52 protein-coding genes and 1 pseudogene (2 of these 53 running past the window's edge) are annotated in these 56836 nt (G+C 63.8%); 35 read left to right on the top strand and 18 right to left on the bottom strand.

The window, feature by feature from the left end; genetic code table 11:
* Together xerD and ACX3OW_RS00560 are read right to left on the bottom strand one after the other, a co-directional pair.
* A protein-coding gene (gene xerD / locus ACX3OW_RS00565; RefSeq protein ID WP_459093787.1) for a site-specific tyrosine recombinase XerD crosses the window boundary here: on the bottom strand, positions 1–191 show its 5' portion. It extends 727 nt beyond the left edge of the window; the window shows 191 of its 918 coding nt (coding positions 1–191); the start codon lies at positions 189–191; its stop codon lies beyond the left edge, outside the window.
* Positions 188–400 carry a histidine kinase gene (locus tag ACX3OW_RS00560; protein ID WP_459093786.1) on the bottom strand — a complete coding sequence of 71 codons (213 nt, stop codon included), beginning with the start codon at positions 398–400 and terminating at the stop codon, positions 188–190. The genes xerD and ACX3OW_RS00560 overlap by 4 nt, the downstream gene beginning before the upstream one ends.
* 150 nt (positions 401–550) lie before the next feature.
* Here ACX3OW_RS00560 and ACX3OW_RS00555 point away from each other — a divergent pair, with 150 nt between their 5' ends.
* Both ACX3OW_RS00555 and aroB read left to right on the top strand, forming a co-directional pair.
* Entirely contained in the window at positions 551–1141 is a 591-nt protein-coding gene (locus tag ACX3OW_RS00555) for a shikimate kinase (RefSeq protein ID WP_459093785.1), read from the top strand.
* The gene (gene aroB, locus ACX3OW_RS00550) at positions 1141–2253 is read left to right on the top strand and encodes a 3-dehydroquinate synthase (protein ID WP_459093784.1); all 1113 of its coding nucleotides are present in this window, start codon (positions 1141–1143) and stop codon (positions 2251–2253) included. The genes ACX3OW_RS00555 and aroB overlap by 1 nt, the downstream gene beginning before the upstream one ends.
* A gap of 15 nt (positions 2254–2268) precedes the next feature.
* Here the strand turns inward: aroB and ACX3OW_RS00545 are convergent, their stop codons facing one another.
* Positions 2269–2541 carry a BolA family protein gene (locus tag ACX3OW_RS00545; protein ID WP_459093783.1) on the bottom strand — a complete coding sequence of 91 codons (273 nt, stop codon included), beginning with the start codon at positions 2539–2541 and terminating at the stop codon, positions 2269–2271.
* Positions 2542–2584: 43 nt separating this feature from the next.
* On the opposite strand from ACX3OW_RS00545, the gene ACX3OW_RS00540 reads away from it, so the two are divergent.
* The 4 genes from ACX3OW_RS00540 (at position 2585) to ACX3OW_RS00525 (ending at position 7343) form a co-directional block, all read left to right on the top strand.
* Positions 2585–3214 carry a J domain-containing protein gene (locus tag ACX3OW_RS00540; protein ID WP_459093782.1) on the top strand — a complete coding sequence of 210 codons (630 nt, stop codon included), beginning with the start codon at positions 2585–2587 and terminating at the stop codon, positions 3212–3214.
* A 100-nt stretch (positions 3215–3314) separates the two neighbouring features.
* Positions 3315–4298 (top strand): cobaltochelatase subunit CobS, encoded by a 984-nt coding sequence (gene cobS / locus ACX3OW_RS00535; RefSeq protein WP_459093781.1) that lies wholly within the window; start codon positions 3315–3317, stop codon positions 4296–4298.
* A 163-nt stretch (positions 4299–4461) separates the two neighbouring features.
* Positions 4462–6351 carry a cobaltochelatase subunit CobT gene (gene cobT / locus ACX3OW_RS00530; RefSeq protein WP_459093780.1) on the top strand — a complete coding sequence of 630 codons (1890 nt, stop codon included), beginning with the start codon at positions 4462–4464 and terminating at the stop codon, positions 6349–6351.
* Positions 6348–7343: an esterase-like activity of phytase family protein gene (locus tag ACX3OW_RS00525; RefSeq protein ID WP_459093779.1), complete on the top strand. Its 996-nt coding sequence runs from the start codon at positions 6348–6350 to the stop codon at positions 7341–7343. Before cobT ends, ACX3OW_RS00525 begins: the two co-directional genes overlap by 4 nt.
* Before the next feature lie 165 nt (positions 7344–7508).
* Here the strand turns inward: ACX3OW_RS00525 and ACX3OW_RS00520 are convergent, their stop codons facing one another.
* Both ACX3OW_RS00520 and rpmB read right to left on the bottom strand, forming a co-directional pair.
* Positions 7509–8144, bottom strand: coding sequence for a VUT family protein (locus tag ACX3OW_RS00520; RefSeq protein ID WP_459093778.1), 636 nt, complete (start codon positions 8142–8144; stop codon positions 7509–7511).
* Between the two features lie 199 nt (positions 8145–8343).
* Positions 8344–8634 carry a 50S ribosomal protein L28 gene (gene rpmB / locus ACX3OW_RS00515; protein WP_459093777.1) on the bottom strand — a complete coding sequence of 97 codons (291 nt, stop codon included), beginning with the start codon at positions 8632–8634 and terminating at the stop codon, positions 8344–8346.
* A 219-nt stretch (positions 8635–8853) separates the two neighbouring features.
* On the opposite strand from rpmB, the gene ACX3OW_RS00510 reads away from it, so the two are divergent.
* The 6 genes from ACX3OW_RS00510 (at position 8854) to ACX3OW_RS00485 (ending at position 16141) form a co-directional block, all read left to right on the top strand.
* Positions 8854–9636, top strand: a complete 783-nt coding sequence (locus ACX3OW_RS00510) for a DUF3108 domain-containing protein (RefSeq protein ID WP_459093776.1) — start codon at positions 8854–8856, stop codon at positions 9634–9636.
* A gap of 1003 nt (positions 9637–10639) precedes the next feature.
* Entirely contained in the window at positions 10640–13720 is a 3081-nt protein-coding gene (locus ACX3OW_RS00505) for a helicase-related protein (protein ID WP_459093775.1), read from the top strand.
* Between the two features lie 3 nt (positions 13721–13723).
* On the top strand, positions 13724–14137 hold the full coding sequence (locus ACX3OW_RS00500) for an RNA-binding S4 domain-containing protein (RefSeq protein ID WP_459093774.1): 414 nt from the start codon (positions 13724–13726) through the stop codon (positions 14135–14137).
* 40 nt (positions 14138–14177) lie between these two features.
* Positions 14178–14672 (top strand): GNAT family N-acetyltransferase, encoded by a 495-nt coding sequence (locus ACX3OW_RS00495; RefSeq protein ID WP_459093773.1) that lies wholly within the window; start codon positions 14178–14180, stop codon positions 14670–14672.
* 136 nt (positions 14673–14808) lie between these two features.
* Positions 14809–15147: a ferredoxin FdxA gene (fdxA, locus tag ACX3OW_RS00490; RefSeq protein WP_459093772.1), complete on the top strand. Its 339-nt coding sequence runs from the start codon at positions 14809–14811 to the stop codon at positions 15145–15147.
* Positions 15148–15562: 415 nt separating this feature from the next.
* Positions 15563–16141 (top strand): CarD family transcriptional regulator, encoded by a 579-nt coding sequence (locus ACX3OW_RS00485; RefSeq protein WP_459093771.1) that lies wholly within the window; start codon positions 15563–15565, stop codon positions 16139–16141.
* Positions 16142–16211: 70 nt separating this feature from the next.
* Here the strand turns inward: ACX3OW_RS00485 and ACX3OW_RS00480 are convergent, their stop codons facing one another.
* The gene (locus tag ACX3OW_RS00480; protein ID WP_459093770.1) at positions 16212–17039 is read right to left on the bottom strand and encodes an SAM-dependent methyltransferase; all 828 of its coding nucleotides are present in this window, start codon (positions 17037–17039) and stop codon (positions 16212–16214) included.
* A gap of 104 nt (positions 17040–17143) precedes the next feature.
* Here ACX3OW_RS00480 and ACX3OW_RS00475 point away from each other — a divergent pair, with 104 nt between their 5' ends.
* Genes ACX3OW_RS00475 through ACX3OW_RS00460 form a run of 4 tightly spaced genes read left to right on the top strand, consistent with a single transcriptional unit; the run spans position 17144 to position 19500 of the window.
* Complete coding sequence (locus ACX3OW_RS00475) at positions 17144–17881, top strand: ComF family protein (RefSeq protein WP_459093769.1); 738 nt, start codon at positions 17144–17146, stop codon at positions 17879–17881.
* Positions 17882–17916: 35 nt separating this feature from the next.
* Positions 17917–18171 (top strand): glutaredoxin 3, encoded by a 255-nt coding sequence (gene grxC / locus ACX3OW_RS00470; RefSeq protein WP_459093768.1) that lies wholly within the window; start codon positions 17917–17919, stop codon positions 18169–18171.
* An 18-nt stretch (positions 18172–18189) separates the two neighbouring features.
* A complete protein-coding gene (locus tag ACX3OW_RS00465) occupies positions 18190–19020 on the top strand; it encodes a carbon-nitrogen hydrolase family protein (RefSeq protein ID WP_459093767.1) in 831 nt (276 codons plus the stop codon).
* 57 nt (positions 19021–19077) lie between these two features.
* The gene (locus ACX3OW_RS00460; protein ID WP_459093766.1) at positions 19078–19500 is read left to right on the top strand and encodes a DUF1178 family protein; all 423 of its coding nucleotides are present in this window, start codon (positions 19078–19080) and stop codon (positions 19498–19500) included.
* A gap of 42 nt (positions 19501–19542) precedes the next feature.
* Here ACX3OW_RS00460 and ACX3OW_RS00455 read toward each other — a convergent pair whose 3' ends face one another.
* From ACX3OW_RS00455 to ACX3OW_RS00440, 4 genes are all read right to left on the bottom strand, one after another.
* Positions 19543–20022, bottom strand: a complete 480-nt coding sequence (locus tag ACX3OW_RS00455) for a Ros/MucR family transcriptional regulator (protein WP_459093765.1) — start codon at positions 20020–20022, stop codon at positions 19543–19545.
* Positions 20023–20225: 203 nt separating this feature from the next.
* A complete protein-coding gene (locus tag ACX3OW_RS00450) occupies positions 20226–21038 on the bottom strand; it encodes an SH3 domain-containing protein (protein ID WP_459093764.1) in 813 nt (270 codons plus the stop codon).
* Between the two features lie 2 nt (positions 21039–21040).
* Entirely contained in the window at positions 21041–22798 is a 1758-nt protein-coding gene (locus ACX3OW_RS00445) for a VWA domain-containing protein (RefSeq protein WP_459093763.1), read from the bottom strand.
* 25 nt (positions 22799–22823) lie between these two features.
* Positions 22824–23807: a hypothetical protein gene (locus ACX3OW_RS00440; protein WP_459093762.1), complete on the bottom strand. Its 984-nt coding sequence runs from the start codon at positions 23805–23807 to the stop codon at positions 22824–22826.
* A gap of 188 nt (positions 23808–23995) precedes the next feature.
* Between ACX3OW_RS00440 and ACX3OW_RS00435 the strand changes: the two genes are divergently transcribed.
* Genes ACX3OW_RS00435 through ACX3OW_RS00425 form a run of 3 tightly spaced genes read left to right on the top strand, consistent with a single transcriptional unit; the run spans position 23996 to position 26933 of the window.
* The gene (locus ACX3OW_RS00435) at positions 23996–24481 is read left to right on the top strand and encodes a putative pterin-binding protein (protein WP_459093761.1); all 486 of its coding nucleotides are present in this window, start codon (positions 23996–23998) and stop codon (positions 24479–24481) included.
* Positions 24478–26289 (top strand): sensor histidine kinase, encoded by a 1812-nt coding sequence (locus ACX3OW_RS00430; protein WP_459093760.1) that lies wholly within the window; start codon positions 24478–24480, stop codon positions 26287–26289. Before ACX3OW_RS00435 ends, ACX3OW_RS00430 begins: the two co-directional genes overlap by 4 nt.
* Positions 26289–26933 (top strand): response regulator, encoded by a 645-nt coding sequence (locus ACX3OW_RS00425; protein WP_459094778.1) that lies wholly within the window; start codon positions 26289–26291, stop codon positions 26931–26933. Before ACX3OW_RS00430 ends, ACX3OW_RS00425 begins: the two co-directional genes overlap by 1 nt.
* Here the strand turns inward: ACX3OW_RS00425 and ACX3OW_RS00420 are convergent.
* Positions 26930–28342 (bottom strand): short-chain fatty acyl-CoA regulator family protein, encoded by a 1413-nt coding sequence (locus ACX3OW_RS00420; RefSeq protein WP_459093759.1) that lies wholly within the window; start codon positions 28340–28342, stop codon positions 26930–26932. The two genes, ACX3OW_RS00425 and ACX3OW_RS00420, sit on opposite strands and share 4 nt — an antisense overlap.
* 115 nt (positions 28343–28457) lie before the next feature.
* Here ACX3OW_RS00420 and ACX3OW_RS00415 point away from each other — a divergent pair, with 115 nt between their 5' ends.
* The 5 genes and pseudogenes from ACX3OW_RS00415 to mce all read left to right on the top strand — a co-directional run bounded on the left by ACX3OW_RS00415 (position 28458) and on the right by mce (position 34511).
* Positions 28458–29990: an acyl-CoA carboxylase subunit beta gene (locus ACX3OW_RS00415; protein WP_459093758.1), complete on the top strand. Its 1533-nt coding sequence runs from the start codon at positions 28458–28460 to the stop codon at positions 29988–29990.
* Between the two features lie 11 nt (positions 29991–30001).
* Positions 30002–31370 (top strand): annotated as a pseudogene (locus ACX3OW_RS00410) (acetyl-CoA carboxylase biotin carboxylase subunit); the annotation flags it as partial.
* A gap of 17 nt (positions 31371–31387) precedes the next feature.
* Entirely contained in the window at positions 31388–31978 is a 591-nt protein-coding gene (locus ACX3OW_RS00405; protein ID WP_459094777.1) for a biotin/lipoyl-containing protein, read from the top strand.
* On the top strand, positions 31978–34098 hold the full coding sequence (gene scpA, locus ACX3OW_RS00400; protein ID WP_459093757.1) for a methylmalonyl-CoA mutase: 2121 nt from the start codon (positions 31978–31980) through the stop codon (positions 34096–34098). Before ACX3OW_RS00405 ends, scpA begins: the two co-directional genes overlap by 1 nt.
* Positions 34095–34511 (top strand): methylmalonyl-CoA epimerase, encoded by a 417-nt coding sequence (mce, locus tag ACX3OW_RS00395; protein WP_459093756.1) that lies wholly within the window; start codon positions 34095–34097, stop codon positions 34509–34511. Before scpA ends, mce begins: the two co-directional genes overlap by 4 nt.
* 61 nt (positions 34512–34572) lie before the next feature.
* Here the strand turns inward: mce and ACX3OW_RS00390 are convergent, their stop codons facing one another.
* The 3 genes from ACX3OW_RS00390 to ACX3OW_RS00380 all read right to left on the bottom strand — a co-directional run bounded on the left by ACX3OW_RS00390 (position 34573) and on the right by ACX3OW_RS00380 (position 36385).
* Positions 34573–34977: a VOC family protein gene (locus tag ACX3OW_RS00390; protein WP_459093755.1), complete on the bottom strand. Its 405-nt coding sequence runs from the start codon at positions 34975–34977 to the stop codon at positions 34573–34575.
* A 62-nt stretch (positions 34978–35039) separates the two neighbouring features.
* The gene (locus ACX3OW_RS00385) at positions 35040–35426 is read right to left on the bottom strand and encodes a YciI family protein (protein WP_459093754.1); all 387 of its coding nucleotides are present in this window, start codon (positions 35424–35426) and stop codon (positions 35040–35042) included.
* Positions 35427–35503: 77 nt separating this feature from the next.
* Positions 35504–36385, bottom strand: coding sequence for an EamA family transporter (locus ACX3OW_RS00380; RefSeq protein ID WP_459093753.1), 882 nt, complete (start codon positions 36383–36385; stop codon positions 35504–35506).
* A 118-nt stretch (positions 36386–36503) separates the two neighbouring features.
* Between ACX3OW_RS00380 and ACX3OW_RS00375 the strand changes: the two genes are divergently transcribed.
* From ACX3OW_RS00375 to ACX3OW_RS00365, 3 genes are read left to right on the top strand one after another with little or no spacing between them, the layout of a single operon-like run.
* Positions 36504–37565 carry an aldo/keto reductase gene (locus tag ACX3OW_RS00375; protein ID WP_459093752.1) on the top strand — a complete coding sequence of 354 codons (1062 nt, stop codon included), beginning with the start codon at positions 36504–36506 and terminating at the stop codon, positions 37563–37565.
* Entirely contained in the window at positions 37558–38241 is a 684-nt protein-coding gene (locus ACX3OW_RS00370) for a fumarylacetoacetate hydrolase family protein (RefSeq protein WP_459093751.1), read from the top strand. Before ACX3OW_RS00375 ends, ACX3OW_RS00370 begins: the two co-directional genes overlap by 8 nt.
* Complete coding sequence (locus ACX3OW_RS00365; protein ID WP_459093750.1) at positions 38241–39329, top strand: ATP-dependent DNA helicase; 1089 nt, start codon at positions 38241–38243, stop codon at positions 39327–39329. Before ACX3OW_RS00370 ends, ACX3OW_RS00365 begins: the two co-directional genes overlap by 1 nt.
* Before the next feature lie 186 nt (positions 39330–39515).
* Here the strand turns inward: ACX3OW_RS00365 and ilvD are convergent, their stop codons facing one another.
* The 3 genes from ilvD to ubiG all read right to left on the bottom strand — a co-directional run bounded on the left by ilvD (position 39516) and on the right by ubiG (position 43283).
* Positions 39516–41360 carry a dihydroxy-acid dehydratase gene (gene ilvD, locus ACX3OW_RS00360; RefSeq protein WP_459093749.1) on the bottom strand — a complete coding sequence of 615 codons (1845 nt, stop codon included), beginning with the start codon at positions 41358–41360 and terminating at the stop codon, positions 39516–39518.
* 686 nt (positions 41361–42046) lie between these two features.
* Positions 42047–42481, bottom strand: coding sequence for a hypothetical protein (locus ACX3OW_RS00355; protein WP_459093748.1), 435 nt, complete (start codon positions 42479–42481; stop codon positions 42047–42049).
* A 61-nt stretch (positions 42482–42542) separates the two neighbouring features.
* A complete protein-coding gene (gene ubiG, locus ACX3OW_RS00350) occupies positions 42543–43283 on the bottom strand; it encodes a bifunctional 2-polyprenyl-6-hydroxyphenol methylase/3-demethylubiquinol 3-O-methyltransferase UbiG (RefSeq protein WP_459093747.1) in 741 nt (246 codons plus the stop codon).
* A gap of 173 nt (positions 43284–43456) precedes the next feature.
* Here ubiG and ACX3OW_RS00345 point away from each other — a divergent pair, with 173 nt between their 5' ends.
* The 8 genes from ACX3OW_RS00345 (at position 43457) to ACX3OW_RS00310 (ending at position 55197) form a co-directional block, all read left to right on the top strand.
* Positions 43457–44722 (top strand): aspartate kinase, encoded by a 1266-nt coding sequence (locus tag ACX3OW_RS00345; protein WP_459093746.1) that lies wholly within the window; start codon positions 43457–43459, stop codon positions 44720–44722.
* A gap of 71 nt (positions 44723–44793) precedes the next feature.
* Positions 44794–47061 (top strand): phosphoenolpyruvate--protein phosphotransferase, encoded by a 2268-nt coding sequence (ptsP, locus tag ACX3OW_RS00340; protein ID WP_459093745.1) that lies wholly within the window; start codon positions 44794–44796, stop codon positions 47059–47061.
* 200 nt (positions 47062–47261) lie between these two features.
* On the top strand, positions 47262–48338 hold the full coding sequence (gene prfA / locus ACX3OW_RS00335; protein WP_459093744.1) for a peptide chain release factor 1: 1077 nt from the start codon (positions 47262–47264) through the stop codon (positions 48336–48338).
* A complete protein-coding gene (locus tag ACX3OW_RS00330) occupies positions 48335–49297 on the top strand; it encodes a N5-glutamine methyltransferase family protein (RefSeq protein WP_459094776.1) in 963 nt (320 codons plus the stop codon). The genes prfA and ACX3OW_RS00330 overlap by 4 nt, the downstream gene beginning before the upstream one ends.
* Positions 49298–49644: 347 nt before the next feature.
* A complete protein-coding gene (locus tag ACX3OW_RS00325; protein ID WP_459093743.1) occupies positions 49645–50376 on the top strand; it encodes a DUF4167 domain-containing protein in 732 nt (243 codons plus the stop codon).
* 218 nt (positions 50377–50594) lie between these two features.
* On the top strand, positions 50595–53198 hold the full coding sequence (gene clpB / locus ACX3OW_RS00320) for an ATP-dependent chaperone ClpB (protein ID WP_459093742.1): 2604 nt from the start codon (positions 50595–50597) through the stop codon (positions 53196–53198).
* Positions 53199–53340: 142 nt separating this feature from the next.
* Positions 53341–53679: a VOC family protein gene (locus tag ACX3OW_RS00315; protein WP_459093741.1), complete on the top strand. Its 339-nt coding sequence runs from the start codon at positions 53341–53343 to the stop codon at positions 53677–53679.
* A 30-nt stretch (positions 53680–53709) separates the two neighbouring features.
* Positions 53710–55197, top strand: a complete 1488-nt coding sequence (locus tag ACX3OW_RS00310; RefSeq protein WP_459093740.1) for an MFS transporter — start codon at positions 53710–53712, stop codon at positions 55195–55197.
* 599 nt (positions 55198–55796) lie between these two features.
* Here ACX3OW_RS00310 and ACX3OW_RS00305 read toward each other — a convergent pair.
* A protein-coding gene (locus ACX3OW_RS00305; protein ID WP_459093739.1) for a M23 family metallopeptidase crosses the window boundary here: on the bottom strand, positions 55797–56836 show its 3' portion. 940 nt of this gene lie beyond the right edge of the window; only the last 1040 of its 1980 coding nucleotides appear in the window; its start codon lies off the right edge, out of view; it ends in the stop codon at positions 55797–55799.

The raw sequence follows: 56836 nt of genomic DNA, 5'->3' as shown, positions 1-56836 counted from the left end.
TTGAGCCGGTCGAGATAGGCGTTGACGGTGTCGCGGTCCGTGGTCAGCAGATTATGCTGCCTGCCGGTGACATAGCCGGCATAGTCGGCCAGGTCGCGGCGATAGGCGGCGATGGTGTTTTTGGCCGCGCCGCGTTCGGCGCTCATCATTTCGAGAAACGCGTCGACCAGATGGCCGCCAGCCTGGGTCATGGGGTGGCCGGCGCTGTTGCAGGCTCCTCGGCGGGCGCTGCGGTGCCCGGCAGGGCCGGCTGGCCGCCCGAGAGCAGGTCACGGGCCGGGATGCGGATGGTCACTTCCTTGGGCGTCGGTTCGACAAAGGCGATCAGGGCGATCATGCCGGCATAGACCAGGCCGGCCAGGAACAGCAGCGTGATGATGAGGCGGATCAAAGTGGGCATGAGCAGTCCGGCTGACAGATTTGTTTGAAGCTTGCGCGTAAATGCTTTCGTTTCCGTAAGGCTAACGGTTTGCGTCGGGTTTGGCTCGCAAGTTCTTGACAGGGCGGGTGCGGGCGGCTTGATAGCCCCCCAGTATCAGGGAGCCTTTCGTTGAACCGACCCGACGCGGCATCGCGGCACGCCCGCGCCGAACGCCTGTCCCAGCGCCTTGCCGGCACGCCCTTGGTGCTGGTTGGCATGATGGGCGCCGGCAAGACCACGGTGGGCCGGCGCTTGGCCGCCCGCATCAACCGCCAGTTTCTCGACAGCGATGAAGAGATCGAAAAAGCGGCGCAGATGACGATTCCCGAAATCTTCGCGCAGCGCGGCGAGCCCGAATTCCGTGCCGGGGAAACCCGCGTCATCGCCCGGGTGCTCAAGGATGGCGGCGTGGTGCTGGCCACCGGGGGCGGGGCGTTCGTCAATGAAGAAACCAGGGCGCTGATCAAGGCCGGGGCGATTTCGGTCTGGCTCAAGGCCGAGATCGATATCCTGTTCGAGCGGGTGTCGCGCCGCAGCAATCGCCCCTTGCTCAAGACCGCCAATCCGCGCGCCACGCTGGAAAAGCTGATCGAGGAGCGCTACCCGATCTATGCCGAGGCCGACGTCACCGTGGTCTCTCGCGACGTGCCGCAGGATGTGGTCGCCAGCGACGTGGTCGATGCCGTGCTCGCCTATCTCAAACGCCAGGAGCACCGCTGATGCCCGCAATTTCCCACACCGTTCACGTCGCTCTCGGCGAGCGGGCCTATGACATTCTGATCGGCGATCACCTGCTCGACGACGCCGGGGCGATTCTGGCCGAGCGCTTTCCCGGCTGCCGCTACGGCATCATCACCGACACCAATGTCGCTGAGGCGCAATTGCCGCGGCTGTTGGCCTCGCTCGATGCGGCCGGGCTCGGGCACACCGAAATCGTGCTGCCGGCCGGCGAATCAACCAAGTCCTGGACGCTGCTGGGCGAGGCGGTCGAAGGGATTCTGGCGGCGCGGCTGGAGCGCGGCGATCTGATTATCGCTCTGGGCGGCGGGGTGATCGGCGATCTGGCCGGCTTTGCCGCCTCCATTGCACGGCGCGGCATGGATTTCGTGCAGATGCCGACCTCGCTGCTGGCGCAGGTCGATTCGTCGGTGGGCGGCAAAACCGGGATCAACTCGCCGCATGGCAAAAATTTGATCGGCGCCTTCCATCAGCCCAAGCTGGTGCTGGCGGATCTGTCGACGCTGGATACGCTGAGCCCGCGCCAGTTTGCCGCCGGCTATGCCGAGGTGGTCAAATACGGGCTGATCGACGACGAAGAGTTTTTCTTCTGGCTGGAAGCCAACCAGGCCGAGATTTTCGCCGGTGGTCCGGCGCGCGGCGAGGCCATTGCCCGCTGCTGCGCCCACAAGGCGCGGGTGGTGATCGAGGACGAAAAGGAGCTCGGCGTCCGGGCCCTGCTCAATCTCGGCCACACGTTCGGCCACGCGCTGGAAAAAGACACCGGCTATTCCGACCGGCTGCTGCATGGCGAAGGCGTCGCTATCGGCATGGCGCTGGCGCATGGTTTTTCGGCGAAACTGGGCCTGGCGCCGAGCCAGGATACCGGGCGGATCGTGGCGCATTTGCAAAAAGCCGGGCTTCCCACCATATTGGCCGACATCCCCGGCACGCTGGGGTCCACCGAAACCTTGATGGCGGCCATCGCGCAGGACAAGAAAGTCTCGCGCGGGGCCCTGACTTTTATTCTGACCCGCGGCATCGGGCAGGCGTTTATCGAAAAGAATGTCGATCCGGCGGCGGTTGCCGCGTTTATCGAGGATATGCGGGGCTAGCCCCGCTCGATTGCCTCAATACGGTCCTCCGACCGGCAGTACATCGATGGCCAGGGCATGCACCCGGCCCTTGAGTTCGGCGTCCAGCACGTCCATGACAGCTCGGTGTTGCGCCACGCGGCTGAGCCCGTCAAAATGACGGGTCGCGATTCTGACACGAAAATGGGTTTCACCACCCTCGCGCCACCCGGCGTGTCCGAAATGCTGGTTCGATTCATCGATCACAGCGAGGAAAGCGGGGGCAAATTCGCTGGTGAGCTTGGCGGTCATGGTGTCGGTAAGGGACATTACGGCGGGCTCTCTAATTGGTTCAGGCACTTAACTAGGCGCAATGAAACTGCAATCCAAGATCTTCGACACCATTCGCATCAAGCCGCGCCGGGAAGAAAAGCCCGCGCCGATCGAGCACGTCTGTGAATGGGAAGGCTGCGAGGCGGCAGGCAATTATCGCGCCCCCAAGGGCAGTCGTAACGCAGGCGAGTATCACCATTTCTGCCTGGAGCATGTGCGCCACTACAATACGGCGTTCAATTTCTTCGCCGGCATGGAAAAAGAGGAATTGGACGAGGCGCTGCATGCCCCGCCCAAGGCCGAGTCGCGCTCCAGCTTCGCCACCGGCAATCCCGGCGTGCGCGGCGCCCGCGCTGCGGCCACCGCCGGGATGCGTCCCGGCGACCGCTATGGCGATCCGTTTGGCGTGTTTGCCAAATATCGCCACCGCCAGTCGCAGAAGCCGGCTTCCGAGCGCGTCCGCACCCTGCATGAGCAGGATCGGCGGGCGTTGGAAACGCTGGGCCTCGTGGGTCAGGCCAAATCGGACGAGATCAAGCGCGCCTACAAGACGCTGGTCAAAATCCACCATCCCGACGCCAATGGTGGCGACAAGGCCAGCGAAGAGCGGCTGCGCACCATCATCGCCGCCTATAGCCATCTGAAGAAAACCGGCTTCGTGCTCAAGTAGTCTTGCCGTGTGAATGGCTACCGCCACCGTCACAATGCTGCTATAGAGCCCGCGACTTTTATTCCCGCCCGCCTCGATCCTTCCGCCAAGAGCAATGCCCATGACTGAGTACACCAATCTGCCCGATACCGAATTTTCGGCCCGGGAGCTGTTCGGTATTGATACGGACATGAAGGTGATGGGCTACAAGGAAGCCAATAGCCACGTGCCGCCGCTGGACCCGGACTATCTGTTCGACCGCAACACCACGCTGGCGATCCTGGCAGGCTTTCAGCATAATCGCCGCGTCATGGTGCAGGGCTATCACGGCACCGGCAAGTCGACCCATATCGAGCAGGTCGCGGCGCGCCTCAACTGGCCGCTGGTCCGCGTCAATCTCGACAGCCACGTCTCCCGTATCGATCTCGTCGGCAAGGACGCGATCGTGCTCAAGGATGGCAAGCAGATCACCGAATTCCGCGACGGTATTTTGCCCTGGGCGGTGCAGAACAATGTCGCTCTGGTGTTCGACGAATATGACGCCGGTCGTCCCGACGTGATGTTCGTGATCCAGCGCGTGCTCGAAGTGGCGGGTCGGTTGACCCTGCTCGATCAGAACCGCGTGATCGTGCCGCATCCGGCGTTCCGCCTGTTCTCGACCACCAACACCATTGGTCTGGGCGATACTTCGGGCCTCTATCACGGCACCCAGCAGATCAACCAGGGTCAGATGGACCGCTGGAGCCTGGTCACCACGCTGAATTACCTGCCGCACGACAAGGAAGTCGGCATCGTGCTGGCCAAGAACAAGGCCTATGCCGAGACCGAGAAGGGCCGGAAAATCGTGTCCAACATGGTGCGGCTGGCCGATCTGACGCGCTCGGCCTTCATCAATGGCGATCTGTCGACGGTGATGAGCCCGCGGACCGTGATCACCTGGGCCGAAAACACCCAGATTTTCGGCGGCGATATCGGTTTTGCCTTCCGCCTGACCTTCCTCAACAAATGCGACGAGCTTGAGCGCCCCGTGGTGGCCGAGTTCTACCAGCGCGTGTTTGGCGAAGATCTGCCGGAAAGCTCGGCCAATCTGGCCATCACGGCCTGACACCACGCCTTCCGGATTGACCGGGAGGCCCCTCATCCGGCCCTGCGGGCCACCTTCTCCCCGACGGGGCGAAGGGAACGCGGTGGCCCTCCAAGCTCCGATGCGCCCCCTCGCCCCTTTGGGGAGAGGGTTGGGGTGAGGGGCGTTCGGGAACTGACGTAGAATGGCCACTCCACCGCGCAGCAAAGCCAATAAGCCCGACCAGACCCAGCTGTTCAAATCAGCCATGGGCGCGACGGTGCGCGCCATTGGTGGCCAGCCCGATTTGGAAGTCACCTTCACCGCCGACCGGCCGCTGCTGACCTCGGACAAGGCGCGGCTGGCCAATCTGCCGCGCCTGCCGACGCGCCGCGATATCGCCATTGCCCGCGGGCAGGGCGACGCCATGGCGATGCGTCTGGCCAGCCACGACCCCGAAGCCCACCGCAAGCGCGCGCCGATGGACCCCATCGCCCGCGCCGCCTTCGACGCGCTGGAGCAGGCCCGTGTCGAGGCGCTGGGCTGCGTGCGCATGCCGGGCATGGTCGGCAATATCGGCGAGATGCTGGAAGACCGGCTGTTCCGCGCCAATTTTGCCGAAATCAGCGACAAGGGCGATGCGCCTATCGCCGAGGCCCTAGGCCTGCTGCTGCGCGAGAAGCTCGCCGGCGTGCCGGTGCCGCCCTCGGGGCATGCGCTGGTCGAGCTGTGGCGCAAGGAGATCGAGGACAAGGGCGGCAAGTCGCTCGATGATTTGCTCGGCCTCTACGAAAATCAGGACGCCTTCTCCAAGGCGGCCAAGGCCCTGCTGCGCGACCTCAATCTGGTGCCCGAAAGCGAGCTGGAAGACCCCGACGCGTCCGACGACGACGAGAACGACGATTCCGAGCCCGAAGGCGGCGATAATTCCGAGCAGTCGCCCGAGCAGGGCGAAGGCGAGAATGACAGCCAGGACAGCGAGCAGGACGAGCAGGCCGGCGACAGCGACGAAACCGGCGATGTCGACGGCATGGAATCGGACATGGCCGATACCGACGAGGACGCGGCCGCCGAAGCCGGCGAAGACGCGCCGATGCCGCCGCCCGCCAAGGATGGCGGCGAGCGCCTGTCCAACCAGTTCAACTACAAGGTGTTCACCAACAAGTTCGACGAGATCGTCAAGGCCGCCGATCTGTGCCCGCCCGACGAGCTCGATCAGCTGCGGAGCCTCCTCGACAAGCAGCTGGAGAACCTGGCCGGCGCAGTAGCGCGGCTGGCCAACAAGCTGCAGCGCCGGCTGATGGCCAAGCAGAACCGCAGCTGGCAGTTCGACCTCGAAGAGGGGCTGCTCGATACGGCGCGGTTGACCCGCGTGGTCACCGATCCGATGCAGGCGCTCAGCTTCAAGGTCGAGAACGACACCGATTTCCGCGACACCGTGGTGACGCTGCTGATCGACAATTCCGGCTCGATGCGCGGCCGCCCGATTACCATTGCGGCGATCTGCGGCGATATTCTCGCCCGCACGCTGGAGCGTTGCGGCGTCAAGGTGGAAATCCTGGGCTTTACCACCCGCGCCTGGAAGGGCGGCAAGAGCCGCGAAGCCTGGCTCGAAGCCGGTCGCCCGGCCAATCCGGGTCGCGTCAATGATGTGCGCCACATCATCTACAAGGCCGCTGAGGAGCCGTGGCGCCATGCGCGGCGCAATCTCGGGCTGATGATGCGCGAGGGGCTGCTCAAGGAAAATATCGATGGCGAGGCGCTCGAATGGGCGCGCAAGCGCCTGATGGCCCGTCCCGAAGCCCGTCGCATCCTGATGGTGATTTCCGATGGCGCGCCGGTCGATGACAGCACGCAGTCGGTCAATGCCGGCAATTATCTGGAAGCCCATCTGCGCCAGGTGATCGAAGATATCGAAACCCGCTCGCCGATCCAGCTGGTGGCCGTGGGCATTGGCCATGACGTGACGCGCTACTACAAGCGCGCCGTGACCCTGCTCGATGCCGAGGAACTGGCCGGGGCGCTGACCGACGAGCTGGCCGCCCTGTTCGATGAAGAAATGCCGGCCCAGACGCGCCGGCGGAGCCGGGGATGACCCGGCTCGGCGCCGCCATCCTTGCGGCGGTGCTGGCGGGCAGTGTGTTGCCCGCCGCGGCCGTCGAGGTGAGCGTCAGCGCCAGCCCGATTACCCAGTTCAAGGATGCCGGTATCGACCAGCAGGTCGACCAGCTGGTGTTTCGTGGCGGCATCGCCCTGGTCAGCCAGGACGATACGTTTGGGGGCCTCTCGGGTCTCGCCATGACCGGGCCGGACCAGCAGGTGGTGTTTGTCAGCGATCGCGGCAATTTCGTCAGCGGGCATCTGGCCTATGACGATGCCGGGCGGCTGCTCAGCCTGATCGGCATCACCATCGAGCCGATGCGCAATTCCAGGGGCGATGTGCTGCCGCGCCAATATGCGCGCGATGCCGAAAGCGTCGACACCGTCTATCGCGATGGCGAGCCGGTGGCGGTGCGGGTGGGCTTCGAGCATCTGACGCGGGTGGCCGATTATGCGCTGACCGATGGCCGCCCAGGCGGCGCGGCGCGCGAAGTGGCGATTCCCGATTGGCTCACCGACCTGCGCACCAATGAATCGCTGGAAACCCTCTGCATCGCGCCACCGGCCTCGCCGATTGCCGGCTCGACCCTGCTGCTGACCGAGGAACATCTCGACGCAGCCGGCAATCATCAGGGCTGGCTGCTGGGGCAGAATGACAAGGGGCCGATCACCTATACCAACAGCCCGGTGGTCAATCCCACCGAATGCGCCTTCCTGCCCAATGGCGATCTGCTGGTGCTGGAGCGCGGCGTGGCTATGCTGAGCTTTGTGATGAATCTGCGCCGCGTCCCGGCGGCCGAGGTGCGGCCGGGCAATCTGATGGTCGGCGAATTGCTGCTCTCGGCCAGCGGCGGCTCCATCGACAACATGGAATCGCTGGCGGTCCATACGGCGCCGGATGGCGAGCTGCGCATCCTCATCGGCTCGGACAATAATTTCAACGACTGGCAGCGGACCTTGCTGCTGGAATTTGCATTGGCGGAGTAGGGGTTTTCTTCCCTTCTCCCCTTGAGGGAGAAGGTGCCCGAGGGCGGATGAGGGGTTGGTCCCGCGAGCATTGAAGCATGGGCACGCGCAGGACCCCTCACCCTGACCTTCCGCTGAACGCGTCAGGTCTGTCCCTCTCCCTCAAGGGGAGAGGGGGAGTTTAGCCTAAGCCGCTACGGCCCCACGCCCGGCCAGCCAGCTGCGCAGGGTCTTGTAGGGCGCCAGCATCAGTACGGCGAGCACCAGCTTGACCAGGAAGTCACCCAGCCCCAGCGAGACCCACAGCTCCACCTCGGGCCCGACGCCGAGCAGCGGGGCGGGGAAGGCTAGGGAGCCATCCTCGCGGCCGAACAGCGTGTCCAGCGCCACGAAAGCGGGGGCCATGGCCAGCGAGAAGAAGATCACCGTGTCGAGCGCCGAGCTGACCAGCGAGGAAAACATCGGCGCCTGCCACCAGGCGCCATGACGCAGGCGGTGGAAGATGGAAATATCGAGGAACTGGGCGCAGAGGAAGGCCGTGCCCGAGGCAATGGCGATGCGCGGCGTGGCGAGCCAGATCGACAGGACCACCGCCACGGCGAAACCGGCCAGCACCACGAGGCGCGCCCGGGCCGGGCCGAAGGCGCGGTTGGTCAGGTCGGTGACCAGAAAGGCCACCGGATAGGTGAAGGCACCCCAGGTGAGGATATCGCCGACATGGATGCCGCCGAGCTGAACATCGACCGGGAACTGAACGAGAAAATTGGACGCGGCAACAACCGCGACCATGGCGGCCACGGCCGTCATGAAGCGAGCAAGCATCAGAATGCACCTCTGTTAGCGCCGACCGGCAACAGACCGGAGCGCAGTGTTATGCGGGGACCTATAGCCCCCCAGGCGTCGTTCGTCACCCTCGGCTTTGATCCGAGAGTGCTTCGGCCGGTGCGAATGCAGCGGGCCAAATAAAAAACCGCGCGGGGCATTACCCCACGCGGTTCAAATTCGATAGCTGGCCGGTCGCTTAAGCGTTGGCGGCGAGCGTGGCGCGAATTTCCTTCTTGATGCCGGCAGCCAGCGTCGACAGCGTGTCGTCGCTCTGCTTGAGCAGGAAGGCGTCGAGACCACCGCGGTGTTCGACGGTGCGGAGTGCCGCAGCCGAGATGCGCAGCTTGATCGAGCGACCGAGCGCGTCCGAAATCAGCGTGACGTTCACCAGGTTCGGCAGGAACCGGCGGCGGGTGCGGTTAAGAGCGTGGGAGACGTTGTTGCCAACCATTACGCCCTTGCCAGTCAATTCACAGCGACGTGCCATTTGGAGATATCCTATTTGTGTAAAGGTCCTGCGTGGCGGACAATGCCGCGACGGGCCTCGATTGTTATGAGATCTGGCGTGTCTCTAGAGAAAATGGCCGCCGCAGTCAAGGCAAGCGGGGCTCAAACGCCCGCGAGCGCCTTGCATGGGCCATGGTGCGCAGGCAGTTTTGTTCAAATCACTGATTCGCGCCGCCCCCGCCCCCAGAGACCAGCCGCCTTGATCCAGTCCCGTTTCGCTCCCCTGGCCGCGCTGGCCGTTTTGTTCACGTTTCCGGTCGCGGCCGCCGAGGTCGATGCCACGGCACGCTATGTCATGACGCTGGGCGGCATCAATATTGCCGCCATGAATGTCGATCTCAAGGATGATGGCCGGGCCTATACGCTCGATCTGTCGGCCAATGTGGCGGGGCTGGGCACGCTGGTGGCCAGCGGCACCGCCAACGCCACCTCGGTGGGCAAGTCCTCAGGCAGCACCTTGCTGGCCGACAAATTCAACCTGCAGACCCGCGCCAATGGCGACAGCTTCACGGTCGACGTGACCTTCGCCGGCAAGGATGTCTCCTCCTTCAAGGTCGAGCCGCCGATCCTGGATAATTATGACCGGGTGCCGCTGGAACGCCGCCACCTGACCGGGGTGGCCGATTTCCTGTCTTCCTTCGTGCTCAAGGGCAAGGCGCTCGACAAGAGCCTGTGCCAGCGCCAGGCCAAGATTTTCACCGGCGTCGAGCGCTTCAATATCGCCATGAGCTATGCCGGCGAGGACAAGGCCACGTCGCCCCGCACCGGCTATCAGGGGCCGGTGGTGCTGTGCACGGTGTCGTATCAGCCGGTGTCGGGCCATTTCACCAGCTCGGACATCACCACCTATCTGGCCAATAGCGACCGCATCATCATCTGGTACGCCCCGTTGGGCGAGACCGGCTATTTCATCCCATATCGCGTGCTGCTCGGCACCAATATGGGCGATCTGTCGATGGTGCTGACCAGCCTGACCCAATAGGTCCCGTCCCGCTTCGGGACGGTCAACGGCTTTATTACCAATTTTGCCCCGCCATAGTGGCTGCGGCCGTGGCCATAGAGGTTAACGGCCGCCGGCCGGGCGCGGATTTTCGCGCAATGTTCTGCTCACAAACGGGCAGAATCGGCCGAAATTAACCCTTTTCTAACCAAGGTGAACCGGTTTGCGCCGTGCCGGCGCCGGCGCGACGTCATTTCGGCCCCTCTTGTGTCCCAGCCCGCTCCCGCCACCACATCTGGCCGTGAACAAACCCGCATTTTGCCTGTTCGCCCGATTCTGTCCCTGTTCGTTCCCGGTTTGGTTCGATGGTGAACGGAGCGGCGGATGGGCGGGCGATTGTGTCCAGATATGGGAATGGTGATGACCCCCGATCTCGCAGTCGACACCCTCCCCCTTGCGGGGAGGGATCAAGGGTGGGGGTGAGTCACGGGCACGGCGCTTGCGGCGAGATACCCCCACCCGGCTCGATCACGGACTTAGCGAAGGGCTAAGTCCTATCTCGCTGTCCCTCCCCGCAAGGGGGAGGGTGGGCCGACTGCGCGTGCGGTAGAATTGCCCCCGCCTGTCCCACTCCGGCACGGTCAATTGCCTGTTTCCTCAATTTGCGTCGCGCCGCCCCATAGCCGCCGCACCCCGCGTCATAAATCTGCCAAAAATCTTTGCCAGACAAGGATTTACCGCGCGTTTACTTTTGCCCGTTTCCGGCCGAAATTAACCTGCCGGTAACCAAGCTGAACGGATTTTTGGCTGTTTCCCGGTCGCAGCCCCGATTTCGCCATCCTCTGGTGTCCGAAGCCGCTGCCGCTACCACTGCTAGCCGTGAACGAAACCAGATTCTGTGAGTCGCGCCGATTCGGTGCCGTTTCGTTCCCTGCTTGTTCCTGCCGTTAACCGGCGTGGCAAAAGGGTCGCAAAGCCTGTCCTTTCTTGGGACAAACGCCGGACCATCTCGCAACCGCCATCGTGACCGCCTACATTGTCGGCAATGACTTTCGCGCCCCCTCAGTCGGTCAAGGCGATTCTTGGCCCCACCAATACCGGCAAGACCTATTTTGCCATCGAGCGCATGCTGGCCCATCCCACCGGGATGATCGGCCTGCCGCTGCGTTTGCTGGCGCGCGAGGTGTATCAGCGCTGCGTCGAGCGGGTGGGCGAGGGCGCGGTGGCGCTGGTGACCGGCGAGGAGCGCATCGTGCCGGCGCGGCCGCGCTTCTGGGTCTGCACCGTCGAAGCCATGCCGATGGATATCCGCGTCGATTGCGTCGCCATCGACGAAATCCAGACCGCCACCGATTTCGACCGCGGCCATGTGTTTACCGACCGCATCCTGCATGCGCGCGGCAGCAGCGAAACCCTGCTGCTCGGCGCCGCCACCATGGAGCCGGTGATCCGCCGGCTATTGCCGCATTGCGAAATCATCGACCGGCCCCGGTTTTCCCACCTGACCTATGCCGGGTCGAAGAAAATCTCGCGCCAGCCCGAACGCAGTGCCATCGTCGCCTTCTCGGCGCGGCAGGTCTATGCCATCGCCGAATTGATCCGGCGCGAGCGCGGCGGCGCCGCCGTGGTGATGGGGGCGCTCAGCCCGCGCACCCGCAATGCCCAGGTGGAACTGTATCAGAATGGCGATGTGGATTTTCTGGTCGCCACCGATGCCATCGGCATGGGGCTGAACCTCGATATCCACCATGTCGCCTTTGCCGATGACAGCAAATTCGATGGCCATACCAGCCGTCCGCTGACCCCGGCCGAGCTGGGCCAGATCGCCGGCCGTGCCGGTCGCCATGCCCGCAATGGCACCTTTGGCGTCACCGGCGGCACCGAGGGATTCGATGAAGAAATGGTCGTGGCGCTCGAAACCCACGACTTCGCTCCGGTAAAAGTGCTGCAATGGCGCAACAATCAGCTGGATTTCAGCTCCATCGATGCGTTGCGCTATAGCCTCGAAGCCACCCCCGACCACCGCAGTCTGACCAGGGTGCCGATTGCCAAGGATCAGCATGCCCTCGAGTTCGTTGCCCGCAATGAGGCGGGTAAGCTGGCCCGGGGCCTCGATGGGGCGCGCCTGCTGTGGGAGTGCTGCCAAATCCCTGATTATCAAGGGATTTCGCCGGCCAATCATGGAGAAATCGTCACCCGAATTTACTCGGATTTAGTCAAGCGCGGCAAGGTTGACGCGGACTGGATTGCCGAGCAGGTGCGCTTTTGCGACAATGCGAGCGGCGATATTGACACTTTAAGCAACCGGATCAAGCAGATCCGCACATGGACCTTCGTCGCGAACCGCAAAAACTGGCTTGCAGACCCCGCACATTGGCGCGAAAAGACCCGGGATATTGAAGATCGGCTGAGTGACGCGCTGCATGAGCGTTTAACCCAGCGGTTCGTCGACCGGCGCACCAGCGTGCTGCTTCGTCACCTGAAAGACAAACGTATGGCATCTCCCGAGATCAATGAGCGTGGCGAAGTGCGGCTGGAAGGCCATCTCATCGGCACGCTTGAAGGCTTCCGCTTCACCATCGCCCGAAATGACGGCGATGCCGACATCAAGGGGCTGCGCGCGGCGGCCGACCATGTGGTGGCCCCCGAGATCGCCAATCGGGCCGACCGGCTGGCCGGCGCGCCCAATGAAGAATTCGTGCTGGCCACTGATGGTCGCCTGCGCTGGAAGGGCGACATCGTCGCCGAGCTGATCGAGGGCGATGCGCTGTATCGTCCGCGCATCCTGCTGCTGGCCGATGAGGGCCTCACCGGCACCGATCTTGAGCGCGTGCAGGATCGCCTCAGCCTCTGGCTGCGCCACCACATCAATACCGTGCTCGAAGGCGTCATGGCGCTGGAAGCCCCGACCGACCTCGAAGGTCCGGCGCGCGGCATCGCCTATCAGCTGTTTGAGCATCTCGGCCTGATCCCCCGCAGCCAGGTGGCTGAAGAGGTCAAGACGCTCGATCAGGACGTGCGCGGCAAGCTGCGCAAGCTCGGCGTCAAGTTCGGCGCCTATCACATCTATCTGCCGCTCTCGCTCAAGCCCGCCCCACGCGAGCTGGCGGTGATACTGTTCGCGCTCCAGAATGGCGGCGTGCGCCAGGCCGGCGTCACCGACATTCCGCATATCGTGCTGAGCGGCCGCACCAGCTTCGTGGTCGATCCCGAAGTCGATACCCGCCTCTATGAAGTCGCTGGCTTCAAGGTGGCCGGCAAGCGTGCCGTGCGCGTCGATATTCTCGAACGCCTCGCCGATATCATCCGCCCGCTGATCGCGCTCGATCCGACCCGCCATCAGGGCGAGTTGCCGGCTGGCGCCGCCGAAGGCAATGGCTTCCGAGTCACCGTGGAAATGACCTCGCTGCTGGGTTGCTCGGGCGAAGATTTCGCCTCGATCCTCAATTCGCTGGGTTATCGCGTCAAGCGCACCCCCAAGGTGGCGGCGCCGGCTGTTGCTGAAGTTGCCGCCGAGGCAAGCGCGCCGGTTGATGCCGAGGCGACCGCTTCGACCGAAACCGTCGACGCCGCTCCGGCCGAAGACGTAGCGCCGGTCGAGACTGCTGCTGTCGAAGCAGCGGCCCCGGTCGAGGAAACTGCTCCCGCAGTCGAAGCCGAAGCCGAAGCCGAAGCCGAAGCTGCGCCGGAGACGGTCGAAGCCACACCGGCCGAGGCTGTTGAAGCTGTCGAGTCGACCGAATCGGCTGAACCCGCCGTGCCTGCCGAACCCGAATTCGACGAAATCTGGTCGCCTGCCGGCAAGCGGCAGGAGCATAAGCGCCACGACGGCCGTCGTCGTCCCGAGGGCGAGGCGCAGCAGACGCGCTCGCGTCCCGAGCGCAATCAGCGCCCGTCCGCGCCGCGTCGCCCCGAGGGTGAAGTGCAGGACCTCGCCAAGGCCCAGCATCTCAATCCGCGCCCCAAATTCGAGGGCAAGGGCCGCAATGACAATCGCCGTCCGGCCGACCAGCAGGGCGATCGCGCCCGTTTCGAGCGGCCTGTGGAAGTGCGCAAGGAAAAGGCTTTCGATCCCGACAGCCCCTTCGCCAAGCTGATGGCGCTCAAGGCGCCCAAGGGCCAGTAGCGCTTGGCAGGGAGTGTTGAACCCGTTCGCAAGGAACGACTCGACAAATTCCTGTTCTTTTCGCGGGCGCTGAAATCGCGCACGCTGGCGCAAAAGCTCATCGAAACCGGCGCCATCCGCGTCAATTCCGAACGCACCATCCGCTCCGACCTCAAGGTCGGGGCGGGCGATGTGCTGACCATGAGCCTGCATAGTCGCATCCTGGTCTGGCGCATTCTCGATTGCGGGACCAGGCGCGGCCCGGCCGCCGAAGCCCAGGCGCTCTACGAAGACCTATCGCCCCCGGTGCTGCCCAAGGCCGAGCAGTCGCCCTACGAAGCCGCCATCGCCCCCCGCGCCGAAGGCAGCGGCCGGCCGACCAAGAAGGAACGGCGGGAGACCGACAAGTTGCGTGGTGGGGATGATGGTAATGATTGAGTCTTTCTTCACCTCTCCCCCAAGGGAGAGGTGAAGAAAGATGATCCCCACGCTCACCACCTCGCGCCTCACGCTGCGCCCGCCGGTAATCGCCGATTTTCCTGCCTATGAAGCGCTGATGGCGTCGCCACGCGCGGTTTACATGGGTGGCCCGTATAACCGTTTCGCCGCCTGGGGCCTGTTCTGCCACGATATCGCCCAGTGGGAATTATTCGGCCACGGCGCGTTGATGGTCGACCTGACTGCTACCGGCGCCTGTGTCGGCCAGGTGGGCATCAATCACGGGCCGCTGTTTCCCGAACAGGAACTGGGCTGGCTGCTTTATGACGGGCATGAGGGGCACGGCTACGCTGCCGAAGCGGCGCGGGCGTTGCGCGATTGGGCGTTCACCGTGCGGGGTCTGTCGACGCTGGTCAGCTATATCGACGCCGGCAATCTTGCCTCCATCGCCGTGGCCGAACGGCTGGGAGCGGTGTGCGATCCGGCGGCGGCGCGGCAGGATCCGGAGGACCTGGTTTACCGCCATTCGCCGTGACGCGCCGACGCTGCCGGAATAGCTTTCCTGCTGGGGGCCTGCCTGCGCCAAAAGGTGCGCCTCTGCAGCCTTGCGGGGGGCACCAAAACGGGTTAGCACCGGACCTGTTGAGACCTGCCCGGACTGCCGCCCCGAGATGACCTACATCGTCACCGACAATTGCATCGCCTGTAAATACACCGATTGCGTGGAAGTGTGTCCGGTGGACTGCTTCTACGAAGGCGAGAACATGCTGGTGATCCACCCGGACGAGTGTATCGACTGCGGCGTCTGCGAGCCCGAATGCCCGGCCGAAGCCATCAAGCCCGATACCGAAAGCGGCTTGGATGAGTGGCTGGTGCTCAATACCAAGTTCGCCTCGCTCTGGCCCAATTTGACCGAGAGGCGCGATCCGCTGCCCGAGGCCAAGGAAAAAGACGGCGAAGACGGCAAGCTGGAGAAGTATTTCTCCGAAGCCCCCGGCGAAGGCGACTGAGTTTTCTGGCCGGCAGGCGGTTCGCCGCCGGCTTTGCTCGCGGTGCGCAGAACGCGGCCGGGCGCAAATTGTGGATAGGCTGTGGACAGCTCATCCGATCACCCTGGGCCTCAGCATCGCCCACTTGCGCGCTCGTCGCGCCACGGTGATTTACGACCTGATTCGTAGTTTTTGATTCTGCTGAAAATTTGTGCTATGGTCTTTTCAGATGCAGTTAAGCCCGTCACCCAGCCCGTGCCTTAAGGCACGTTTTTTTTGACAACATCATTGGATGCATGTGCTCCGGGGAAAGCGGACCCGGGTGCCCATGGGGTTGTGCTGCGCGCAGCGTCCCGTCCGGACGTGAGGTAAGAGTAGGAGTGGACGATCCTTCCCGCAGGGAATTGTCCATTTTGGGGCGTCAACAAGGAGTTCCATGAATATGGTAGCCAAGAAGTCACAGCAGCGGCTTGGGTTCAAGACGGGCGAGTACGTGGTCTATCCGTCGCACGGCGTCGGCGTGATCGTCTCGATCGAGGAACAAGAAGTCGCTGGGATGACCCTTGAGTTGTTCGTCATCAGCTTCGAGCAGGACAAACTGACCCTGCGCGTTCCTGTCGCCAAGATCAAGTCCGTTGGCATGCGCAAGCTCGCCGAGGAGACACTGGTCGATCAGGCGCTGGTCACCGTTACCGGTCGCGCCCGCGTCAAGCGCACCATGTGGTCGCGTCGTGCCCAGGAATACGAAGCCAAGATCAATTCGGGCGATCTCATCGCCATCGCTGAAGTTGTGCGCGACCTCTATCGCTCCGACGACCAGCCTGAGCAGTCCTATTCGGAACGCCAGCTGTTCGAACAGGCAATGGACCGCATGAGCCGCGAAATCGGTGCCGTCAACAAGCTGACGCTGACCGAAGCCGTCCAGCTCATCGAGAAGAATCTGGCCAAGTCGCCCAAGCGCACCAAGGCCGACGCGACTGAAGCCGCCGAGACCGACGAGGAAGCGGCCGCCTAAGCGTCGCCCTCCGCAAAATTCTGAAAAGAGGCCGGTAGCAATACCGGCCTTTTTTGTGTCCGCGCTGACGCTAACCGCGCAGCACGTCCTTGAGCCGCGTGGTGGCGCTGCCGGGGCGCAGCGGCTGTTGCTGGCTTTCATGCGGCGCCCAGCCCGAGAGCCAGATGATTTCGAGGGTGGCCCGGATGCGGCCATCGGGATCGCTGTCGCGCGCGGCATAGGCTTGCGCCGCTGCGCTGAGCAGGGCCGGGCTTGCCAGCCGTTTCGAGCGGTCGATCAAGGGGTTGGCGGCCCCCAGCGCCTTGAGTTCGGCCATCAGCGCAAACGGGGTCGCATAGCGCACGATATGGGTTTCGACATCGGCCACCGGCAGCGCCAGCCCGACCCGCTGCAGCAGCGCCCCAGCGTCGCGCACCTGGATCATCGGCGCCACCCTGGCCGACGCGCCGCCGAACACCTCGGCATCGGCTGCGAGAAAGGCTTCGCGCAGCTCGGTCAGCGTCTCCCCGCCCAGCGCCGCAAGCATCAGCAATCCATCGGGTTCCAGCCGGGCGCGCAGCCGCGCCAGATAGCCCGGCACATCATTGACCACCTGCAGATGCAGCAGCGAGACGATGAGGTTGAACTTGCTCCCGTCATCCGGGGGAATGCCATCATCGCCGGCAAAGGCGGCATGGCGCTCGAACTGGATTTCGGCGCTGGCCGACCGGGTCGTCACGGGCAGCAACTCGACATCGGGGCCGATGATCATGGCCTTGGGAAAGTCACGGATCAGCGCGCTCAGCCGGTCGTCGAGATCGGCCAGCACCAGCTCGGTGACAAAATCGCCGATGGTCTGTCGCCGGGCCAGATGGCGGGCAATCAGCGCGGTATCGAAGATGGCGGGCGACTGGCTCATGATGGACTTGCGGCCGGTTGGGGAGATAACGCAGTATCTGCCTTATGGAGAGCGCCGGGGAGCTTGTCAAAAGCGGGGGCTGGCGTCGCCGCCTGGGCCTAGGCGTGCGGCGCGCCGGCAGCGTGTTGCTCGATCTGGTCTATCCCCCGGTCTGCCTCAGCTGCGATGCCCCGACCGCCAACCCAGACTGCCTGTGTGCCCAGTGTTTCCAGGGCTTGCGGCCGATCACGGCGCCGCTATGTCCCCGCCTCGGCCTGCCATTTGATGCCGATCCCGGGCCCGGCGCGCTGTCGGTGGAAGCCATTGCCGATCCGCCCCCGTTTGGCCGCGCCCGCTCGGCGGTGGTCTATACTGAGGTGGCGCGCAGCATCGTCTCGCGCCTCAAATATGGCGACCGGCCCGAGTTGGCCCGCTTCTGCGCCCGGCTGATGGCCGGGGCCGGGCATGAGCTGTGGGCGGATAATCCGATATTGGTGCCGATCCCGCTGCATAAGGCGCGGCAGCGCCAGCGGCGCTATAACCAATCGAGTGAACTGGCGCAGGCGCTGGGGCAATTGACCGGGCTTGGGGTCGATCCGAGCCTGGTCCGGCGCAGCCGCAACACCAGGCAGCAGGTGGGTTTGAGTGGCGATGGCCGGCAGCGCAATGTCGCCGGCGCCTTCGCCGCTGACCCCGAAATCCTGCTGCGCGCCGGCGGCAGGCGGATCGTGCTGGTCGACGATGTCTATACCACGGGCGCCACCACCAAGGCGGCGGCGCGCAGCCTGCTCAAGGCCGGCGTCACGGCGGTCGATGTCGTGAGTTTTGCCCGAGTTGTCATTGGCGCCGACTTGCCCATATAAGGGACAAACATCTTGTCTTCATTGGAGAAAATGTGATGGCCAAGATCGAGATCTACACCACGCCGACCTGCCCTTATTGCCACGCCGCCAAGTCGCTGCTGGCCGACAAGGGCGCCGACTATACCGAGATCAGCGTGCTCGACCCGGCCCTGCGCGAGGCGATGACGACGCGCGCCCATGGACGGCGCACCGTGCCGCAAATCTTCATCGATGACGCCCATATCGGCGGCTATGACGATATGGCGGCGCTCGATCGCCGGGGCGGGCTCGACCCGTTGCTGGCAGCCTAATCGGTCAGGATATAAATCATGAAAATCGCTGCCATCCAGATGCGCTCGGGCCTTGATCCCGAAGCCAATCTCGCTGCGCTTGAGCCGATGCTGGCCGATGCCGCCGCCCAGGGCGCGAGCTATGTGCTGACCCCGGAAGTCACGGTGATTTTCCCCGAGAGTCGCGAGCAGCTGACCAGCGTCGCTGCGCCGTTCGAAGACCATCCGCAATTGCGGCGCATCGGCGAACTGGCCAAGCAGCATGCCATGCATATCCATATCGGCTCACTGGCGGTGCCGCTGCCCGATGGGCGTTTCGCCAATCGCTCGGTGCTGTTCGGGCCGGACGGAGCGATCACGGCGACCTATGACAAGATCCATTTGTTCGACGCCAATATTGCCGGGCTCAACGCCTATCGCGAAAGCGCCACCTATGCCGGTGGCGAGGCTGCGGTGGTGGCGCCGGTCGGCGAGTTCACGCTCGGCATGAGCATCTGCTACGACATGCGCTTCCCCAGCCTGTTCAATACCCTGGCCAATGCCGGGGCCAATCTGCTGGCGGTGCCGGCGGCCTTCACCGTGCCGACGGGGCAGGCGCATTGGCATGTGCTGCTGCGCGCCCGGGCCATTGAAACCGGCTCCTATGTGATCGCGGCGGCGCAGGGCGGCAAGCATCCCAATGGGCGGGCGACCTATGGCCATTCGCTGGTCATCGACCCCTGGGGGCGGATTGTCACCGAGCTGGCCCATGACGAGCCGGGGGTGTTGTTGGCCGAGATCACCCCGGAACTGGTTACGGAGGCGCGTGAGCGCATCCCGGCGCTGGCCAATGCCCGCAGCTTCGCTCCTCCTGGGCCGTTGCAGGTCTAGCCTGACGCCCTATATGCTTATGCAACGAGCCATCGGGGCTCCTGAAACGATAGTGCCGTGATCCAGTATTCGCTCCATTGCGCCCAAGGCCACCAGTTCGACGCCTGGTTCAAGAACGCTGCGGCGTTCGATGAACAGCAGGCGCGTGGCATTGTGACCTGTGCGGTATGTGGCGATGGCAGCATCGAAAAGGCGCTGATGGCGCCGGCCGTGGCGCGCCTCGACACGCAAAAACTGGCCTTGAGCCCGACGCCGGCCGAGGCGGCCAAATTCCGCGAAATGCTGCGGGCCTATCGGCAGCAGGTCACCAGCCAGGCGGATTATGTCGGCGACAATTTTGCCGAAGAGGCGCGCAAAATCCATTTCGAGGAAGTGGAAGCGCGCGGCATCTATGGCGAGGCGACGCGCGACGAAGTGGCGGGCCTGCTCGATGACGGCATCGACTTCCTGCCGCTGCCCGACGTCGCCGACGACAATTAACGCGGCATTGCCGGCGGGTGTTCAGACCGCCGGCTCAGATGATTACTGAAACTTCAGCCCCAGCTTCTTGCGCTTGGCAGGGCCGGGCACGACCTCGAGCACCGGCGCTGCGGGGGAGCGGCCGAGCCCATTGGCCTTGGCCAGCGCCGACCGCGTCGCCGAATAGGCGGGCGCCGTCATCGGATAGTCCTGCGGCAGGTTCCATTTCTCGCGATACTGCTCGGGCGTCAGATTGTGATGCGACGCCAGATGCCGCTTGAGCGACTTGAACTTCTTGCCGTCCTCGAGACAGATCAGCGCTTCGGGCGTGACCGATTTCTTGATGGGCACAGCCGGGGTCAGTTCGACGACCGGCTCGATCACCTCGCCCTGTTGCTGCAACAGCAGCGCAGCGTGCGTGTCAGTGATGAGGCCGACCAAGTCCGTGGGGCTGACGGCATTGTTGCTCACATAAGCCGCAACGATCTCGGTCGTCAGGTCCAGCAGGTGCAGGTTGTCGGAAGTGTTTTCCGTCTCGTTCATGTCTATCCACCGTTGTATCCAGCTCCGCTTACGAACAACGGCGCGGCCATGCAATGCGACTTATGGTATCGCGTTGTGGCGCTTTAGTACAACTGGGTGGTTGGAAAGATCAGCTTAGACTTTCGCCGGCCCCTCGCCTCGTGATCATTTGGGGCGAGAGCGCCGGCAAAACAGTGCTGATGCCTATACGGTTGGGGCACGCGCTAGGGCAGGGACCAACCATCATGCTCGATGCGGAATACGCGCAAGGGCGCGCGCGCCCGTTCGGTGTCGGCCCGCAGATAGAACACCGCGCGCTGCGGCTGGCCGAAATTGGTGAAGTCGACATTGATAGTGATCATGCCGCGAAACATGGGCTGATCGGGATCGGGGGTCGGCTCGCCGATAGCGCCATCGAAGTCCTGGGCGCCGTAGAGCGGATGCGCGCCAATATCGCCGGAGGCGAGCCAAGCCACAATATCGTTGGTGAAGTAGTGGTGCGACACTGACGGGTCAAACGCGCTGGGCAGGTTGCTGTTCTCGGACTGGAACTGGCGCTCGTAGATTTCGCGCACCAGATCCGTCGCCTGATCGACCGGGTCGATATTGGGATCGGGTGCGTAAGGCTCGGTTGCCGGTGGCGCGGCAGGCGCCGTCGCCGGTGTTACGGTCAGCGTCTCGGCATTATCAGGGGTGATATAGTGCTGCGCCACCCAACCGGCCTTGCGCATCGCAGCATCGCGCATCAGGCACCAGCGCTGCGGCAGGGAAGCAATCTCGGTCTCACTCATCGCCATGAAATGGGCTGCCGTGTAAAACGGCACGCAGGTGATCTGCTGCAGCCCACGCTCATAGTCGGCAAAAGTTTCGATCACCGGATAGTTGGTGCCCGGCCCCATCCTTGCGTTGAGCACCTCGCCAACGCGCACATTGGTGACGCGCCAGCTATCCGGCCCGTGACCGTCAATCTCGGCATGCGCCGCTGGCGCCATGGCGCCGAGGAAGACGACGGCCAGCGCTGCCTTAAACCACGCCATGATCACTGTACCTCCACAATGGCTCGGCCGAGCACGGCGCGGCCACTGACATCGAGGTAACGCACCTCATAGCGGCCGGCTTCGGCTGGCAGTTTCAGCTCCAGCGTGGTGTCCGCGCCGATTTTATGCGCGCTGATCCAGCTGAAATCGGCCTGCTCCGCCCGCGCCAGTGCAATGCGCTGGTCGGCACTGTCGGCCCCGCCGCTCCACGACACGGTGATGGTGGCTCCGGCTGCGGCCTGGGCCGGCACGGTCAGGCTGGCGCCATCATCCAGCGCCGCATCGGCGTCCACCACTTCCAGCGGATAGCTGGCCAAAGTCCGCCTTCCTTCGTTGAGGATATAGCGCACCTCATACAGCCCGGTTTCGGCGGGCGCCTTGAGATCGGCCTGCAGCTTGTCATGAACGCGGACATATTGTTCATAGCTGCCTTCATCAGCGCCGGCCGGCACGATGGTCACGAGGTCATTGGGATGCACCGATGACGACCAGCTCACCCGCACCGGCGTCTCGGCCCGGACCAAAGCCGGCCCGCTAATGCCGACTTCGGCCTCGATCACTTCCACCGGGGCCGATGCGAGGGTCCGCCGGCCTTCATTGAGGATATAGCGGACCTCATACAGCCCGGGGTCGGCCGGGGCGACCAGCTGGTCCTGGCCGTTGTCATGCACCCGGACATAGGTGGCATAGCTGCCTTCGTCGGCCCCGGCTGGAACGATGGTCACCAGGTCATTTGGATGCACCGCTGCCGACCAGGAGACAGCAAAGCTGGCACCGGTGGTCACCTGCTCCGGCGCAGCGACGCCGACTTCGGCCTCGACAACTTCCACGGGGGTCGATCCGAGCGTGCGCCGGCCTTCGTTGAGGATATAGCGGACCTCATAGAGGCCGGGTTCGGCTGGAGCAACCAACTGGTCCTGGCGGTTGTCATGCACCCGGACATAGGTGGCATAGCTGCCTTCATCGGCCCCGGCGGGGACGATGGTGACCAGGTCATTGGCATCGACGGTGTCCGACCACGCTACGGCAAAGCTGGCGCCGGTGGTGACCTCGGCTGGCGCGGTCAGCTCAATTTCGGCCTCAAGCCGCGGTTCCGGCTCCGGCTCGGCCGGCGCGAGCGCCATGGGCTGCAAAGCCAGCACATCCTGCACCTGCGCCAGCGCGTCCTGCAATTCGGCGGCATTCTGGGCGGGGACGAAGATGCCGCCGGTGTTCTCCGCAATGCAGGCCAGTTGCGCATTGGCGGCGTCGTCGAGATCGAAGCCGACCACATGGGCGGTGAATTTCACTCCCTGCCGGGACAATTGCTCGGCCAGTGCGCAGGGATCGGCCTGACAGGTTTCCAGCCCGTCCGAAATCAGCACCACGGTGGCCGGGTTGTCGCGATAGGACAGTAAGTCGGCGGCATGCTGCACCGCCGCCGAAATCGGCGTCTTGCCCTTGGGGCGAATGGCATTGACCGTGTCGATGAAACTGGCCCGATCGAGCGGTCCCGGTTCGATCAGGGTTTCGATGTCGCGGCAATCGCCTTCCGAGCGATGGCCATAGGCCACCAGCCCCAGATTGGTCTCGGCCAACCAGCTCTGGACCAGCTCCCCCATCACCTCGCGGGCGATCTCCAGCTTGCTGACGCCATCGATCTGGCCCCACATCGAGCCGGAGGCGTCATAGACGATCACCACATCATCGGCGGCCGCGGCGGTGGCGACGGGCGCCAGCAAGGCCAAAGCGGCGAACAAGGCTGCGTGCAGAATTTTCATCGGTGTCTCCTGGGCCCGAGCCGGGTCATGCCGGCCGCCAATCCTCGTTTGCCGGGGTCGCGCCGCCGGGCGCACCAATGGCGCGTGCCTTGAGCTTGCGGAATTTGTCCGACAGCTGTTCGAGCCGGGCTTCCCATTCGGGGTTGGGCTGCTGGCCCTCGATGGTTTTGAAATAAACCTGCATCAGGCAGGTGATGGCGAAGGGCTCGAGCAGCGCCGCCTTGACGCTCCAGGCAAACAGCAGCGCAAACACCACCCCGCCAGCGGCCCAGGCGCCAGGCATCAGGTAAACCAGCAGCGCTGCCGGGGCCAACATCACCAGAAACACCACAAAGCTCAGCAGATAGACGATCACCGCCAGCCAGGCGGCGTTTTTCAGCATCACCTTGTAGTTCTGTCCATACAGCACCAGCGCTTCCTGGGCCGAGGCCCAGGGATTGGTCGAGCGGGTGCGGATGGCGTGGGCGAGAATGACCTCGTCGATGAAGCCGACGGCGATTTTGAGGAAGGCATTGAGAATGCCCGACAGCTGCTGCATGCCGGGCAGCGGCAGGATCGACAACACGCCGCGCATCAGCCCGGTGATGGCGCCGACCACGCCTTTGATCAGCTGATCAATGGCGAACAGCACGCTGGCCTGGGCAAAGCGCTGCTGCACCACGGAGCTGGCATAGCTGATCTGGGATTTTCCCTCCGGCATCGGCTTGCCGTCGAGCAATTCAACCAAAACGGCGATATGGCCGGCCTTGACGATGTAGAGGATATATTCGCGGGCCCAGTACATGATGGCGCCGAATACGCCGAAGCCGACCGCACCGCCCCAGAAGGCCGTGCTGGCCTGAAACTCGCTATCGCCGAACATGCCGACGCCATAGCCCACCCCCGCGCCAGTGCCGGTGACCAGCACATAGCCAACGGCAATGCCGAAATACACCGCCATGCGCAAGACGATGAACGGCATGGTCCGCGCCATCAATCCCAGGGCGTTGCCCACGCTAAAGTCCCACATGCTTGTCTCCGGCCGCCGCAATCTGTTTTGCCGAGCCTAGCGGGGAGAGGCAGTGGGCGCCCCGTTCGTTTGGAGGGGGCGGCGAAGAAAACTCTGTCGCATAAGTATGCTATGGCTTGCTGAACCAGTGCGGCAATTGAGGGAGAGCGGTCTTGGGGGGAGGGCGGTGGAATTTTCTGGGCGTTGCTATGGCGCTATTGGCCGCGACGGCAACGGGGTCTTCTGCCGTCGCTGATGTCCTGGGCGCGCCGCGCGGCGACACTGTGCTTGAAGTGCATGGCGAGATTGCCAATGGCAATCAGGATGGCGCGGCATTGTTCGACATGGCGATGCTGCAGGCGCTGCCGGCGATGACGCTGGAAACCAGCACTGCTGTGACCGATGGGGTGCACCGCTTCGATGGCTTTCTGATGCGCGACCTGCTCGCTCATGTCGGCGCCGCTGGCACGACGGTGACCGCGACGGCGCTGAATGATTACATCATCGATTTTGCCGCCGATGAATTCGAGCGCTTCGATGTGCTGGTGGCCTATGCGCTGGATGGCACGCCGCTGCTGGCCAGCGACAAGGGCCCGCTCTGGATCGTCTATCCACGCGACCAGCATGTCGAGCTGCAGGACATCCGCTATGACTATCGCTGGGTCTGGCAGCTGACCCGGCTCGACATCAAATGAGCCGCTCGGCCCGCACCCTGATCGGCATTGCGCTGCCGATCCTGACCATCGCCATTTTCGCGCTGCTGCTGGCGTTCTCGCTGATGCGGCTGTCCAATATCGAACGCGACATGCGCATCGAAGCCACGCAGAACATGGTGTGGGTGGTGTCGCGCAGCCATGTCGCCAGCCTGCAATTGAGCGAGGCGGCGGCGCGGCGCTCGCTGGGCGAGATCGATCAGGAGACGCTGCAACTGCGCCATCAGCTGTTTCTCAGCCGCGTCAGCCTGCTCAATGATGGGCCGCAGCGCCGCAAAATGCAGGCGCTGGGTTTTGGCCCGGTGCTGGATGCGTTCCAGCTCCGGCTTCCCGAGCTGGCCGCCTTGCTGGATACCCTCCAGCCGGGCGCCATGGCCGAGTTGCGCGCCATCGATGGCCTGCTCGACCCCTATGATGCCATGCTGACGCAAGCGGCCAACAAGGCCATGGTGGCGGAATGGGATGATCTGGGCGGCAAGCTCGATACCTCGCGGCATCAGCTGTGGCAGATCATCATTTCGGTCATCGGCATTTCGCTGGCCGGCGCCGTGCTGTCGATCCATTTCCTGCTGACCATCAGCGATGCGCGGCGGCGCGCCCGACTGCTGGACAAGGAAAGGGCATTTTCCGAACTGCTGATCGGCTCCAGCGGCGAGGGCATTGTTGCCGTCGATCTCGAACGGCGCTGCACGGTGTGGAATGCGGCGGCGGAGCAATTGTTCAGGCTGCCCGCCGGCAAAACCATCGGCTGCACGCTGAGCGCCGTGTCGGGCTTCTTTCAGGTCGAGCGGATCAATCAGGCCATGGATCTGGCTCTGGCCGGGACGGCGATGGTGTTGTCCGATCAGCCCTTCTTTCCGCCCGGCAGGGACGCGCCGCTCTATCTCGATCTGCGCTGTTTTTCACTGCGCGATGGCGAGCGCATCATTGGGGCAATCCTGCTGGTCTCCGACGAAACCGAGCGCCGCGCGGCGCAGCGCCAGACCGCCGAGCACCGCGATCAGCTCGAACATCTGGTGCAGGCCCGCACTCGGGAGCTGGACGCGGCGCTGGAGCGTGAGCGGACGACAGCCGACCTCTACCGCCATTTCGGCACCATGATCTCGCATCAATTCCGCACCCCGCTGGCGATTGTCGATTCGGCCCTGCAGCGGCTGATGCGCCGCAGCGACAAGCTGTCGGCGGCAGAAGTGCTGGATCGCGGTGGCAAGGCGCGGCAGGCGATTGCCCGGCTGATCCGGCTGGTGGAAAGCACGCTCGATGCAGCACGGCTCGACGCCGGCCAGATCGAGATCCGCAGCGAGGCCTGCGATCTGGGGCAGGTGGCAGCAGAGGTTTGCGCCCGCCAGCATGAGGCCACGCCGCGCCGCAAAATCCTGCTCGATGCTGGTCCGTCACCCACCATGGCGCGCTGTGATCCGGTGCATGTCGAAAACATTCTGGTCAATCTGCTGACCAACGCCATCAAATATTCCGCGCCCGACAGCCCGATCAGCGTGACGGTGCGCGGCGACGGGCAGGCGGTGCAATGCGCGGTCAGCAATCGCGGGGCATTGGCCTGCCCGGATGAGCGCGAGGCGCTGTTCGAGCGTTATTTTCGCGGCCAGAACGCCGAAGGCCGGCCGGGCATCGGCATCGGACTCTATATGGCGCGCAGTCTGGCGCGCATGCAGGGGGGCGATGTGCAGCTTGCCGATCATGCGGATGATCAGGTCAGCTTTGTCCTGACCCTGCCGCAAGTGTCCGATCTGGCCGAACCCACCCCGCTCCGGCTGGGAGAGCCGGCGTGATGCCCGGCGCCACCCAGTCGCGCCCGCTCATCCTCTGCGTCGAGGACGAGGAGGATTTGCGCCGCGATATCGCCGATGAATTGAGCGAAGCCGGCTATGCAGTCATCGAAGCCAGCGATGGCGCCGAAGCGTTGCAACAATTGGCGGCGCAGCGCCCCGATCTGATCCTGTGCGATATCTCCATGCCCGGTCTCAACGGCCACGCCGTGCTGCAGGCGACCCAGGCTGAGGGCGGTGAGCATGCCGGCATTCCCTTCGTCTTCCTGTCGGCGCTGGCCGATCCGCGCGAAGTGGTGGCGGGCAAGCGTCTCGGGGCCGACGACTATCTGGTCAAGCCGATTGATTATGACCTGCTGCTGGCCACGGTCGATGCAAGGCTGCGGCAGGTTGCGCGCCTGCGGGCGCAATTGGGGTCGCGCCCATCGCTCTGCCCCGACATTCTGGCGCGTGCCTTTGGCCTGACCCCGGCCGAAGCGCGGGTGGCGCTGGCGCTGGCCGATGGCAAGCAGCCGGCGCAGATCGCCGCTGACCTCGACATCGCCCGCACCACGGTGGTGTTTCACCTGCGCAATATTTTCCAGAAGACCGGCACCAACCGACAGGCCGAACTGGTGGCGCTGCTGCTGCGCGCGGCCGACGTCTAGGAAATGTCGTAGGGCACGATCATGCGGCGGTCGGCATTGACGGCGATGGACGCGGCCAGCGGTGGCACCGAGCGTTGCGGGCAATTGCGCCGCTCGCAGATGCGGCAGGCAATGCCGATGGGCTCGAATTTGGTGCGGGTGATGTCGATATCGGTGCCATAGACCAGCCGGCTGGCATGGCTGATTTCGCAGCCCAGCGCATAGGCGTAACGCCTTGTGATACCGGCATAGCCGCCGCTGCGCTTTTCGCTCGACCAGGCCAGCGACAGATAGCGATTGCCGTCCGGGGTTTCGGCGAATTGGCGCTGGATGCGGCCATGCGCTTCAAAGGCCTGATGCACATTCCACAGCGGGCAGGCGCCGCCGAAGCGGGCGAATTGCAGCGGCGTCGCCGAATGGCGCTTGGTGATGGTGCCGGCGGCATCGACCCGGGCGAAGAAAAACGGCACCCCGCGCAGCATCGGCCGCTGCATGGTCGACAGGCGATGCGCGACCTGCTCGAAACTGGCGCCGAACAGATGGCCGAGTTCCTCGATATCGTAGCGACTGGCCTCGGCGGCGCTGAGAAACGCCTCATAGGGCAGTTGCAATGCCCCCGCGAAATAGTTGGACAGCCCCATATGGCAGATGGCGCGCGCTTCCTGGGTGGAGAAATTGGCGGCATCGAGCAGCTCGCCGATCAGGCGCGACTGGGTGATGTCGCCGAGCACGGCGGCGATATGGAAAAACTGGCTCGACGCCTCCTGCCGCGCATTGACCAGCAGCAGCCGATTGGCCCGATCAAAATCGCGCATCAGGTCGGGCGGCACGGCGCTGGTCAGCCGGACATCGAGATCATGCGAGCGGCGGCAATAGGCGATCAGCTTTTGCAGCCGGTCCGGCCCGGTGCTGCCGATTTCCCCGGCGGTATGCTCCGCCGCCCTGTCCAGATCGTCGATATAATTGTCCGCATAATGGAAGAAGTCGCGCACTTCCTCATAGGGGCTCAGCGTGCCGCTGGAGGGGTCCTGCGTCAGCACCGCGTCGACGCTGGCCAGCCGCTCATTGGTCTTGCGATAGGTTTGGTACAGCTGCAGCATGGCCTTGGCCATGTCGGGCGCATTATGGGCGAGGGTCTTGAGATCCTGCAGGCTGGGCGGGGTATCGCCAAACACCGGATCGACCAGAACTTCACGGAGGTCAGCCACCAGGCGGTCGGAATCGTCCGAACTCAGCCGCGACAGATCGAGATTGAAATTCCGGGCCAGCGCGAACATCACCGTCGCGGTCAGCGGACGCTGATTGAGTTCGAGCTGGTTGACATAGGAGGGAGAAATTTCGAGCCGTGCCGCCAGCTCGGCTTGGGTCAGGCGGCTCTCGGCGCGCAGGGTGCGCAGGCGGGCGCCGATGAAGACTTTCCGGTCGTTCATTCACATATCCACAAAGCCACAAACACTTCTCCCACAATCCTAGCACGCACGCACTTTGGAGTCTTGGTGCCAGCGCCCTTCGCCGCTAGGTTCAGTGAAGAAAACAGGCGGAAATATGCAAGAAATCATCCAGCAGCTGGAAGAAAAACGCGCACTTGCTCGTCTTGGCGGCGGGCAAAAACGGATCGACACGCAGCATGCCAAGGGCAAGCTGACGGCGCGCGAGCGGCTCGATGTGCTGCTCGATCCGGGCAGTTTTGAAGAATACGACATGTTCGTCACCCACCGGGCCACCGAGTTCGGCATGGGTGAAACGCTGATTCCGGGCGATGGCGTGGTCACCGGCTGGGGCACCATTGGCGGCCGCATCGTCTATGTGTTCAGCCAGGATTTCACGGTGTTTGGCGGCTCGCTGAGCGAGACCCATGCCGAAAAAATTTGCAAGATCATGGATTTAGCGCTGCAGAACGGCGCGCCGGTGATCGGGCTCAACGATAGCGGTGGCGCCCGCATTCAGGAAGGCGTGGCCTCGCTGGGCGGCTATGCCGACGTGTTCTGGCGCAATGTGCAGGCCAGCGGCGCGGTGCCGCAGATTTCGGTGATCATGGGCCCCTGCGCCGGCGGTGCGGTCTATTCGCCAGCGATGACCGACTTTATCTACATGGTCAAAGACACCAGCTACATGTTCGTCACCGGCCCCGACGTGGTCAAAACCGTGACCAACGAAATCGTCACCGCCGAAGAACTCGGCGGCGCGTCGACCCACACCAAAATCTCCTCGGTCGCCGACGCGGCCTTCGACAACGACATCGAAACCCTGCTCGAAGTCCGCCGCCTGTTCAGCTTTTTGCCGTTGCGGGCCGGCGAACGCGCGCCCAGCATCGCTACCACTGACCCGCTCGACCGGCGCGACGACAGTCTCGACACCATCATTCCCGACAGCGCCAACAAGCCCTATGACATGCGCGAAGTCATTGAAAAGGTTGCCGATGAGGGCGATTTCCTCGAACTGCAAAAGGACCATGCCGGCAATATCCTGATTGGTTTCATCCGCCTCGGCGGCGAAACCGTCGGCGTGGTAGCCAATCAGCCGCTGGTACTGGCCGGCTGTCTCGACATCAATGCCAGTAAGAAAGCCGCGCGCTTCATCCGCTTCTGCGACAGCTTTGAAATCCCGATCCTGACCTTTGTCGACGTGCCCGGCTTCCTGCCCGGCGTGGCGCAGGAATATGGCGGCATCATCAAGCACGGCGCCAAGTTGCTCTTCGCCTATGCCGAGGCCACGGTGCCATTGGTCACCGTCATCACCCGCAAAGCCTATGGCGGCGCCTATGACGTGATGGCCTCCAAGCACATCAAGGCCGACGTCAACTACGCCTGGCCTAGTGCCGAAATTGCTGTGATGGGTGCCAAGGGCGCGGCGGAAATCATCTATCGCTCCGAACTCTCGGACAAAGCCAAGATCGCCCAGCGCACCGCCGACTACGAAAAGCGCTTCGCCAACCCGTTTGTGGCGGCGGAGCGCGGCTTCATCGACGACGTGATCATGCCGCACGGCACAAGACGCCGCGTCATCCGTGCCTTCTCGACGCTGCGCCACAAAACGCACAGCATGCCGAAGAAGAAGCACGACAATATTCCGCTGTGAGGAGCCAGAGCATGATCACCAAACTCCTCATCGCCAATCGGGGCGAAATTGCTTGCCGGGTCATCAAGACTGCCAAGCGCATGGGCATTGCCACGGTCGCGGTTTATTCCGACGCCGACCGGGAAGCTTTGCATGTCCGGATGGCGGACGAAGCCGTCCATATCGGTCCGTCGCCGGCCAAGGATAGCTACCTCCAGATCGACAAGATCATTGCCGCCTGCAAGCAGACCGGCGCGCAGGCGGTGCATCCGGGTTATGGCTTCCTGTCGGAAAATCCCAAGTTTGCCGAGGCGCTGGCCGCTGCCGGGATCATCTTTGTCGGCCCGCCGGTGAAAGCCATCGAGGCGATGGGCGACAAGATCACCTCCAAGAAGCTCGCCGCTGAAGCCGGGGTGTCGACGGTGCCTGGCCATATGGGGCTGATTGCTGACGCCGAAGAGGCGGTGACGATTTCCCGGTCGGTCGGCTACCCGGTGATGATCAAGGCCAGCGCCGGCGGCGGCGGCAAGGGCATGCGCATTGCCTGGAACGACGCCGAAGCGCGTGAGGGCTTTGAGCGCTCCAAGTCTGAGGCCGCGTCGTCGTTTGGCGATGACCGGATTTTCATCGAAAAATTCGTCACCGAGCCGCGCCATATCGAAATCCAGCTGATCGGCGATAGTCATGGCAACGTGCTCTATCTCAATGAGCGCGAATGCTCGATCCAGCGCCGCAACCAGAAGGTCATCGAAGAAGCGCCGTCGCCGTTTCTCGATGAGGCCACCCGCAAGGCCATGGGCGAGCAGTCGGTGGCGCTGGCCAAGGCCGTGGGCTACCAGAGCGCCGGGACGGTGGAGTTCATCGTCGACAAGGACCGCAATTTCTATTTCCTCGAGATGAACACCCGCCTCCAGGTGGAGCATCCGGTGACCGAGCTGATCACCGGGCTCGATCTGGTGGAGCTGATGCTCCGCGCCGCCAATGGCGAAGCCCTGCCGCTGACGCAGAGCCAAGTGCAGCGCAATGGCTGGGCCATTGAAAGCCGGCTCTATGCCGAAGACCCCTATCGCAATTTCCTGCCCTCGACCGGTCGGCTGACCCGCTATCGGCCGCCCGAGGAGCGCGCTGGCAAGGATCGCGTGGTGCGCAACGACACCGGCGTGTTTGAGGGCGGCGAAATCTCCACCTTCTACGATCCGATGATCGCCAAGCTCTGCACCTGCGCCCCGACCCGGCTCGAGGCCATTGAGGCGATGGCGGTGGCGCTCGACAGCTTTGAGGTCGAAGGCGTCGGGCACAATCTGCCCTTCCTCTCCACGGTGATGGATCAGGAGCGGTTCCGCGCGGGAACGATCACCACCGGCTATATTGCCGAGGAGTTCCCCGAGGGCTTTGACGGCGCCACGCTGGATGACGCGGTGCTCGCCGATCTGGCCGATATCGCTGCCGTCGCTGCCCTGCGGCATCAGCAGAAATTCGTGCCGCTGGCCGGCAGTCGGCAACTCGCGGTGGTCATCAATGGCCGGCGGCGTGACGTCACGGTCGACCATGTCGATAATGAATGGATCGTGGACAGTGGAGCCGCGCCGCGCGCGGTTGAACTGGCCTGGGAGCCAACCGACAGGCTCGCGGTGGCCCGGCTGTCCGGGGTGCGGCGGCATGTTAAGCTGAAGCGCAGCAGCAGCGGCTTCCGCATGCGCTATCGCGGTGCCGATCTCAATGTGCAGGTGCTGGAGCCGCGCGTCGCCGATCTGCTGGTGCTGATGCCGGTCAAAGTCCCGCCCGACATGAGCAAGTTCCTGCTCTGCCCGATGCCAGGCCAGATCGTGCGGGTGGACGTCAAGGAAGGTGATATCGTCGAAGACGGGCAGACCCTGGCCATTGTCGAGGCGATGAAGATGGAAAATGTGCTGAAGGCCGAGAAGCGGGCCCGCGTCAGCAAGGTGCATGCCGGCCCCGGTTCGGTGCTGGCGGTGGACCAGATCATTCTCGAATTCGAGGCGCTGTAATGAGCGAGCAGCCGAATTTCGCCCATTGGGCGGCGCTGGCGCAAAAGGAATTGCGGGATACCCCGCTGGCCTCGCTCGACAGCGACTATGGCGGCATTCCGGTCAAGCCGGTGTATTTTGGGGGCGAGGGGGAAATCCCCGGCGTGGCGCCGTTTACCCGCGGCGTGCGCGCCACCATGTATGCCAACCGGCCCTGGACCATCCGCCAATATGCCGGCTTCTCGACGGCGCGGGAGTCCAATGCGTTTTATCGGCAGGCGCTGGAGAAGGGGCAGAAGGGGCTCTCTGTTGCCTTCGATCTGGCCACCCATCGCGGCTATGACAGCGACCATCCGCGCGTCACCGGCGATGTCGGCAAGGCCGGGGTGGCCATCGACAGCGTCGAGGACATGAAAATGCTGTTCGACGGCATTCCGCTCGATCAGATGAGCGTGTCGATGACCATGAATGGCGCGGTGATTCCGGTGTTGGCGATGTTCATCGTCGCCGCTGAGGAACAGGGCGTGAAGCAGGCCAAATTGGATGGGACCATCCAGAACGACATCCTCAAGGAGTTCATGGTCCGCAACACCTATATCTATCCGCCCGAGCCTTCGATGCGGATCATTGGTGACATCATCGCCCATACCGCCGAGCATATGCCCAAATTCAACTCGATCTCGATTTCGGGTTATCACATGCACGAGGCTGGGGCGACGGCGGTGCAGGAGCTGGCCTATACGCTGGCCGATGGCATGGAATATGTCCGTGCCGCGCAGGCAAGGGGCCTCGATATCGATGCTTTCGCCGGGCGGCTGAGCTTCTTTTTCGGCATCGGCATGAATTTCTTTCTCGAAGTCAGCAAGCTGCGCGCCGCGCGGCAGCTGTGGAGTGAGATCATGACCGGGCTGGGGGCCAAGGATGCGCGCAGCAAGATGCTGCGCACCCATTGCCAGACCTCGGGCGTGTCGCTGACCGAGCAGGACCCGCACAACAATATCGTGCGCACCACCATTGAGGCGCTGGCGGCGACTTTGGGCGGCACGCAGAGCCTCCACACCAACAGCTTTGACGAAGCCATCGCGCTGCCCACCGAATTTTCCAGCCGCATCGCCCGCAACACCCAGCTGATCCTGCAGCATGAATCGCGCATCACCGATGTGGTCGATCCGCTGGGCGGTTCCTATTATGTCGAGGCGCTGACGCGCGAGCTGGTGGAAGGCGCCAAGATCCTGATCGGCGAAGCCGAAATGGCCGGCGGCATGACCCAGGCGGTGCAGGCCGGCGGGCCCAAGCTCGAGATCGAGAAGGCGGCGGCGTTGCGGCAGGCGCGGGTCGATCGCGGCGAAGATGTCATTGTCGGGGTCAATCGCTACCGCCTCGACAGCGAAGACCCGATCGAGGTGCGCGATATCGACAATGCCAAGGTGCGCGCCGAACAGGTGGCGCAGCTGCAGCGCATCCGCGCCAGCCGCGACGAGGCCAAGTGCCAGTCGATGCTGTCGGCACTGCGCGAATACGCCGCCAAGGACGAAGGCAATCTGCTTGAAGCGGCGATTGAAGCGGCCCGCGCCCGCGCCACTTTGGGCGAAATCAGCGCGGCGATGGAAGACGTGTTCGGCCGCCATTCGGCGATTACCCGCGTCATCTCCGGCGTCTATGCCGATGGCTATGGCGACGATCCCGAATTTGCCGCCATCGCCGGCCGCATCGACAGCTTCAAGGCGGCGCGGGGCCGCGCCCCGTCGATCTTCATCGCCAAGATGGGGCAGGACGGCCATGATCGCGGCGCCAAGATCATTGCCAGCGCCTTCGCCGATCTGGGCTTCAATGTGCATATGGGCGATCTGTTCGAGACGGCGCCGGAAGTGGCGGACCATGTCGCCGAGCTCAAGGTCGATGCGGTGGGCGTGTCCTCCCTGGCCGCTGGCCACAAGACGCTGGTGCCGGAACTGATCGCGGCGCTGCGCGAGCGCGATCTGGGCGAGGTCACCGTCGTTGTCGGCGGCGTCATTCCCGAGCAGGATTATGCGTTCCTGCTCGATGCCGGGGTGGCTGCGATTTTCGGGCCTGGCACCAATGTGCTGAGTGCGGCGTTTTCCGTGTTGAGCCAGATCGAGGGAAGGCTCTCCAACCGATGATCGGCCGCCTCAACCACATCGCCATCGCCGTGCCTGATCTGGCCAGCGCCGCCGCGAAATATCGTGATTTGCTGGGGGCGAAGGTCGGCGCGCCGCTGGAACTGCCGGAGCATGGCGTCACCGTGGTGTTCATCGATACCGGCAATACCAAGGTGGAGCTGCTGGAGCCGCTGGGTGAGAATTCGCCGATTGCGGCGTTTCTCGGCAAGAATCCCGCCGGCGGCATGCATCATATCTGCTTCGAGGTGCCCGATATTCTCGCCGCCGCGGCGACGCTCACCGCAGGCGGCGCCCGGGTGCTGGGCGATGGCACGCCCAAGACCGGGGCGCATGGCCTGCCGGTGCTGTTCCTGCATCCCAAGGATTTTGACGGCACGCTGATCGAGTTGGAAGAATTGGCGCCCACATCTTGAGATCTCAGGATGGACCCCGGCTTTCGCCGGGGTGACACCGTGTGTGGGGCGGGCTCCAGTCTTAAGCCGGCTGCGCCTGGCTTTGGCCGATGGCCCAGGTTACGCCGAACGGGTCTTTCAGTTGGCCGTAGATATCGCCCCAGAATTCGGTCTTGAGTGGCGAGGTGATGGTGCAGCCGGCGGCGACGGCGCGGTCCCACCACATCTGGGCGTCATCGACATGGATATGCATGTTGAAGCCCTGCGGGGCGACCGGGGCATAGCCGTGCTCGGGGAAAAAATCGGACAGGAAAATCGAGCTGCCATTGATGCCGATTTGCGAGTGCATCAGCTTGTCGCTGTTTTCGGCGGCCATGGCTTCATATTCGGTGGCGGCAAAGGCCTTTTTGTAAAACTCGATGGCCTTGCGGGCGCCGTCAACGCTGAGATAGGGCGTGACGCCGGAATGGGGGCGGAAGTCGGTCATGGGCTGATCTCCTCATAGGGTTGCATGTCACGACGAACCAGCAGGTGCCGCTTCGACAGCGGCTATTTTGCGTCGCCGTCCAGCAAGGCGCTGGGGTGATATAGCGCCAGCGGGCGGATTTCATAGGCGCCGAGGCCTGGATTGGCGACCGACAGATCCTTGGCAAAGGCAATGGCGTCATCCAGCGTTTCGCAATCGGCGACGAAAAAACCGAGAAACTGTTCCTTGGTTTCGGCAAACGGACCATCGATGATCAGCGGCTCGCCCGAGGTCTTGCGCAGGGTGGTGGCCTTGCTGGTGGGCAGCAGTCGCGCCACGGGGCCGAGCTTGCCCTTGGCCTTCATGCCCTCTTCCACCAGAGCCAGGCGCGCCATGCAGGCGTCGTCCTCTTCCTGGCTCCAGGTGGCGACGGCTTTTTCGTCATTATAGCAGAGCACGGCATAGAGCATTTTGGGGCGTCCCTCGTCCGGGTGGCGGCGGGGGATTATGACTCAATCCGAGATTGGGGGGAGAGTTTTTTTGCGCCTTACGCCACCGGTGGTGGGGGCGAGCGGGCAATGGTCACCGTCGCCCCCAGCGAGGCGACGATGATGGCAGTGATGCCGGCACCCTGCCATGGGCTCAGGGTTTCGCTCAGAATTACAAAGCCTGACAGCGCCCCGAGCGCCGGCTGGCCGCTCATCAGAATGCCGAACAGGCGCGAGGGAATATGGGGCAGCGCCACCATATCGAGGGCATAAGGGATGGCGCTCGACATCAGTGCCACGGCCAGCGCCAGCGGCAGGAGGCCCGGATCGAGCAGGGCGGTGCCCGCCGTCGCCACGCCGAAGGGCAGGGCGATGATGGCGGCGATGGAAACGCCCAGTGCGGTGATATGGGGACCACCGCCGGTGCCGGCGCGTTGGCCGAAAATGATATAGCCGGCCCAGCAGCCGCCCGCCGCCAGCGCCAGCAGCACCCCGACAATGCCGATTTCGCCGCTGGATTGGCCCAACGGCAGCAGCATGGCGAGGCCCGCCACCGCCAGCGCGATCCAGGCAAAGTCGAGCGGCTTGCGGGCGCCGAACAGCGCCACCGCCAAGGGGCCGGTGAATTCGAGCGCTACCGCTACCCCGAGTGGAATGCTGGTCAGCGCTGCATAGAAGAACAGGTTCATCGCCCCCATGGCGCCGCCATAGGCCAGCACGGCGCGCCACTGGCGGGCGTCGAGCTTTTGCCGCCACGGCCGGAAGATCAGCACCAGCACCAAGGCGGCTAATACCAGCCGTAGCGTTGTCGCCCCGGCGGGGCCGATGGCGGGAAACAGCTGCTTGGCGAAGGAGGCCCCGGTCTGGGTGAACACCATGCCGAGAGTGACGAGAGCGACGGAGAACAGAACGGATTGGGGCCGCACGGGAAGGGCTTTCAAGATGATGGCGTGCTGTAGCAGCCTTCTTCCAAGGCGTCATCACCTCCATGCCGGCTCCATTGACCCGACTCTCAATGCGCTTTAGCCCTATCGCCAGCCGATCCTAGGAGGAAAGCCGATGGAATACCGTTATCTGGGACGCTCGGGCCTCAAGGTCTCGACGCTGACCATGGGCACCATGACCTTCGGTGGCTCGGAACGCGTCGGCCATACCGAACAGGCCGATGCGACGCGCCAGATCGATCTGTGCCTCGATGCCGGGATCAATCTGCTCGACACCGCCAATGTCTATAATGCCGGCGTCTCCGAGGAGATGATCGGGGTGGCGCTGAGCGAGAATGGTCGCCGCCAGCGCACGCTGATCGGCACCAAGGTGCGCTTCAAGATGGGCAATGGGCCCAATGAGACCGGCCTCAGCCGGCACCACATCATTGCCCAGGCCGAAGCCAGCCTGCGCCGCTTGCAGACCGATGTCATCGATCTCTATCAGGTGCATGAATGGGACGGGCAGACCCCCATCGAGGAGACGATGGAGGCGCTCGATACGCTCGTGCAGCAGGGCAAGGTCCGCTATATCGGCTGTTCCAATTATTCGGGCTGGCATATCAGCAAGGCGCTCGCCGCTGCCGACAAGCGCCATGGCCAGCGCTTCATTTCCCAGCAGATCCACTACACGCTGCATTCGCGCGAAGCCGAATATGAGCTGGTGCCGATCACCCGGGATCAGGGCCTTGGCATGCTGATCTGGTCGCCGCTGGCCGGTGGGCTGCTGTCGGGTAAATATCGCCGCGATGGCGGGCCGAAAGCCGGTCGCCATGTCGGCGGTTTCCGCGAGCCGCCGGTCTATGACTGGGACAAGTTCTACACCATCATCGACGCGCTGGTGGCCGTTGCCGATGCGCGCGGCGTGTCGGGGGCGCAGGTGGCGCTGGCCTGGCTGCTGGGGCGGCCGGGGGTGACCTCGGTGATCATCGGCGGGCGCAATGAGGCGCAGTTCCAGGATAATCTGGCTGCGGCCAATCTCAAGCTCACCGCCGACGAGCGGGCGCAGCTCGACGCGGCCAGCCAGCCGCCGCTGCTCTATCCCTATTGGCACCAATCGTTTACCGCACAGGATCGGCTGGGCCAGATCGATCTCGATCTGATCGCCCCCTATGCCGAGGAGTTCAAGCGTGGCTGATTTTCTGTTCGAACCCTATGCGCCGATTTCGGTGCCGATTGCCCGGGGCGGGCTGTTTGCCGTGCGCCGCATCTATTGCGTCGGCCGCAATTATGCCGAGCACATTGTCGAAATGGGCAATGACACCCGCGAGCCGCCGTTCTTTTTCGGCAAGCCGACCGACGCCGTCGTGGTCGGTGGCGCGGCGATCCCCTATCCGCCGCAGACCAGTGATTTCCATCATGAAATCGAGCTGGTCGTCGCCATCGGCAAGGATGGCGCCGATATCGCCGAAGCCGATGCGCTGGACCATGTCTATGGCTACGCCGTCGGGCTCGACATGACCCGGCGCGATCTGCAGGCCCAGGCCAAGCAGGCTGGGCGACCATGGGCGATGGCCAAGGGGTTTGATGCCTCGGCTCCCATCGGCAGCATCGAACCCGCTGCCTCCATTGGCCACCCCGACAGCGGGGCTATCACCCTGTCGGTCAACGGCGTCGAGCGGCAGCGCGGCGATCTGGCTGACCAGATCTGGACTGTCAGCGAGGCCATCGCGTTTCTCAGCCAGTTCGTCACCTTGCGGGCCGGCGACCTGATCATGACCGGTACGCCGGCCGGGGTCGGCGCGGTGGTGCGCGGCGACGTGCTGGAAGGCGCCATTGCCGGGATCGGCACTGTCAGGACCTCGATCGTCTGATGCCGGTCTGGTCTCCCCAGCAGGATGCGGCGCTGAAAGCCGTGTCCGATTGGCTCAAGGATCGCAATGGGCCGCAGGTGTTCCGGCTCTTCGGCTGGGCCGGTACCGGCAAGTCGACGCTGGCGGTGCATCTGGCGCAGGACGTGCGCTCGGTGAAGTTTGCCGCCTTCACCGGCAAGGCAGCTTTGGTGATGCGCAAGCGTGGCTGCAAGGGCGCGCAGACCATCCATAGCCTGATCTATACTTTGGTCAGCGAGAAGGACGGCGAGCCGCGCTTCGTGCTGGATGGCGAAAGCCCGGCCGCCGATGCCGATCTGATCGTTATCGATGAAGTCTCGATGGTCGATGAGCAGTTGGGCCGAGATCTGTTGAGCTTTGGCGTCAAGGTGTTGGTGCTGGGCGATCCGTTCCAGCTGCCGCCGGTGCAGGGGGCGGGGTTTTTCACCGCCGAAGAGCCCGATGTGATGCTCACCGAAATCCACCGGCAGGCGGCGGATAATCCGATCATTCATTTGTCGATGCAGGTGCGTGAGGGCGGCTTCCTCGAGCGCGGCACCTATGGCGATTCCATTGTGGTGGGGCGCGACAATGTCGATCGCAATGCGGTGCTGGAAGCCGATCAGGTGCTGGTGGGCCGCAACAAGACGCGGCTGCAATATAATGACCGGCTGCGCGAGCTGAAGGGCTTGCCGTTTCATGAGCCGGTGCTGGGCGACCGCATGGTCTGCCTGCGCAATAATCCGCGCAAGAAGCTGCTCAATGGCCAGATCTGGATCGTCACCGAGGCGACCCGCCGCAGCAATGGCAAGTGGTCGCTCTTGCTCGGCGCCGATGAGGGCAAGGGCGAGGCCAAGGTGCTGACGCATAAGGCGTTTTTCTCAGGCGAGGAAGATGCGATGAGCTGGCCCGAGCGCCGGCAATTTGACGAATTCACCTTTGGCTACTGCCTGACCGTGCATAAGGCGCAGGGCAGCCAGTGGGACAATGTCTATCTGTTTGATGAGAGCTTTGTGTTCCGCGAGGAACGCGCGCGCTGGCTTTATACCGGCATTACCCGGGCCGCCGAGAAGATCACGGTCGTCTCGTAAGACAGCAGCTGCTGGGTCGCTGATAACGATGTCTGGAGGTTTTAGGTCGGTTCGATAGGGAGGGTGGAATCCCCGCTATCGAACCTAACCAATCAGCAATCTTGGCAGACCGCTGATTGGCTGGCGCCCGTCTAGCATGCTGGCGCCAGACTTGTCACGCGATTGTCGTCAATCAATTTTTCCCGGTCACTTATCCAGTGCGCCGAGGTCGCGCACCGCGCCGCGAGCAGCGGAGGTGGCGAAGGCGGCGTAGGCACGCAGGGCCTGCGTGACGTTGCGCTTACGCGGATGCGCCGGCTTCCAGCCGAGCTGATCCTGGTCGTGGCGGCGCTGCACCAGCTCGTCATCGCTGACCAGCAGCGTGATGCTGCGGTTGGGGATGTCGATCTCGATGGTATCGCCTTCACGGACGAGGCCAATGGTGCCGCCTTCGGCCGCTTCGGGGGACACGTGGCCGATGGAGAGGCCCGATGTGCCGCCGGAGAAGCGACCATCAGTCAGCAGGGCGCAGGCTTTGCCGAGGCCCTTGGATTTGAGGTAGCTGGTCGGATACAGCATTTCCTGCATGCCGGGGCCACCGCGCGGGCCTTCGTAACGGATCACCAGCACGTCGCCTTCCTTGATCTCATTGGCCAAAATCGCCTTGACCGAGTCGTCCTGGCTCTCGAACACGCGGGCCTTGCCGGTGAATTTGAGAATGGATTCGTCGACGCCGGCGGTCTTCACTATGCAGCCATCGATGGCGATATTGCCCGACAGCACGGCCAAGCCGCCATCCTTGGAGAAGGCGTATTCGGCCGAGCGGATGGCGCCGTTCTGGCGGTCGAGGTCGAGTTCGGCCCAGCGGTTGGACTGCGAAAACGCCTGCGTGGTGCGCACGCCGCCGGGGGCGGCCATGAAGAAATTGCGCACGTCTTCCGAATTGGTGCGCGAGATGTCCCAGTGGTCGAGCGCATCGCCCAGCGTCGGCGCGTGAATGGTGGGCTCGGAACGGTTGATCAGGCCGGCACGGTCGAGCTGGCCGAGGATCGACATGATGCCGCCGGCGCGGTGGACGTCTTCCATATGCACGTCGGCCTTGGCCGGGGCGACCTTGCACAGCACCGGGACGCGGCGCGACAGGGCGTCGATATCGTCCATGGTGAAGTCGATTTCGCCTTCATGAGCGGCGGCCAGAATGTGCAGCACGGTATTGGTCGAGCCGCCCATGGCGATGTCGAGCGTCATGGCGTTTTCAAACGCCGCCTTGGTGGCGATGTTGCGCGGGAGCACCGAGGCATCGTCCTGCTCGTACCAACGCTTGGTGATGGCGACGATGGTGCGGCCGGCTTCCTCGAACAGATGCTTGCGGTCCGAGTGGGTGGCCAGGGTCGAGCCGTTGCCGGGCAGCGACAGGCCCAGGGCTTCGGTGAGGCAGTTCATCGAGTTGGCGGTGAACATGCCCGAGCAGGAGCCGCAGGTGGGGCAGGCGGCTTCTTCGACGGCCTGCACTTCTTCGTCGGAATAGTTTTCGTCGGCGGCCATCACCATGGCGTCGACCAGATCGAGCGCCTGCAGCTTGCCCTTGAGCATGGCCTTGCCGGCTTCCATCGGCCCGCCGGAGACGAACACCACCGGGATGTTGATGCGCATGGCGGCATTGAGCATGCCGGGGGTGATCTTGTCGCAGTTGGAGATGCAGACCATGGCGTCGGCGCAGTGGGCGTTGACCATGTATTCCACCGAGTCGGCGATCAGGTCGCGGCTGGGCAGCGAATACAGCATGCCGTCGTGACCCATGGCGATGCCGTCATCGACCGCGATGGTGTTGAATTCCTTGGCGACGCCACCGGCCGCCTCGATTTCACGGGCCACGAGCTGGCCCAGATCTTTGAGATGGACGTGGCCGGGCACGAATTGGGTGAACGAGTTCACCACGGCGATGATCGGCTTGCCGAAATCGCTGTTCTTCATACCCGTCGCGCGCCAGAGGCCACGCGCGCCGGCCATGTTGCGGCCATGAGTGGTGGTACGGGAACGATAGACTGGCATGGACATATCCTCAGAAGTCGGGCGCAAGGTCGCCTGGCAATGTTGCCGGCCACATTAGACCCATTACAGACAGGTATCAATCAAAACGTACCGTACCGTACGGTACGATTGCGGCGGAAATGCCATGGTCGAAACGAGCGGAGCCCCGAGGTGGCTTTCGCCTCGTGAGGTAGTAAAAAAGTGAGACGAAACCGCCTCGGGGCGTCGGGTTTTTCTCGGAAGGCAGACCGCAAGCCCCAGCATGGAACCGTAGCCCCCTGCCCGAATGCCCCATCCGCACAGCCCAGGGCGGAGCGCGACCTCCACCCTCCCGACCGTCGCCCCGGACACCGGTCGCTGCAGCGCCGCCCGTATCCCGGAGAGATGGGGGGAGTATGCAGGAGGTTTTGGGGGCGGGGATAAGAGGGATAAGTTGAGGGCATGGTGCGTTTGGCTCCACCCCCTCCTAGCCTCCCCCATCAAGGGGGAGGTATCGCTCCACTCGTGGGCGTGATCGTGCCTCAAGCTCGATCTGACACCTCCCCCATGATGGGGGAGGCCGGGAGGGGGTGGGGTACGGACATCGAGGTGAAATTGATCGACCTTGCGGCGGCGGGACGATCTGGGGATGGGCCCCGGCTCAAGTCCGGGGTGACACCGCATTTTTGAGGGGCTGCGGGGATGACATCAAGGCGGCAGGGCGCCGCTCAATTATTGATGCGGATGATGCCCCATTGGGTGTCGGCGCAGGAAACGTCGAGGCAGACCAGGGTCATCCACAGCGCGCCATTGCCGAAGCCGACGCCGTCGCTGGTGACGATGAGGTCGGAAAAGTCCTGGCTGGACAGGGCGCTGATGGTGTCTGGCGTCAGCAGGGTGTCGAAATTGTCGATCAGCTCCTGCGGTTCGGTGATTTCATACAGCTCGCCATTGGCTTCCACATCGAGCGGATAGAAGACGAGGTCAGCCAAGGCGGCGGGATTGTCGAACAGAAAGGCGTCCTGCAGCGTGCTGAAGGCTTCGCCAAAAGCTGTCGAGTCGCCATGCAGGCTTTCGATCTGCGCGAGGATCGCCTCCTCGCTCTGGGCCAGGGCGGGCGCGGTAACGAGAACAAAGGCGACGGCAATCTGGGTGAGGCGCATGAAGGCTCCGGGGCGCTTGGTCCCGCAGGCTATAACGCGCCGTGACGCCGCGATAGGGGCCTCAGGCAGCCGGCTTTTCGGCCATCACCATGTAGTTGATCGCCATGTCGCGCGACTTGCGCCATTCATCGGCCAGCGGGTGGAACACCACGCCGGTCTGGTCGGTGACCTTGAGGCCGTTGCGGATCAGCAGCACTGCAATTTCTTCGGGCGTCAGGAATTTGTTCCAGTCATGGGTGCCCTTGGGCAGCCAGCGCAGCACGCGTTCGGCGCCGATCACCGCCAGCGCCCAGGCGCGGGCGGTGCGGTTGAGCGTGGCGGTCAGCATCAGCCCGCCCGGCTTCACCAGATCGGCGCAGCTCTTCATATAGAGCGGGACATTGTCGACATGCTCCACCACTTCCATGTTGAGCACCATGTCGAAACGCTCGCCGGCGGCGGCGACGGCCTCGCTGGTGGTGGCGCGATAATCGATGGGAAGCCCGGATTGCTCGGCATGGAGGCGGGCGATGGCGATGTTGCGTTCAGCAGCGTCAATGCCGGTGACGGTGGCGCCCAGCCGGGCCAGCGGTTCGCAGAGCAGCCCGCCGCCGCAGCCGACATCAAGAATTGTCAGACCCTCGAAGGGGCGCATGCCGGTGCCATCAAGACCGAAATGGGCGAGCAGATGCTCGCGGATGAAGCCGAGGCGGACCGGGCCGAATTTATGCAGCGGCTTGAATTTACCGGTCGGATCCCACCATTCCTCGGCCATCGCGGTGAATTTGGCGATTTCGGCGTCGTTGATGGTGGTGGCGGTCATGGCGCGGCTCCGTTGGTCCGTCATATGAACGTGCCAGCATGGCTGAGGCAAGGCACGCGAGGTCGCAGATCGTCGCTGCGGCTGCGATGCGTGTTGATCGCGGGCCGCCTTTGTGGCATTGCACGCGCAACATCAAGCGTACCGCCGGGTTCGGTGGAAGTCCGGGGAAGCAATTGGCCCGTATCGTCGTCAAGTTCGGGGGCACTTCGGTTGCCAGCATCGAACGTATCCGCCAGTCCGCGCGGCATGTGAAGCGCGAAGTCGAAGCCGGCAACCAGGTGGTTGTCGTGGTTTCGGCCATGTCGGGCAAAACCAATGAACTGGTCGGCTGGGTCAATGAAGCCAGCCCGCTGCATGACGCCCGCGAATATGACGCCGTCGTGGCGTCGGGCGAGCAGGTGACAGCCGGGCTGATGGCCATCGTGCTCAGCGAGATGGGCATCCAGTCACGCTCGTTTTCGGGCTGGCAGGTGCCGATCAAGACCGATGGCGCGCATGGCGCGGCGCGGATCACCGAAATCGATCCGACCGAACTCAACAAGCGGCTCAATGATGGCTGGGTGCCGGTGATCACCGGCTTCCAGGGCATTTCCCCCAGTGGCCGGGTGACGACGCTGGGTCGCGGTGGCTCGGATACGTCGGCGGTGGCGGTGGCGGCCTCGATCAAGGCCGACCGTTGCGATATCTATACCGATGTGGACGGCGTTTACACGACCGACCCGCGTATCGTGAGCAAGGCGCAGCGCATGACCCGGATTTCCTTTGAGGAAATGCTGGAAATGGCCTCGCTCGGCGCCAAGGTGCTGATGATCCGCTCGGTCGAGATGGCGATGGCCTATAAGGTGCCGCTGGTGGTGCGCTCGAGTTTTGACGACCCCGATGCGCCGCAGGTGGCGCCTGACGGAACGCCGGGTGTGCCCGGTACATTGGTTTGCGATGAGGATGAGATCGTGGAAAAGCAGATCGTTTCGGGCGTGACGCTCGCCAAGGCAGAAGCCAAGATCACCCTGCGCGACGTCAAGGACAATCCGGGTGTCGCGGCGGCCATTTTCGGCACGCTGGCCGATCAGGGCATTATCGTCGACATGATCGTGCAGAATATTGCCGATGATGGCGCCACCACCGACATCACATTTACGGTACCGGACAGCGAGTATGACCGGGCCATCAAGACGCTGGAAGATGCCGGCAGCCGCATCGAATATGCGCGCATCAGCGGCTCCAAGGGCGGGGCAAAGGTCTCGGTTGTGGGCGTGGGCATGCGCAGCCATGCGGGTGTCGCCTCCTCGATGTTCAAGGCGCTGGCCGACAAGGGCATCAACATCCAGTTGATCACCACTTCGGAAATCAAGACCTCGGTGTTGATCGACGAGCAATATGCCGAGCTTGCGGTTCGCGCCCTCCATACTTATTACGGGTTGGACAAGAAGGACGCCTGAGCCCCGCCAAGGGGGGAGTGGGCCGCGTCCTCGACAAAGGGGGGCGGCTTGCGGGCCGTCTATAGAGGCAGATGGCCATGACCATAGGCGGCCCACGGGTGCTGCTGCGGCAATTGCGCGAGACGATGGCGGAGCCGCTGGCTTCGCAGGCCCGACTCGACAAGATCGTAGGCCTGATCGCTGACAATATGCGGGCCGATGTCTGCTCGTTCTATGTGCTGCGTGACGATGGCGCGCTCGAGCTGTTCGCCACCAAGGGGCTGGCCGCCGAATCGGTGCATATGACCACGCTGCGGCTGGGTGAGGGCCTGGTCGGGCTGATCGCGGCCGAAGCCGAGCCGCTCAGCCTTGACGATGCGCCCAACCATCCCGGCTTTGCCTATCGCCCGGAAACCGGCGAAGAGCGCTATAATTCCTTCCTCGGCGTGCCGGTGCTGCGGGCTGGCCAGACGCTGGGCGTGCTGGTGGTGCAGAATGCCGAGCGCCGGCATTATGGCGAGGATGAAACCGAGGCGATGCTGACTACGGCCACAATTCTGGCTGAGATGATCGCCACCTCGGATTTCGACAATCTGATCAAGCCGGGGTCCGATATCGACCTCAGGCGGCCTCGCATGTTCACCGGCGTCAGTTTTACCGATGGCATCGCTTTGGGCACGGTGGTGCTGCATGATCCGCGCGTCGTGGTGTCCAATTTCATCGCCGAGGATACCGACGCGGAAAAGCTGCGGCTGGAAGCGGCGCTGGAAAAGATGCGCGTCTCCATCGACGCCATGCTCGACCATGGCGACATGGTGGGTGGCACCGATCATCGGGAAATTCTCGAAACTTATCGCATGTTCGCCAATGACCGGGGCTGGGTGCACCGGCTGACCGAAGCCATCGACAATGGCTTGTCGGCGGAAGCGGCGGTCGAGCGGGTGCAGAACGATACCCGCGCGCGGATGATGCGCCAGACGGATCCCTATATCCGCGACCGGCTGCATGATCTCGACGATCTGGCCAATCGGCTGTTGCGGGTGCTGACCGGCAATGGCGGGGCCATCGGGCGCAAGAACCTGCCCGACAATGCCATTCTGGTGGCCCGCAATATGGGGCCGGCGGAACTGCTGGAATATGACCGCACCAAGCTGCGCGGCATCGTGCTCGAAGAGGGCGGCACCACGGCGCATGTGGCCATCGTGGCGCGTTCGCTGGGCATGGTGGCGGTGGGGCAGGCCGAATCAATCGTCTCGATGTCCGAGAGCGGCGACAACATCATTCTCGACGGCGCGGCCGGGGTGGTGCATTTGCGGCCAACGCCCGAGATTGAACAGAGCTATGTCGACAAGGTGCGGGTCTCGGCCAAGCGCCGGGCGCATTACGCCGCGCTCAAGGACAAGCCCTCCATCACCAAGGATGGCGTCAATATCACCCTGCTGCATAATTCGGGGCTGGTGGCCGATCTGCCGATGCTGGACGATACCGGCGCCGCCGGGGTCGGGCTGTTCCGCACCGAATTGCAGTTCATGATTGCCAGCAAGTTGCCCAAGCTGGGCGAGCAGATGGAGCTCTATGCCGAGGCCATGGCGATTGCCGGCGACCGGCCGGTGGTGTTCCGCCTGCTCGATATCGGCGGCGACAAGGTGCTGCCCTACCAGCGTTCAACGACCGAGGAAAACCCGGCCATGGGGTTCCGCTCGATCCGGCTGGGGCTGGAACGGCCGGGGCTGCTGCGCACGCAGATCAGGGCGCTGCTGATGGCGGCCAATGGAAGGCCGCTGAAGATTCTGGTGCCGATGGTCACCGAGACCTTTGAATTCACCCAGACCAAGATGGTGGTGCAGAAGGAAGTCGAGCGGCAGCGCCGCGCCGGCAAGCCACTGCCGAGCCGGCTCGAACTGGGGGTGATGGTGGAAGTGCCCTCGCTGCTGTTCGAACTGGATCAGTTGCTGCCGCAGGCCGATTTCGTTTCCATCGGCTCCAACGATCTGGTGCAGTTCCTTACCGCTTCGGATCGCGCCAATCCGCGCGTCGCCAAGACCTATGATCCCATCGGCATGCCGCGCCTGCGCGCCATCCGCCTCGTGGTCGATGCGGCGCGGCGCTATAATGTGCCGATCACCATGTGCGGCGAGTTGGCGGGCAAGCCGCTCGAAGCGCTGGCGCTGATGGCGATCGGAATGACACGGCTGTCGATGGGGCCGGCCTCGATCGGGCCGATCAAGGAACTGGTGCTCAATCTCGATCTCAAGCCGATCCAGCTCGCCGTGGGCGCTGCCCTCAGCGATGGCGCGGATGGCGTGACGATCCGGCAGCTGCTGCAAGAGTGGATCGAAAAGCAGAATTTGCCGGTTTGAGATGGGCGTTGCCTAAAGCTGAATCGTCACCCTCGGGCTTGACCCGAGGGCACTACACTTGGCGGTCATTCCCAAAGTACAGAGCCCTCGGGTCAAGCCCGAGGGTGACGATCTGTGGGAGGGCGATATCATGCCAACCCTTGCGATCTGTCCGCGATATCCCTAAAGCGTGCCTGCTCCAGACTTGAAAGACCCGACCCATGGCATCTCTTCCCCAGGACAAGCTCGACGCGCTCGAGACGCGGTTTCAGTATGTCGAAGCGGCTTTGTCGGGCGGGGCGGGGCCGGATGAGTTCGTCAAATTCTCCAAGGAACATGCCGAGCTGGCGCCCATCGTCGGCGAGATCCGCGCCTATAACAAGGCGCTGAGCGACCGGGCCGAAGCCGAGGCGCTGCTCAAGAGCGGCGACAAGGAAATGGCCGAAATGGCCGAGGCCGAAATCGAGGAACTCGACGAAAAGCTCGAGGATCTGTTCCAGGCGGTCCGCGTCCTGCTGCTGCCCAAGGACGAAGCCGACGAAAAGTCGATCATTCTCGAAATCCGCGGCGGCACCGGCGGCGATGAAGCAGCTTTGTTCGCCGGCGACCTGTTCCGCATGTATGAGCGCTATGCCGCCAACCATGGCTGGAAGGTTTCCATCATGGAAGAAAGCGCCGGCGAAATGGGCGGCTTCAAAGAAATCATCGCCAATATCTCCGGCAAGGGCGTCTATGCGCGGCTGAAATTCGAGAGCGGTGTGCATCGGGTGCAGCGGGTTCCCGAGACTGAAGGGTCGGGCCGCATTCACACTTCGGCGGCCACCGTGGCGGTGCTGCCGGAAGTGGAAGACATCGACATCGAAATCCGCAACGAAGATATCCGCATCGACACGATGCGGGCGTCGGGCGCCGGCGGCCAGCACGTCAACACCACCGACTCGGCGGTACGCATCACCCATATTCCGTCTGGTCTGGTCGTGACCTCGGCGATGAAGAGCCAGCACCAGAACCGGGCGCAGGCGATGATCGTGCTGCGCTCGCGGCTCTATGAAATGCAGCGCGAGGAGCGCGACAGCGCCCGTTCGGCCGAGCGCAAGGGGCAGGTCGGCTCGGGCGACCGCTCGGAACGCATCCGCACCTATAATTTCCCGCAGGGCCGGGTGACCGACCACCGCATCAATCTGACGCTGTATAAGCTCGACAAGGTGATTGCCGGCGAAGCGCTGGATGAGCTGATCGAGGCGCTGATCACCACCAGCCAGGCCGAACAGCTGGCGGCGCTGGAGACGGGTAACTGAGCCTGTCGCCAACTATCGGTGCGCTGTGGCGGGGCTGGCGCGATGTGCTTGGCCGGCAGGGTTTCGAGAGCGCCGCGCGTGACGCCAAATTGCTGACCGGCCACGCGTTGGGGCTGAGTGCGCTGGAACTGGCGACGAGGGAGAATGAGCCGGTTGATGACGCGGCGGCCATGCGGGTGGCCGAACTACTGCAGCGCCGCATGACCGGCGAGTCGGTGGCGCGCATCATTGGCGAACGCGAATTTTACGGCCTGGGTTTCAGCCTCAACAGCGCCACGCTGGAGCCACGGCCGGAGACGGAATTGCTGGTCGAACTGGCGCTCGGCGCGCTGCCGGCCGGTGGTCGCCTGCTCGATATGGGTACCGGGACGGGCTGCATTCCGATTGCCGTGTTGGCCAGCCAGAGCGATGCGAGCGCGGTGGCGACGGATCTCAGCGCCGAGGCGCTGGACGCGGCGCGGGCCAATGCCAAGCGGCATGCGGTGTCGGAGCGGATTGCGTTTCGGCAGGGCAGCTGGTTTGAGGCGCTGACTCCCTCTCCCCTGAGGGGAGAGGGTTGGGGTGAGGGGTTCACCCTCTCGGCTCAAGCCCAAAATCTGAACCCCTCACCCGACCCCACGGGTCGACCTCTCCCCTCAGGGGAGAGGTGGGGTTTCGATGTCATCACCTCCAACCCACCTTACATCACCTCTTCTATCGTCGAGACCCTTGCCCCCGAAGTGCGCGATTTCGATCCGCGTCTGGCGCTGGATGGCGGGCCGGATGGGCTGGCGCCGTATCGCGTCATTGCCAGTGAGGCGCAGCATTGGCTCACGCCCGATGGGCGGGTGCTGGTCGAGATCGGCTATGATCAGGGCGCCAGCGTCAGCGCATTGTTTCTCGAGGCCGGCTTTGAGGCGGTGACGGTGCATCGTGACCTCAATCGGCTTGACCGTGTGGTCGAGGCGCACCATCTATAGGGTATTCGTCGGTGCTGCGGTGGACATCGCGCAATTAATGCTGGCAAATCCGCCGCGAACGTTATAGTTTGACTGTGCTGTCAACGGCGCTTCATGAGCGCCACGGCGACAAGCCACCCGACAATCCCCCAGGCTGCATAGGCAGCGCGGTTCCGGCAGAGCTGGAACGACGCGGGACAGGTTCGGAACTTGGTGCTGCCGCCGGATGACGGTTTCGGTCTTCATGAAGCCAGATAGAGCCCCATGCCCGAAGCGGAATGCTTCGCCAGGGACTGGCCCGACCAGGCAGCAAGCCGGCCCGCCAGCAGTGTGACGCTTATTTTTCTAGAGTTAGATAAAGCGACCAGATGAGACCCAACAACCAGAATAACAAGAACCGGCAGCGCAGCCGTAATGGTGGGCGCAAGCACGTTAATCCGTTGTCCCGCAATTTTGAGAGCAACGGTCCTGACGTGAAGGTGCGCGGCAATGCCGCCCACGTCGCCGAGAAATATCTGCAGCTGGCGCGCGATGCGCAATCGAGCGGTGACTCGGTGATGGCGGAGAACTATCTCCAGCACGCCGAACATTATTTCCGCATCGTCTCCAGCGCCCAGCAGGCCCAGAGCGGCATTCGCCCTGAAGGCCAGGACGACGCTGATTTCGATGACGATATGCCCGAGATGAACTCGCGCTTCTCGTCGCCGCAGCCCCAGCCGCAGCAGCAATATGTGCAGGGTGATGGCGATGAGCAGGGCGAAGGTGAGCAGCAGCCCCGCGAACCGCGCCCGTCGCGTGAGCGCCCGGAAGGCGAACGCCAGCAGCGCCGCGAGCGGCCTGAGCGTCAGCCGCGCCCCGAGCGGGTTGAAGGCGAAGCCGCTGCTGCCGTCGTCGAGGCTGCGCCGGTCGAGGCCAGCGCCGAGGCGCCTGCCGTCGAGGCTGTGGCCGAAGAGGGCGAAGCCCGCAAGCCACGCGAGCGTCGGCCCCGTCGTCGCCGCCCAGCAGGTGGTGATGGCGGCGATCTCGCCGGGGCGGATCAGCCCGATGTCGGCGAATTGCCGGCCTTCCTGACCGCCGGCACCACGAGTGCTGCGGAATAAGATTTAAAGAGGCCGGGCAGCAATGTCCGGCCTTTTTCTTGGGGCCTGCCCGAGCCGATGCGGATGTGGCGGCGCGCCCCTTTATCCTCCAGGATCACTCCCCATATAGCTCTGTGATGGAGCCGTGCCGCCAGGTCGGGCGTTCCATCATTCGACGCTTCCGCCGTGTGCTTTGGTGCCTTGATGGGCCGGGCCGCGGGCGAGATCAGGAGAGTTGCATGAATATCGAGAAATATACCGAGCGGGCGCGCGGCTTTATCCAGAGTGCGCAGACCTACGCCCTGGGCAAGGGCCATCAGCAATTTGCGCCGATCCATCTGCTCAAGGTGCTGCTGGACGATGATCAGGGCATGGCCAATGGCTTGATCGAACGCGCCGGGGGCGACCCCAAGGGCGCGCGCGCAGCCGTCGAGGCAGCGCTGAACAAAATTCCGTCCGTATCCGGCGACGGTTCGCAGCTTTATCTGAGCCGCGAATTGGCGCGGGTGTTCGACACCGCCGAAAGCGCGGCGCAGAAGGCCGGCGACTCGTTTGTCACCGTCGAGCGCTTGCTGCTGGCCTTGGTGGTCGAGAAGGATAGTGACGCGGGCAAAATCCTGTCGTCGTCCGGGGTGACGCCGCAGACGCTGAACGCCGCAATCGAGGCGATCCGCAAGGGCCGCACTGCTGATTCCGCCTCGGCCGAGAACAGCTATGACGCGCTGAAGAAATATGCGCGCGACCTGACCCAGGATGTGCGCGAGGGCAAGCTTGATCCGGTGATCGGCCGCGACGAGGAAATCCGCCGCACCATCCAGGTGCTGAGCCGGCGCACCAAGAACAACCCGGTACTGATCGGCGAACCCGGCGTTGGCAAGACCGCCATCGCCGAGGGGCTGGCGATCCGTATCGTCAATGGCGACGTGCCGGAATCGCTGAAGAACAAGGCGCTGCTGTCGCTCGACATGGGCAGCTTGATTGCCGGCGCGAAATATCGTGGTGAGTTCGAAGAGCGGCTGAAAGCCGTGCTGAGCGAAGTCACCGCCGCCGAGGGGCAGATCATCCTGTTCATCGACGAGATGCACACACTGGTCGGCGCCGGCAAGGCGGATGGCGCGATGGACGCGTCCAATCTGCTCAAGCCCGCTTTGGCGCGCGGTGAGCTGCATTGCGTTGGCGCGACGACGCTGGATGAATATCGCAAGCATGTGGAAAAGGACGCGGCTTTGGCGCGGCGGTTCCAGCCGGTATTTGTCGATGAGCCGACGGTGGAAGATACGATTTCGATCCTGCGCGGGCTCAAGGAAAAATACGAGCTGCATCATGGCATTCGGATTTCCGACTCGGCGCTGGTGAGTGCGGCGACGCTGTCGAGCCGCTACATCACCGACCGCTTCCTGCCCGACAAGGCCATCGATCTGATGGACGAAGCGGCGGCGCGGCTGCGCATGGCCGTCGACTCCAAGCCCGAAGCGCTGGACGAACTTGATCGCCGCATCATGCAGCTCAAGATCGAGCGCGAGGCGCTGCGCAAGGAAGATGATGACGGCTCCAAGACCAGGCTCGACCGGCTGGAGAATGAACTGGCGACGCTCGAAGAGCAGGCGCAGGTGATGTCGGCCAAGTGGCTGGCGGAAAAGGAACGCCTGCAGGGCAGCCAGAAGCTCAAGGAAGAGCTGGATGCGGCGCGCAGTCAGCTGGAAATCGCGCAGCGCCAGGGCGATCTGGCCAAGGCCGGCGAGCTGGCCTATGGCGTCATTCCCGATCTGGAAAAGCGCATCAAATCGGCGGAAACCAATGGCGTCGATGGCGCCGATCCGGTGATGGCGGCCGAAGTGGTGACGCCCAGCGATATCGCTGGTGTGGTCAGCCGCTGGACCGGCATTCCGGTGGATCGGATGCTCGAAGGCGAGCGCGAAAAGCTGCTCAAGATGGAAGAGGCGCTGGGCGCCCGGGTGATCGGCCAGTCCGAAGCGGTGGCGGCGGTGGCCAAGGCCGTGCGCCGGTCGCGGGCCGGCTTGCAGGACCCGCATCGCCCGATCGGCTCGTTCATGTTCCTCGGGCCGACCGGCGTCGGCAAGACCGAGCTGACCAAGACGCTGGCCCAGTTCCTGTTCGATGACGAGACCGCCATGGTGCGGCTCGACATGAGCGAGTTCATGGAAAAGCACTCGGTGGCCCGGCTGATCGGCGCGCCTCCGGGCTATGTCGGCTATGACGAAGGCGGCGTGTTGACCGAAGCGGTGCGGCGCCGGCCCTATCAGGTGGTGCTGTTCGACGAAATCGAGAAGGCGCATCCGGACGTGTTCAACGTCTTGTTGCAGGTGCTCGATGACGGGCGGCTGACCGACGGGCAGGGGCGGACGGTGGATTTCCGCAATACGGTGATCATCCTGACCTCCAATCTGGGCTCGGAATATCTGGTCGACCTCAAGGACGGCGAGTCGGTGGAGCTGGTGCGCGGCAAGGTGCTCGACATGGTGAAAGCCGCGTTCCGCCCGGAATTTCTCAACCGCGTCGACGAGATCCTGCTGTTCCACCGGTTGGGCCGCGAGCATATGGGCTCCATCGTCGATATCCAGTTCGGGCGGTTGCAGCAGCTGCTCAAGGATCGCGAGATCACGCTTGAGCTGACGCCGCGGGCCCGCGAGTGGCTGGGCAATGAAGGCTATGATCCGGCCTATGGCGCCCGCCCGTTGAAGCGGGTGATCCAGCGCCATGTGCAGGACGGGTTGGCTGATGAAATCCTCAGCGGCCAGGTGACCGACGGCAGCCGGGTGGTGATCGATGCCAATGACGATGGCATCGTGCTGCTGCCGGGCGGGGTCGCGGAAGCCGCGTAAATCGACAAAGGGCCGGTCGCAAGATCGGCCCTTTTTTCTGGCAGCAAGCTGCCGGTTTGCTGCCAGCATGCTGGCATTTTTCTTGCGGTTTTCATGCGGTTTGATTTAGAACAAAGAGCGAACAATAATTTGGAGCAGACCGATGGCTGACAAGATCGACTATGTGGAATTCCCCTCGACCAATCGGGCGGCGAGCAGCGCGTTTTTTCAGGCGGCTTTCGGCTGGGGCATTGTCAGTTACGGACCCGACTATGATGGGCTGAGCGACGCCGGCATCGATGGCGGGGTGGATCAGGCTTCAGGCAAGGTTGCCGCGACCATGGCCATCGTGCGGACCGATGATCTCGATGATGCCGAGCGGCGCGTCTTGGCGGCGGGCGGGGTGATTACTCAGGCGCAGTTCGATTTTCCCGGCGGCAGGCGGTTTCATTTTCGCGAGCCGGGTGGAAACGAGATGGCGGTGTGGACAGCGCGGGAATAGGCTAACGCCAAATCGAGCCCCGGACCCGTCATGACCCAGGATATCGCCGCCCCGCAAAGCCGCATTTTCGTGCTGGTGGCGGCGATTCTGGCGTCGAGCATGGGTTTCATCGACGGCTCGGTGATTTCCATCGCCATTCCGGCCATTCGGGCCAATCTCGGCGCGACGCTGGCCGACGCGCAATGGGTGAGCAATGGCTATCTGCTGTTCCTGTCGGCGCTGATCCTGCTGGGCGGCGCGGCGGGCGACCGTTTTGGCCTGCGCAAGATATTTGGCCTCGGCATTGCAGTGTTTGTCGCCGCCTCGATGGTCTGCGCTTTGGCGCCGACGCCGCTGGTGCTGGTGATCGCGCGGGCGGTGCAGGGCATGGGCGCCGCCTTCATGGTGCCGGGGAGTCTGGCGATTATCGCCAAGGCCTATCCGCGCGAGGAGCGGGGCTGGGCCATTGGCATCTGGGCCACGGCGGCGTCGCTGACCTCCATTGCCGGGCCGATCATTGGCGGCTTTGTGCTGACCGGATTGGGCGAGTGGAGCTGGCGGCTGGTGTTTGCCATCAACCTGCCGCTGGGTGCCGTGGCCCTGGCGCTGCTGTGGCTGAAGGTGGCGCCGGATCGTCCCGAAGCCGGGCGGCGTCTCGACGGGGTGGGCGCGATATTGGCGACTTTGGCGCTGATGGGCATTGCCTACGGGCTGACCGGCGATGGCAGCGAGAGCACGCCGCCGCTATCGCATACGATAATGTGGTGCGGTGGCGGGCTGGTGCTGGCCGTGGGCTTTCTGTTCTGGGAACGGCGGGCCAAGAGCCCGATGCTGCCGCTGCGGCTGTTCAGCGATATCGGCTTTTCCGGCGCCAATGCGCTGACCTTTGCGCTGTATTTCGCGCTGGGCGGCACCATGTTCTATCTGCCGATGACCATGATTGGCGGCTGGGGGGAAACGCCGGCCACGGTGTCGCTGGCGCTATTGCCGATGGGCGTGCTGTTGACCGCCTTGTCGTCGTTCAGCGGCAAATGGGCCGATCGGTTCGGGCCGGGGCCGCTGATTGCCTTGGGCTCGCTGCTGGTGGCGGCGGCTTTTGCGGGGTTGGGCCTGACGGCGCCGCGCCATGATGTGTGGCAGGCGGTGATGCCCTGCATTGCGCTGCTTGGCCTGGGCATGGGGCTGGTGGTGTCGCCGCTATCGACGGCGGTGATGATCTCGGTCGCCGATGGCGATACCGGCATTGCCTCGGGGGTCAATAATGCGGTGGCGCGGGTGGCCGGGCTGCTGGCGGTGGCGCTGCTGGGGGCGGTGATCGCGCCGGTGTTCGAACAGGCGCTGGGCAGTGCAGCGGAATTGCCAATCTTTTTTGGGTTACCGGCGGCGGGGCTGAGCGCGGACGAAGAGGCGCTGCGGCTGGCGGCGACTGACGCGGCGTTTGCGAGCATTGCTTACATTACGGCGGGGCTGAGCCTGGTGTCGGCGGCGGTGGCGTGGTTCACGCTGGAGCGGCGGTTGCCTGGGTCGCTTGGAGGATAGGCGCCGCGGCTCCCTCCACACCGTCACCACCCGGGTGGTCCGGGGATGTTGGGCTATCGCTGGATTGCCGGGACAAGCCCGGCAATGACGGTTGGCCAAATTTGGATGGGCCGTTGCAGGCATCTCAGGATGGGTCCCGGCTCAAGGCCGGGATGACATCGCGGGTGGCGCTTGGATGCGTCGATCGCCCTGACTTGTGCACCCCTCACCCTAACCCTCTCCCCTGAGGGGCGAGGGGACAGCTTTGTGCAAGTGGCACCATAGTTGTCTACCCACCGGCCAAATCCCCTCGCCCCTTCAGGGGAGAGGGTTAGGGTGAGGGGTGCAGAGGTTGGATGGGCCAATAGGGTCGCAACAATTTTAGGCCTGGGCCACCTCGAAATGACGCCGGTGGGATTTCCACACCGTCACCACCCGGCTTGTCCGGGTGGTCCAGGATGTTGGGCCAGCGCTGGATTGCCGGGACAAGCCCGGCAATGACGGTTGGCCAAATTTGGATGATTTTTGCAGGCATCTCAGGATGGGTCCCGGCTCAAGGCCGGGATGACATCGTGGGTGGGGCGGCCATGTGGCTGAAACGAGAGTAGTGGCCCGACGCCTTAAGGCGTCGGGGCTTGGGCGACGGTGACCGGGGCGGGGTCGCGGGCCATCAGGTCGTTGATCTGGGCCATGGTCTCGGCGAACTGGCCTTCATAGCGCTGGGCCAGCACATTGTCCTTGGGCAGCTTGACGCTGAGCGGATCGACCAGATTGCCGTTGATCTTGATTTCGAAATGCAGATGCGGGCCGGTCGACTGGCCGGTGGAGCCGACATAGCCGATGATCTGGCCCTGGCGCACATGGCTGCCGACGCTGAGGCCGTCGACATAGCGCGACATGTGGCCATAGGCGGTTTCGTAGCCGTTGACGTGGCTGATCTCGACCTTGTTGCCGTAGCCGGACTGCCATTTGTAATATTGGATGACGCCATCGCCGGCGGCGTAAATCGGGGTGCCGGAGGGGGCGGCCAGATCGGCGCCGGTATGCAGGCGCCGCGTCTTGAAGATGGGGTGGATGCGGTAGCCGAAGCGCGAGCGCAGCGTGCCGCCGCCTTCGAGCGGCCGGCGGGTGAGGAAGCGCTTCCCGGTTTCACCATCGGCGTCGTAAAAATCGATAACGCCGTCGCTGGTGCCGAAGCGATAGAGCTGGCGCGTCGTGCTGCCCAGCGTCAGTCCGACATAGAGCAGGTCGGTGCGACCCTCGGCATCGGGCGCGGTTTCCAGAATTTCGATGGAATCGCCGGCAGCGATCTTCTTGGTCATGTCCACTTCATAGGCGAACATGCCGATGATGCGTTCGATGGTGGGGTCGTCGAGGTCGTGCTTGCGGCCGGTTTCCCAGATCGAGCGATAGACGCTCGGCAGATTGGCGACGTTGACCTCTTCGGTGTCTTCCTCGGGGAACTCGATCTCGGCCGGGGCCAGACCGAGCACATATTGACCCTTGTCGGTCAGCGCCACGGTGGCGCGATGCACGTCGGTGTTGCTGGCGTTGTCATGCAGATAGATGCTCATGCGATAGGGAATGAGCGTCTTGGAGGTGCGCGACGGCCCGAACAGGATGCGCAGGCGCGCGCCGGCCGGCAATTCGGTGGAGGGGA

It is taken from the genome of Devosia sp. A449 (assembly GCF_054489375.1).
This window is presented reverse-complemented; position numbering and strand designations above follow the sequence as displayed.

What these genes read in the sequence shown, in the direction of transcription:
- fdxA (WP_459093772.1), top strand. Translation starts at nt 14,809, where the DNA reads ATGACCTACATCGTCACCGACAATTGCATCGCCTGTAAATACACCGAT.
- ACX3OW_RS00465 (WP_459093767.1), top strand. Translation starts at nt 18,190, where the DNA reads ATGAAAATCGCTGCCATCCAGATGCGCTCGGGCCTTGATCCCGAAGCC.
- ubiG (WP_459093747.1), bottom strand. Translation starts at nt 43,283, where the DNA reads ATGACCGCCACCACCATCAACGACGCCGAAATCGCCAAATTCACCGCG.
- ptsP (WP_459093745.1), top strand. Translation starts at nt 44,794, where the DNA reads ATGGCCATGACCATAGGCGGCCCACGGGTGCTGCTGCGGCAATTGCGC.
- ACX3OW_RS00540 (WP_459093782.1), top strand. Translation starts at nt 2,585, where the DNA reads ATGAAACTGCAATCCAAGATCTTCGACACCATTCGCATCAAGCCGCGC.
- ilvD (WP_459093749.1), bottom strand. Translation starts at nt 41,360, where the DNA reads ATGCCAGTCTATCGTTCCCGTACCACCACTCATGGCCGCAACATGGCC.
- ACX3OW_RS00325 (WP_459093743.1), top strand. Translation starts at nt 49,645, where the DNA reads ATGAGACCCAACAACCAGAATAACAAGAACCGGCAGCGCAGCCGTAAT.
- grxC (WP_459093768.1), top strand. Translation starts at nt 17,917, where the DNA reads ATGGCCAAGATCGAGATCTACACCACGCCGACCTGCCCTTATTGCCAC.
- ACX3OW_RS00430 (WP_459093760.1), top strand. Translation starts at nt 24,478, where the DNA reads ATGAGCCGCTCGGCCCGCACCCTGATCGGCATTGCGCTGCCGATCCTG.
- ACX3OW_RS00365 (WP_459093750.1), top strand. Translation starts at nt 38,241, where the DNA reads ATGCCGGTCTGGTCTCCCCAGCAGGATGCGGCGCTGAAAGCCGTGTCC.
- ACX3OW_RS00485 (WP_459093771.1), top strand. Translation starts at nt 15,563, where the DNA reads ATGAATATGGTAGCCAAGAAGTCACAGCAGCGGCTTGGGTTCAAGACG.
- ACX3OW_RS00545 (WP_459093783.1), bottom strand. Translation starts at nt 2,541, where the DNA reads ATGTCCCTTACCGACACCATGACCGCCAAGCTCACCAGCGAATTTGCC.
- ACX3OW_RS00455 (WP_459093765.1), bottom strand. Translation starts at nt 20,022, where the DNA reads ATGAACGAGACGGAAAACACTTCCGACAACCTGCACCTGCTGGACCTG.
- cobS (WP_459093781.1), top strand. Translation starts at nt 3,315, where the DNA reads ATGACTGAGTACACCAATCTGCCCGATACCGAATTTTCGGCCCGGGAG.
- scpA (WP_459093757.1), top strand. Translation starts at nt 31,978, where the DNA reads ATGAGCGAGCAGCCGAATTTCGCCCATTGGGCGGCGCTGGCGCAAAAG.
- prfA (WP_459093744.1), top strand. Translation starts at nt 47,262, where the DNA reads ATGGCATCTCTTCCCCAGGACAAGCTCGACGCGCTCGAGACGCGGTTT.
- ACX3OW_RS00445 (WP_459093763.1), bottom strand. Translation starts at nt 22,798, where the DNA reads ATGAAAATTCTGCACGCAGCCTTGTTCGCCGCTTTGGCCTTGCTGGCG.
- ACX3OW_RS00375 (WP_459093752.1), top strand. Translation starts at nt 36,504, where the DNA reads ATGGAATACCGTTATCTGGGACGCTCGGGCCTCAAGGTCTCGACGCTG.
- clpB (WP_459093742.1), top strand. Translation starts at nt 50,595, where the DNA reads ATGAATATCGAGAAATATACCGAGCGGGCGCGCGGCTTTATCCAGAGT.
- ACX3OW_RS00495 (WP_459093773.1), top strand. Translation starts at nt 14,178, where the DNA reads ATGATCCCCACGCTCACCACCTCGCGCCTCACGCTGCGCCCGCCGGTA.
- ACX3OW_RS00425 (WP_459094778.1), top strand. Translation starts at nt 26,289, where the DNA reads ATGCCCGGCGCCACCCAGTCGCGCCCGCTCATCCTCTGCGTCGAGGAC.
- ACX3OW_RS00440 (WP_459093762.1), bottom strand. Translation starts at nt 23,807, where the DNA reads ATGTGGGACTTTAGCGTGGGCAACGCCCTGGGATTGATGGCGCGGACC.
- ACX3OW_RS00415 (WP_459093758.1), top strand. Translation starts at nt 28,458, where the DNA reads ATGCAAGAAATCATCCAGCAGCTGGAAGAAAAACGCGCACTTGCTCGT.
- aroB (WP_459093784.1), top strand. Translation starts at nt 1,141, where the DNA reads ATGCCCGCAATTTCCCACACCGTTCACGTCGCTCTCGGCGAGCGGGCC.
- ACX3OW_RS00450 (WP_459093764.1), bottom strand. Translation starts at nt 21,038, where the DNA reads ATGGCGTGGTTTAAGGCAGCGCTGGCCGTCGTCTTCCTCGGCGCCATG.
- ACX3OW_RS00390 (WP_459093755.1), bottom strand. Translation starts at nt 34,977, where the DNA reads ATGACCGACTTCCGCCCCCATTCCGGCGTCACGCCCTATCTCAGCGTT.
- ACX3OW_RS00520 (WP_459093778.1), bottom strand. Translation starts at nt 8,144, where the DNA reads ATGCTTGCTCGCTTCATGACGGCCGTGGCCGCCATGGTCGCGGTTGTT.
- ACX3OW_RS00480 (WP_459093770.1), bottom strand. Translation starts at nt 17,039, where the DNA reads ATGAGCCAGTCGCCCGCCATCTTCGATACCGCGCTGATTGCCCGCCAT.
- ACX3OW_RS00560 (WP_459093786.1), bottom strand. Translation starts at nt 400, where the DNA reads ATGCCCACTTTGATCCGCCTCATCATCACGCTGCTGTTCCTGGCCGGC.
- ACX3OW_RS00435 (WP_459093761.1), top strand. Translation starts at nt 23,996, where the DNA reads ATGGCGCTATTGGCCGCGACGGCAACGGGGTCTTCTGCCGTCGCTGAT.
- ACX3OW_RS00420 (WP_459093759.1), bottom strand. Translation starts at nt 28,342, where the DNA reads ATGAACGACCGGAAAGTCTTCATCGGCGCCCGCCTGCGCACCCTGCGC.
- ACX3OW_RS00355 (WP_459093748.1), bottom strand. Translation starts at nt 42,481, where the DNA reads ATGCGCCTCACCCAGATTGCCGTCGCCTTTGTTCTCGTTACCGCGCCC.
- ACX3OW_RS00315 (WP_459093741.1), top strand. Translation starts at nt 53,341, where the DNA reads ATGGCTGACAAGATCGACTATGTGGAATTCCCCTCGACCAATCGGGCG.
- rpmB (WP_459093777.1), bottom strand. Translation starts at nt 8,634, where the DNA reads ATGGCACGTCGCTGTGAATTGACTGGCAAGGGCGTAATGGTTGGCAAC.
- cobT (WP_459093780.1), top strand. Translation starts at nt 4,462, where the DNA reads ATGGCCACTCCACCGCGCAGCAAAGCCAATAAGCCCGACCAGACCCAG.
- ACX3OW_RS00525 (WP_459093779.1), top strand. Translation starts at nt 6,348, where the DNA reads ATGACCCGGCTCGGCGCCGCCATCCTTGCGGCGGTGCTGGCGGGCAGT.
- ACX3OW_RS00505 (WP_459093775.1), top strand. Translation starts at nt 10,640, where the DNA reads ATGACTTTCGCGCCCCCTCAGTCGGTCAAGGCGATTCTTGGCCCCACC.
- mce (WP_459093756.1), top strand. Translation starts at nt 34,095, where the DNA reads ATGATCGGCCGCCTCAACCACATCGCCATCGCCGTGCCTGATCTGGCC.
- ACX3OW_RS00310 (WP_459093740.1), top strand. Translation starts at nt 53,710, where the DNA reads ATGACCCAGGATATCGCCGCCCCGCAAAGCCGCATTTTCGTGCTGGTG.
- ACX3OW_RS00385 (WP_459093754.1), bottom strand. Translation starts at nt 35,426, where the DNA reads ATGCTCTATGCCGTGCTCTGCTATAATGACGAAAAAGCCGTCGCCACC.